48 protein-coding genes and 5 pseudogenes (2 of these 53 only partly in view) are annotated in these 57,526 nt (G+C 62.9%); 41 read left to right on the plus strand and 12 right to left on the minus strand.

What is annotated here, in order from left to right; all coding sequences use genetic code 11:
• Window positions 1–214 carry the end of a YbdK family carboxylate-amine ligase gene (locus WS68_RS14345; RefSeq protein ID WP_059571445.1) on the plus strand. It extends 902 nt beyond the left edge of the window, so the window shows 214 of its 1,116 coding nt (coding positions 903–1,116); its start codon lies beyond the left edge, outside the window; its stop codon occupies window positions 212–214.
• A 302-nt stretch (window positions 215–516) separates the two neighbouring features.
• On the opposite strand, the pseudogene WS68_RS28375 reads toward WS68_RS14345, so the two are convergent.
• Window positions 517–780 (minus strand): annotated as a pseudogene (locus WS68_RS28375) (diguanylate cyclase).
• Here WS68_RS28375 and WS68_RS14350 point away from each other — a divergent pair.
• From WS68_RS14350 to WS68_RS14365, 4 genes are all read left to right on the plus strand, one after another.
• Complete coding sequence (locus WS68_RS14350) at window positions 733–1,374, plus strand: MarR family winged helix-turn-helix transcriptional regulator (RefSeq protein WP_059571575.1); 642 nt, start codon at window positions 733–735, stop codon at window positions 1,372–1,374. The pseudogene WS68_RS28375 and the gene WS68_RS14350 sit on opposite strands and share 48 nt — an antisense overlap.
• A gap of 43 nt (window positions 1,375–1,417) precedes the next feature.
• Window positions 1,418–2,128: a glutamine amidotransferase gene (locus WS68_RS14355; RefSeq protein WP_059571446.1), complete on the plus strand. Its 711-nt coding sequence runs from the start codon at window positions 1,418–1,420 to the stop codon at window positions 2,126–2,128.
• Between the two features lie 174 nt (window positions 2,129–2,302).
• The gene (locus WS68_RS14360) at window positions 2,303–3,415 is read left to right on the plus strand and encodes an NADH:flavin oxidoreductase/NADH oxidase (RefSeq protein ID WP_059571447.1); all 1,113 of its coding nucleotides are present in this window, start codon (window positions 2,303–2,305) and stop codon (window positions 3,413–3,415) included.
• Window positions 3,416–3,635: 220 nt separating this feature from the next.
• Complete coding sequence (locus WS68_RS14365; protein ID WP_059571448.1) at window positions 3,636–4,151, plus strand: SET domain-containing protein; 516 nt, start codon at window positions 3,636–3,638, stop codon at window positions 4,149–4,151.
• Window positions 4,152–4,275: 124 nt separating this feature from the next.
• Here the strand turns inward: WS68_RS14365 and WS68_RS14370 are convergent, their stop codons facing one another.
• A complete protein-coding gene (locus WS68_RS14370; protein WP_059571449.1) occupies window positions 4,276–5,766 on the minus strand; it encodes a sensor histidine kinase in 1,491 nt (496 codons plus the stop codon).
• 101 nt (window positions 5,767–5,867) lie between these two features.
• Complete coding sequence (locus tag WS68_RS14375) at window positions 5,868–6,560, minus strand: response regulator transcription factor (RefSeq protein ID WP_004195796.1); 693 nt, start codon at window positions 6,558–6,560, stop codon at window positions 5,868–5,870.
• A 121-nt stretch (window positions 6,561–6,681) separates the two neighbouring features.
• Here WS68_RS14375 and WS68_RS14380 point away from each other — a divergent pair, with 121 nt between their 5' ends.
• A complete protein-coding gene (locus WS68_RS14380; RefSeq protein WP_059517043.1) occupies window positions 6,682–6,912 on the plus strand; it encodes a DUF3717 domain-containing protein in 231 nt (76 codons plus the stop codon).
• 83 nt (window positions 6,913–6,995) lie between these two features.
• Here WS68_RS14380 and WS68_RS14385 read toward each other — a convergent pair whose 3' ends face one another.
• The gene (locus WS68_RS14385; RefSeq protein WP_059517897.1) at window positions 6,996–7,301 is read right to left on the minus strand and encodes a 4a-hydroxytetrahydrobiopterin dehydratase; all 306 of its coding nucleotides are present in this window, start codon (window positions 7,299–7,301) and stop codon (window positions 6,996–6,998) included.
• A gap of 82 nt (window positions 7,302–7,383) precedes the next feature.
• Complete coding sequence (gene phhA, locus WS68_RS14390) at window positions 7,384–8,274, minus strand: phenylalanine 4-monooxygenase (RefSeq protein WP_059571450.1); 891 nt, start codon at window positions 8,272–8,274, stop codon at window positions 7,384–7,386.
• Window positions 8,275–8,423: 149 nt separating this feature from the next.
• Here phhA and WS68_RS14395 point away from each other — a divergent pair, with 149 nt between their 5' ends.
• Window positions 8,424–8,915, plus strand: a complete 492-nt coding sequence (locus WS68_RS14395) for an Lrp/AsnC family transcriptional regulator (RefSeq protein ID WP_059517039.1) — start codon at window positions 8,424–8,426, stop codon at window positions 8,913–8,915.
• A 168-nt stretch (window positions 8,916–9,083) separates the two neighbouring features.
• On the opposite strand, the gene WS68_RS14400 is transcribed toward WS68_RS14395, so the two are convergent.
• A complete protein-coding gene (locus WS68_RS14400) occupies window positions 9,084–9,614 on the minus strand; it encodes a class IV adenylate cyclase (protein ID WP_059571451.1) in 531 nt (176 codons plus the stop codon).
• A gap of 269 nt (window positions 9,615–9,883) precedes the next feature.
• The gene (locus WS68_RS14405; protein ID WP_059571452.1) at window positions 9,884–10,783 is read right to left on the minus strand and encodes a LysR family transcriptional regulator; all 900 of its coding nucleotides are present in this window, start codon (window positions 10,781–10,783) and stop codon (window positions 9,884–9,886) included.
• A 148-nt stretch (window positions 10,784–10,931) separates the two neighbouring features.
• Between WS68_RS14405 and WS68_RS14410 the strand changes: the two genes are divergently transcribed.
• The 27 genes and pseudogenes from WS68_RS14410 (at window position 10,932) to WS68_RS28380 (ending at window position 40,497) form a co-directional block, all read left to right on the plus strand.
• Window positions 10,932–12,455: a CoA-acylating methylmalonate-semialdehyde dehydrogenase gene (locus WS68_RS14410; RefSeq protein ID WP_059571576.1), complete on the plus strand. Its 1,524-nt coding sequence runs from the start codon at window positions 10,932–10,934 to the stop codon at window positions 12,453–12,455.
• Window positions 12,456–12,613: 158 nt separating this feature from the next.
• Complete coding sequence (locus WS68_RS14415) at window positions 12,614–14,305, plus strand: GMC family oxidoreductase (protein ID WP_059571453.1); 1,692 nt, start codon at window positions 12,614–12,616, stop codon at window positions 14,303–14,305.
• A gap of 353 nt (window positions 14,306–14,658) precedes the next feature.
• Window positions 14,659–15,438: an ABC transporter ATP-binding protein gene (locus WS68_RS14420; RefSeq protein WP_059571454.1), complete on the plus strand. Its 780-nt coding sequence runs from the start codon at window positions 14,659–14,661 to the stop codon at window positions 15,436–15,438.
• Window positions 15,435–16,190, plus strand: a complete 756-nt coding sequence (locus WS68_RS14425) for an ABC transporter ATP-binding protein (RefSeq protein WP_059571455.1) — start codon at window positions 15,435–15,437, stop codon at window positions 16,188–16,190. Before WS68_RS14420 ends, WS68_RS14425 begins: the two co-directional genes overlap by 4 nt.
• 108 nt (window positions 16,191–16,298) lie before the next feature.
• Window positions 16,299–17,495, plus strand: coding sequence for an ABC transporter substrate-binding protein (locus WS68_RS14430; RefSeq protein WP_059571456.1), 1,197 nt, complete (start codon window positions 16,299–16,301; stop codon window positions 17,493–17,495).
• 46 nt (window positions 17,496–17,541) lie between these two features.
• Window positions 17,542–18,426, plus strand: a complete 885-nt coding sequence (locus tag WS68_RS14435) for a branched-chain amino acid ABC transporter permease (protein ID WP_059571457.1) — start codon at window positions 17,542–17,544, stop codon at window positions 18,424–18,426.
• Window positions 18,426–19,400 (plus strand): branched-chain amino acid ABC transporter permease, encoded by a 975-nt coding sequence (locus WS68_RS14440; RefSeq protein WP_059571577.1) that lies wholly within the window; start codon window positions 18,426–18,428, stop codon window positions 19,398–19,400. The genes WS68_RS14435 and WS68_RS14440 overlap by 1 nt, the downstream gene beginning before the upstream one ends.
• A 304-nt stretch (window positions 19,401–19,704) precedes the next feature.
• A pseudogene (locus tag WS68_RS14445) lies at window positions 19,705–20,858 on the plus strand (ABC transporter substrate-binding protein).
• Window positions 20,859–21,058: 200 nt separating this feature from the next.
• A pseudogene (locus WS68_RS14450) lies at window positions 21,059–22,073 on the plus strand (branched-chain amino acid ABC transporter permease).
• 19 nt (window positions 22,074–22,092) lie between these two features.
• A pseudogene (locus WS68_RS26225) lies at window positions 22,093–23,800 on the plus strand (branched-chain amino acid ABC transporter ATP-binding protein/permease).
• 19 nt (window positions 23,801–23,819) lie between these two features.
• Window positions 23,820–24,377: pseudogene (locus WS68_RS14470) on the plus strand (ATP-binding cassette domain-containing protein).
• Window positions 24,378–24,521: 144 nt separating this feature from the next.
• The gene (gene mnmG / locus WS68_RS14475) at window positions 24,522–26,495 is read left to right on the plus strand and encodes a tRNA uridine-5-carboxymethylaminomethyl(34) synthesis enzyme MnmG (RefSeq protein WP_059571462.1); all 1,974 of its coding nucleotides are present in this window, start codon (window positions 24,522–24,524) and stop codon (window positions 26,493–26,495) included.
• Window positions 26,492–27,184, plus strand: a complete 693-nt coding sequence (gene rsmG, locus WS68_RS14480; RefSeq protein WP_059571463.1) for a 16S rRNA (guanine(527)-N(7))-methyltransferase RsmG — start codon at window positions 26,492–26,494, stop codon at window positions 27,182–27,184. Before mnmG ends, rsmG begins: the two co-directional genes overlap by 4 nt.
• A gap of 54 nt (window positions 27,185–27,238) precedes the next feature.
• The gene (locus tag WS68_RS14485) at window positions 27,239–28,009 is read left to right on the plus strand and encodes a ParA family protein (RefSeq protein WP_059517010.1); all 771 of its coding nucleotides are present in this window, start codon (window positions 27,239–27,241) and stop codon (window positions 28,007–28,009) included.
• A gap of 34 nt (window positions 28,010–28,043) precedes the next feature.
• Window positions 28,044–28,934, plus strand: a complete 891-nt coding sequence (locus tag WS68_RS14490; RefSeq protein ID WP_059571464.1) for a ParB/RepB/Spo0J family partition protein — start codon at window positions 28,044–28,046, stop codon at window positions 28,932–28,934.
• An 8-nt stretch (window positions 28,935–28,942) separates the two neighbouring features.
• Entirely contained in the window at window positions 28,943–30,085 is a 1,143-nt protein-coding gene (locus tag WS68_RS14495) for an SLC13 family permease (protein WP_059571465.1), read from the plus strand.
• A gap of 264 nt (window positions 30,086–30,349) precedes the next feature.
• Entirely contained in the window at window positions 30,350–30,880 is a 531-nt protein-coding gene (locus tag WS68_RS14500) for an ATP synthase subunit I (RefSeq protein WP_059571466.1), read from the plus strand.
• A 113-nt stretch (window positions 30,881–30,993) separates the two neighbouring features.
• Window positions 30,994–31,845: a F0F1 ATP synthase subunit A gene (gene atpB / locus WS68_RS14505; protein ID WP_059571467.1), complete on the plus strand. Its 852-nt coding sequence runs from the start codon at window positions 30,994–30,996 to the stop codon at window positions 31,843–31,845.
• An 82-nt stretch (window positions 31,846–31,927) separates the two neighbouring features.
• Window positions 31,928–32,197 carry a F0F1 ATP synthase subunit C gene (gene atpE / locus WS68_RS14510; protein ID WP_012734176.1) on the plus strand — a complete coding sequence of 90 codons (270 nt, stop codon included), beginning with the start codon at window positions 31,928–31,930 and terminating at the stop codon, window positions 32,195–32,197.
• Between the two features lie 126 nt (window positions 32,198–32,323).
• A complete protein-coding gene (locus tag WS68_RS14515; RefSeq protein ID WP_059517006.1) occupies window positions 32,324–32,794 on the plus strand; it encodes a F0F1 ATP synthase subunit B in 471 nt (156 codons plus the stop codon).
• A gap of 2 nt (window positions 32,795–32,796) precedes the next feature.
• The gene (locus WS68_RS14520) at window positions 32,797–33,336 is read left to right on the plus strand and encodes a F0F1 ATP synthase subunit delta (protein WP_059571468.1); all 540 of its coding nucleotides are present in this window, start codon (window positions 32,797–32,799) and stop codon (window positions 33,334–33,336) included.
• Between the two features lie 45 nt (window positions 33,337–33,381).
• Window positions 33,382–34,923: a F0F1 ATP synthase subunit alpha gene (gene atpA, locus WS68_RS14525; RefSeq protein ID WP_059517002.1), complete on the plus strand. Its 1,542-nt coding sequence runs from the start codon at window positions 33,382–33,384 to the stop codon at window positions 34,921–34,923.
• 70 nt (window positions 34,924–34,993) lie between these two features.
• Entirely contained in the window at window positions 34,994–35,869 is an 876-nt protein-coding gene (gene atpG / locus WS68_RS14530) for a F0F1 ATP synthase subunit gamma (RefSeq protein ID WP_059571469.1), read from the plus strand.
• A 73-nt stretch (window positions 35,870–35,942) separates the two neighbouring features.
• Entirely contained in the window at window positions 35,943–37,337 is a 1,395-nt protein-coding gene (gene atpD / locus WS68_RS14535; protein ID WP_059571470.1) for a F0F1 ATP synthase subunit beta, read from the plus strand.
• A 153-nt stretch (window positions 37,338–37,490) separates the two neighbouring features.
• Entirely contained in the window at window positions 37,491–37,916 is a 426-nt protein-coding gene (locus tag WS68_RS14540; RefSeq protein ID WP_059571471.1) for a F0F1 ATP synthase subunit epsilon, read from the plus strand.
• Window positions 37,917–38,070: 154 nt separating this feature from the next.
• Window positions 38,071–39,804 carry an AMP-binding protein gene (locus WS68_RS14545; RefSeq protein WP_059571472.1) on the plus strand — a complete coding sequence of 578 codons (1,734 nt, stop codon included), beginning with the start codon at window positions 38,071–38,073 and terminating at the stop codon, window positions 39,802–39,804.
• A gap of 519 nt (window positions 39,805–40,323) precedes the next feature.
• On the plus strand, window positions 40,324–40,497 hold the full coding sequence (locus WS68_RS28380; RefSeq protein ID WP_197419608.1) for a hypothetical protein: 174 nt from the start codon (window positions 40,324–40,326) through the stop codon (window positions 40,495–40,497).
• Here WS68_RS28380 and WS68_RS14550 read toward each other — a convergent pair.
• A complete protein-coding gene (locus WS68_RS14550; RefSeq protein WP_059571473.1) occupies window positions 40,490–41,287 on the minus strand; it encodes a transporter substrate-binding domain-containing protein in 798 nt (265 codons plus the stop codon). The two genes, WS68_RS28380 and WS68_RS14550, sit on opposite strands and share 8 nt — an antisense overlap.
• Before the next feature lie 166 nt (window positions 41,288–41,453).
• On the opposite strand from WS68_RS14550, the gene hemE reads away from it, so the two are divergent.
• Both hemE and WS68_RS14560 read left to right on the plus strand, forming a co-directional pair.
• Window positions 41,454–42,545, plus strand: coding sequence for a uroporphyrinogen decarboxylase (hemE, locus tag WS68_RS14555; RefSeq protein WP_059571474.1), 1,092 nt, complete (start codon window positions 41,454–41,456; stop codon window positions 42,543–42,545).
• A gap of 460 nt (window positions 42,546–43,005) precedes the next feature.
• Complete coding sequence (locus WS68_RS14560; RefSeq protein WP_059571475.1) at window positions 43,006–45,273, plus strand: primosomal protein N'; 2,268 nt, start codon at window positions 43,006–43,008, stop codon at window positions 45,271–45,273.
• Between the two features lie 19 nt (window positions 45,274–45,292).
• Here WS68_RS14560 and WS68_RS27675 read toward each other — a convergent pair whose 3' ends face one another.
• The gene (locus WS68_RS27675; protein WP_156429514.1) at window positions 45,293–45,466 is read right to left on the minus strand and encodes a hypothetical protein; all 174 of its coding nucleotides are present in this window, start codon (window positions 45,464–45,466) and stop codon (window positions 45,293–45,295) included.
• Window positions 45,467–45,745: 279 nt separating this feature from the next.
• Between WS68_RS27675 and putA the strand changes: the two genes are divergently transcribed.
• The 3 genes from putA (at window position 45,746) to WS68_RS14575 (ending at window position 52,489) form a co-directional block, all read left to right on the plus strand.
• Window positions 45,746–49,672, plus strand: a complete 3,927-nt coding sequence (gene putA, locus WS68_RS14565) for a trifunctional transcriptional regulator/proline dehydrogenase/L-glutamate gamma-semialdehyde dehydrogenase (RefSeq protein WP_059571476.1) — start codon at window positions 45,746–45,748, stop codon at window positions 49,670–49,672.
• Window positions 49,673–49,755: 83 nt separating this feature from the next.
• The gene (locus WS68_RS14570; RefSeq protein WP_059571477.1) at window positions 49,756–50,895 is read left to right on the plus strand and encodes a branched-chain amino acid ABC transporter substrate-binding protein; all 1,140 of its coding nucleotides are present in this window, start codon (window positions 49,756–49,758) and stop codon (window positions 50,893–50,895) included.
• Window positions 50,896–51,220: 325 nt separating this feature from the next.
• Window positions 51,221–52,489 (plus strand): beta-glucosidase, encoded by a 1,269-nt coding sequence (locus WS68_RS14575; protein WP_442857167.1) that lies wholly within the window; start codon window positions 51,221–51,223, stop codon window positions 52,487–52,489.
• Window positions 52,490–52,855: 366 nt separating this feature from the next.
• Here the strand turns inward: WS68_RS14575 and WS68_RS14580 are convergent, their stop codons facing one another.
• A complete protein-coding gene (locus tag WS68_RS14580; protein WP_059571478.1) occupies window positions 52,856–53,479 on the minus strand; it encodes a PadR family transcriptional regulator in 624 nt (207 codons plus the stop codon).
• A gap of 123 nt (window positions 53,480–53,602) precedes the next feature.
• The gene (gene cadR, locus WS68_RS14585) at window positions 53,603–54,034 is read right to left on the minus strand and encodes a Cd(II)/Pb(II)-responsive transcriptional regulator (protein ID WP_059571479.1); all 432 of its coding nucleotides are present in this window, start codon (window positions 54,032–54,034) and stop codon (window positions 53,603–53,605) included.
• A gap of 82 nt (window positions 54,035–54,116) precedes the next feature.
• On the opposite strand from cadR, the gene WS68_RS14590 reads away from it, so the two are divergent.
• Together WS68_RS14590 and WS68_RS14595 are read left to right on the plus strand one after the other, a co-directional pair.
• On the plus strand, window positions 54,117–56,597 hold the full coding sequence (locus tag WS68_RS14590; protein ID WP_059571480.1) for a heavy metal translocating P-type ATPase: 2,481 nt from the start codon (window positions 54,117–54,119) through the stop codon (window positions 56,595–56,597).
• A gap of 29 nt (window positions 56,598–56,626) precedes the next feature.
• Window positions 56,627–56,995 carry a zinc ribbon domain-containing protein gene (locus WS68_RS14595; RefSeq protein WP_059571481.1) on the plus strand — a complete coding sequence of 123 codons (369 nt, stop codon included), beginning with the start codon at window positions 56,627–56,629 and terminating at the stop codon, window positions 56,993–56,995.
• Between the two features lie 174 nt (window positions 56,996–57,169).
• On the opposite strand, the gene WS68_RS14600 is transcribed toward WS68_RS14595, so the two are convergent.
• Window positions 57,170–57,526, minus strand: the 3' portion of a protein-coding gene (locus WS68_RS14600) for an AraC family transcriptional regulator (RefSeq protein ID WP_059571579.1). 123 nt of this gene lie beyond the right edge of the window; the window shows 357 of its 480 coding nt (coding positions 124–480); the start codon falls outside the window, past its right edge; its stop codon occupies window positions 57,170–57,172.

Raw genomic sequence — 57,526 nt, forward strand, 5'->3', positions numbered from 1 at the left:
AGGCGAACGGCAAACGATTGCGGAGGACATTCTCGACACGCTCGACAGGATCGCGCCGCATGCCGCGGTGCTTGGCTCGCGTGCGGCGCTCGACGAGATCGGCGCGCTCGCGAAGGCGCGTGTCAACGATGCAACATGGTTAAGAACGATTTTCAAGCAGGAAAAATCGTTGAACGAAACAGTGCGCCAACAGTGCCTGCGATGGAGGGAGTGAAAAACAGTTTTTCTGATCGAAGACACGATCAGTGCGAGCGGGTTCAGGTTTACTAAGCCGTATACCGTATGTAAACGTAGTAGTAGTTAACAAGCGTCGGGCTGTTCTGTGGATAACCTTCGATTTCGCCGCAAAGTCAAAGGTCTGTGAACTGGACAACAATGCGGATCGAATAAGAGATGCCAGAGAATGTTTCGGGATGGAAAGAGGCCGTGCGCAGCCGGGAGCCGGGTTGTCAAGAAGTGGTGCACAGTCTGTTCGGGTTGTTATTCAATGGTTGTTCACAGGTTGAATGGGATAACTTAGCTGTGCGATTTTCCGCTCTCGCTTAGAATGTTAGCTTCGTGGAAGTTGGCTCCGACGGGAGCCGAAGCCGCGTACAGGTTCGCAGCGTGTGCCTCGCGGCGAACATGGCGGACGCGCTGTTCTGGCGCGCCGTTTTTTTGAGTCAGAGACCGAGACCTGGTCTCCCCACAAACGGCCGCCTCAAGAAGACGGCCGGCAACAGCGAAAAGACTATGAGCGAAGGTGTTTACGGGAATCAGGCTGCGGGGCGCGTGACCCACAGTCTGTTGCGGTTGGGCACGGCCATGCGTAGCCAGGCCTGGGATTGGGCGGAAGGCGCGGGGCTGACGCCAACACAAGGTGAAATCCTTGTGCTGCTTTTGCAGCGCAAGGGGCCGATGCGTCTCGGTGAGATCGCGCGTGAAACGCAATTGACCGCGGCGACGACGAGCGATGCGGTAAGCACGCTCGAGCACAAGGGGCTCGTCGAAAAGCGGCGAGCGCTCGACGATGGTCGTGCGCTCGCCGTGCGCTTGAGCGCGCGCGGCCGCACGGCGGCAAAAAAAGCGCTGCAGTGGCCGGACTTTCTGTCGAAGGCGATTGGTTCGCTCGGCAGTGACGAGCAGGGCTTGCTGTATCGCACTTTGCTGAAAACATTGCGCGAGCTGCAAATCAACGGCGATATTCCGCCGCATCGAATGTGTGTGACTTGCAAGCACTTCCAGCCGGGCAAGCAGGGGCGCAAGCTCGGATATCGTTGTTCGCTGCTCGATCTGACGATGACCGACGCCGATCTGCGCCTCGATTGTACGGTGCACGAGGAAGCGGACATCGCGACGCAGAAAAAGACCTGGAAGATTTTCGCGCAGGCCTGATGCTGCGCGCCGAGCGCGATACCGTTCGAGCCGGAGGCCTCAGATGAAGGGTGATGTCGTTGCTGTTCGCCATGTGTATTTCGAGGATCTCGGCAGTTTCGAACGGGTGCTCGGCGAGCGCGGCCGCCGGGTGCGATACGTCGACGTCGGCAGTATGCGCCTTGAGGCGCTCGACGCGCTCGAGCCGTCGCTGCTGGTCGTGCTCGGTGGGCCGATCAGCGTATACGACGATGCGCCGTATCCGACAACCCGTGTGCTGGCTGAGTTAATCGGCAAACGCATCGATGCCGGATTGCCGACGCTCGGAGTGTGTTTCGGTGCGCAGTTGATCGCGCGTGCGCTCGGTGCGCGCGTGTATCCGGCGGCGCACAAGGAGATCGGCTGGACGCCGCTCGCGCTGACGGAGGCGGGGCGTGCGTCGCCGCTGCGCCATGTTGACGGTGCGTTGACGTCGATGTTGCATTGGCATGGCGACACGTTCGATCTGCCGGCGGGCGCGGTTCATCTTGCATCGACGCCAGCGTGCCGCAACCAGGCTTTTTCGTGGAGCACGCACGTGCTCGCGCTGCAGTGCCATCCGGAAATCCGGGCGGATCGCTTCGAGCTTTGGCTGATCGGCCATGCCGCAGAGATCGCGGCTACGCCTGGAACCGATATCAAACGTTTGCGCGAAGCAGCGGCGCAATTGGGGCCGATGCTCGAACGCGCGGCGCATAAGATGTTTGGCGAGTGGCTCGATTCAGTTGGGTTGTGACGGGGTAGCCGAACCGCCGGTTCTCGCCGATGCCAATGTAGGCAGTACGAAATCTGCCGATTGGCTTGCCCCATTGGCTTTTCATGCACGCCGTTCATTGCCGCGTCGCGTTCGGCAAGTCGTTTGAGCGCATGCTAATCTCATCGGGTTCTCTGTTCTGCGAGCAACCATTCGATGAGCGCCTTGTTTTCCCCGTTCACGCTGCGCGGCGTGACGCTTGCTAATCGCATCGTGATCTCGCCGATGTGCCAATACTCGGCCGAGCATGGCAAGGCCGGCGCGTGGCACTTCATCCATCTCGGCCATCTCGCGCTGTCGGGCGCAGCGATGTTGTGTCTCGAGGCGACGGCAGTCGAACCGGCCGGCCGCATTTCCCCGGCCGACCTCGGCTTGTGGGATGACGCAACCGAAGCGGCACTCAAACCCGTGTTGGCGGCGATCCGCCGCTATTCACCGATTCGCGTCGCGATCCAACTGTCGCATGCGGGCCGCAAGGCGTCGAGCGACGTGCCATGGAACGGCGGCAAGCTCATTGCGCCCGAAGCCGGCGGCTGGCGGCCATTTGCACCGTCCGGGCTGGCTCATCGCGACGACGAGCCGTCACCGCTCGTGCTCGATGCGGCAGGGCTCGAGCGCATTCGAGGTGCGTTCGATGCAGCCGCGCGCCGCGCGGCGCGTCTTGGCATCGATGCAATCGAAGTTCATGCGGCGCACGGCTATCTGCTGCACCAGTTTCTTTCACCGCTTGCGAATCAGCGCACCGATGCCTATGGTGGCTCGCGCGAAAACCGGATGCGCTTCGCGCTCGAGATCTTCGACATCGTGCGCGCGGCGTTTGCGCACGATCGTCCGGTCGGCGTGCGAGTCTCCGCGACCGACTGGGTGCCGGGCGGTTGGGAGCTTGACGATACGATCGCGTTCGCCCACGAGCTGAAAAAGCGTGGATGCGATTGGATAGACGTGTCATCGGGCGGCGTGTCGCCGCGACAGAAGATTCCGCTGTCGCCTGGTTACCAGGTGCCGTTTGCGCAGGCCATCAGGCACGCGGTCGGTCTGCCGACGATCGCGGTCGGCCTTATTTCGGAGCCCGAACATGCGAATCGGCTGATCGAAACGGGCGATGCCGATTTTGTCGCGATGGCGCGCGCGATGCTTTACGATCCGCGCTGGCCTTGGCATGCGGCGGCCAAGCTCGGTGCGACGGTCGACGCGCCGCCGCAATACTGGCGCTCGCAACCGCGCGATCAAAAGATGCTGTTTGGCGAAGCGCCGTTCGGCCAGCGTTGACGCGCGGCAAACGGCCGATTGCCACCACGCCGAACGATTGGTGCGCATTGCGTTTCCATTCGAGTTGAACGATGCAATCCTGACCGTGTAGCATTCGATGATTCGCCGCTCGCTGGTGTGCGCAGCGCGTGCACCGTGCGCGGGCGGGCGAACCGGCGCGTCCCGTTGCCGTGTCGGAGCATCGTTTCAATTTCAGCTTATTTCACAAAGGATTCGTTCGATGAGTTCACGCAGGATCGTGGTGCGCCTCTCCGGCGTTCACGGCAAGGGCGTATTCGCCGCAGTACCGATCAAGTCGGGGGAGCGCGTGGTCGAATACAAAGGCGAACGAATCTCGTGGAAAGAGGCGCTGCGGCGTCATCCGCACGATCCGGATCAGCCGAATCATACGTTCTACTTCGCACTCGATAACGGCGGCGTGATCGACGGCAAGATAAACGGCAACAGCGCGCGCTGGATTAATCACTCGTGCGCGCCGAACTGCGAGGCTGAGGAAATCGACGGGCGTGTGTTCATTCGCGCGTTGCGCGACATCAGCGAGGAAGAAGAACTGTTCTACGACTACGGGCTCGTGATCGACGCACGCCTGACGAAGAAGCTCAAGCGGGAATATGCGTGCCATTGCGGTGCGCCGACGTGCCGAGGCACGCTGCTCGCAGCAGTGGAAGACGACGGCGGCAAGAAAAAGAAGAAGGCGAAGAAGGGCGGCAAGGACAAGAAGAAAAAGAAGGCGTGATACGCGAAGACGGTTGCGGGCGGCCGGCGCGGGCGTGTGCAACCCTGTGGGTTGGCCGCTGCGCGGGTGTTTTATGTTTGTGCCAGGCCGGCTGGCCTTCGCGTCATCAAACGGGTTAAACGGATTAAACAGAAGCCGCCGGCGATTCCGAAACATGCGGCGACGGCACGGATGACGTTGCGGCAAGCGGTACGCGCACGATGAAGCGCGAGCCGCCGCCGCCGGCGTCCGCATACGAAACGGTTCCGCCATGCATCGCGACGATGTCGTGAACGATTGCAAGACCGAGTCCCGCGCCCGATTCGACACCGCCTCCGTTTTGCGCATCGCCACGGAAAAAGCGCTTGAAGAGATCGGCTTGTTGGCTTGCCGGCACACCGGGGCCGTTGTCTTCGACGACGATCTCCGCGGCTGGCTTGTCGCCGCCACGCTCGATCCGCGACACGTTTACGGTGATCCGCGCGCCTGTCGGCCGTGAGAGCGGCACGTATTTCAATGCGTTATCGAGCAGATTGGCGATTACTTCGCGCAACAGCACCGGATTGCCGCGAATGACCAGCGGCTCGTCGTCGGCACGGCCGTCGCCGCGCTGGAAGCCGAAATCGACATGCGCGGCAAGGGCGCGCGGCACCCATTCGGCGCCGGTCTCGAATGCGAGGCCGGCGAGATCGACATCGACGAAACGCGCAGCCTGTTCGCCGGGCTCCGCGCGCGCAAGCGACAGAAGCTGATTCGACAGCCGCACCGCGCGGTCGGCGGCCGAGCGCAGTTCGTGCACCGCGTTGAGCGCCTGTTGCGGCTCGCGCGCGACGGCGGCCTGCTCGGCGTGCAATTTGATCGCGGTGAGCGGTGTGCGCAACTGGTGCGCGGCGTCGGCAATGAACTTACGTTGGGCGTCGAGCGCGGTTTTCAGACGGCCGAGCAGTGCGTTCATCGCGTTCGTGAGCGGCTGAATTTCGAGCGGCACCTCGGTTTCGTCGACAGGTTCGAGCGACGTATGCGTCTGGCGGTTCAGCGAATCGGCCAGATGCGTGAGCGGGCCGAGCTGCTGATTGACGACGCGCCATACGATTCCCCAACCGGCGAGCAGCAGCAACAGCAGCGGCATCATGATCGCGACGAGGAACTCGGCGGCGATCCGGTAACGGTAACGGACCGGCTGCGCGACCTCGACGAGCATCGGATTGCCGCCTTCCAACGGTTGTTCGACACGGATCTGGGCGACACGCACCGCCTGGTTGTCGTAGTCGGCCTCGAACACATACGCAATATGCATCCGGCGCACGCTCGTGCCCTGCAGCGGCAGCTTCGGATCGCCGGCGAGTTCGTGCTCGCCGTCGCTGATCCGGTAGATCAACTGCTCGTTGGGATCGGAAAACATCGCTTGCGCGAGCGGCGGAACCGTGAACGGCGCGTCCGGGCCCGCGATCTGGATCTGTTTCGAGATCGCCGTGGCGAGATCGGCAAGCGAGCGGTCGACGACGTGCTGCGTGTATTGCCACGCGAGCCAGTATGCGATGAGGCCGCTCATCAATGCGAGCATCGATAGCGGCGCGGCGAGACGCCGCAGCAAGGTGCGGCGCAGACTGGTCGGCACGGCCGGTTCAGCGGACATCGCGCAAAAGCATGAGAAGAGCGCCGCTTTGCGAAGCGGCGCGGGCAGGGCGGAGGATCACCGCGCGCGGCCGCGCAAGCGGTGAGGTGTCAGACAAGCGTTCAAACGCTCGCAGTCTGGCGAATTTCCTGCAACAGATAACCGAAGCCCCGCACGGTCACGATTTCGACCCGGCATTGTTCGAGCTTCTTGCGGACCCGGTGCACGTAAACTTCGATTGCGGTATCGCCGAGATCGCCGCCGAAATGCGTCAGGTGATCCTGCAATTGCGCCTTGCTGACGACGCGCCCGTGACGCAGCAGCAGCATTTCGAGCACCGCGAATTCGCGCGGCGACAACTCGAGCGGCTTGTCGTCGTTGAAGATGCGGCGATCGACGCCCGACAGGCGCACGCCGCCAAGCGATACTTCCGGGCGCGGCATATCGCTGTGCGGGCCGCTGCGGCGCATCACCGCACGGATGCGCGCTTCGAGTTCGGCTGGCTCGAACGGCTTGAGCATGTAATCGTCGGCGCCGGAATTGAGACCTTGCACGCGGTCGTTCAGCTCGTCGCGCGCGGTCAGCACGATTACGGGCGTGTGGCGATTGGTCTGGCGAAAGCGCGACAGGAGCGTCATGCCGTCGATACCAGGCAGGCCGAGGTCGAGAATCACAAGCTCATGGCGGTTTTGCGCGAGTGCCTGCTCGGCAAAGATGCCGTCGTGAACCATGTCGACGGTGAAGCCCGCTTGCTCGAGGCTGCTTTGGATGCCGCGTGCGATGGGGCGGTCGTCTTCAATCAGAAGGAGTCGCATGAGATTCGCTCAAGTACAATGGGTTGGCGGTTCAGGCACGCAAGGCAGCACGACGCCATTTCCACGAAAAAACGTCGCATGCGGGCCGGTAAGCGGAGCCGCCAGCTACGAATCCTCGATCATGTCCGATATTTCGATTCACGAACTCGAAGCCGCGATCAATTTCTGGCGTATCCGCTCGCCGTCGAGCGGCGACGAACTCGAACTCTGCAAAGAGGCCAGCGCGCTTTCCAAACCGTATGCGCTGCTGATTGTACAGCGCCAAAGTGCGCTGCGACTGGAGGGATTGGACCCTAAAGCGCGCAGTGCTTGGGAATCTTACGTCCGCCTTAAAAACAGTTTGGAAAGCTGAAGGCTTTCGCTTCATTCAGCATAGAAAACGCTGGTTGAAAGCGTTACGTTGACGAACCGGCTTTCGAAACTCCATTCGGATTATTACGCAGTCTTTGCGTGCCGGCCCGCTTCCTCGATGAAATGCGCGAGCTTGATGTCGCGTTCGGTGAGGCCGTGCGCGTCGTGCGTCGACAGCGTGATATCGACCTGGTTGTAGACGTTGAACCATTCGGGATGATGGTCCATTTCCTGCGCCTTGATTGCCACGCGCGTCATGAAACCGAATGCCTCGTTGAAATCGGCGAAGCGGAAACTGCGCTGGATCGCATCGCGGCCGGGAACGGCCACCCAATGAGGCAGGTTTTCCAGTTGCGTCTTGCGTTCTTCCGATGTCAGCTTGTGAACCATTTTTCTTACCTCGTCCGGTGGCGGCGCAGCCGCGCGCGGTCGCGCGACGGGCACCGTACCGGCCATTCTTTCATATTTGCGCTCAAGCGTCCGGGTCCGTGGCCCAACCTTCTCCCGTACCGCGTGTAATGACGCGGTCGCTGTCGAGTATCGCGCCCGCCGGATGCTCGGGTGCGCCGGCGAGCCGGGCGGCAAGATCGGGCGCGTTCATGCCGGCAAGCGCGAAGAGCTGAGCGAAGTCGTCGATCACGAAGTATGTCTTTTGGAACGTGTCGATTCGGTAACGGGTTCGCATCACGCGCTCGAGATCGAAGCCGAGCCGGTTCGGCGCGGCGCTCTCCAGGCTGTAGCGCGTCTCGCCGCTGCTCGACACGATGCCCGCGCCGTAGATGCGCAAGGTGCGGTCGCCCGCGTTACGGATCAGGCCGAACTCGACCGTGTACCAGTAGAGGCGCGCAAGCAGCGTAAGCGCGAAGGGATCGTCGGCGGCTGCAAGCGCGATGCGCCCGTATGCGTGCATGTAGTCGGCGAAGACCGGATCGATGAGAAGCGGGACGTGACCGAATAGGTCATGAAAGCAGTCCGGTTCTTGCAGGTAGTCGAGCTGGTCCGCGCGGCGCATCCACCAAGTCACCGGAAAGCGGCGGTTTGCGAGGTGCTCGAAGAACACGCGGTCCGGCACGAGGCCCGGCACCGCGATGATTTCCCAGCCGGTCGCGGGCTTCAGCGCGCGGTTGATGTCGGCGAACAGGGGCACCCGGTCGGCGGGCAAATTTATGCGAGCGAGGCCGTTGACGAAGGCATTGCACGCGCGATCGCGAAGGAGCGCGGCCTGACGCGCGTGGAGTTGCCGCCATACCGCGTGATCGGCCTGGCCGTAGCGATCGAATGGCTGGTCGATCGTGAAATCGGCGCGGGTTTCGAGACCTGCGTCGAACTGTTCCTTAAGCTTCGCGGTGACGGCGGTGGACATGATGGGCGCTGACCTTGCATCGGTTTCTTCGGTTTCGATAGATGCAAGTGTAGAGCGGCCTATGCGCGGATTGGGCGCAAAATTTTTGGATTTCCGATATTAAATGCAATAATCACGCATTGAATCATAAATTCTCGCGGAGAATTTTCATGGTGGATCTCGATCATTTCGATTTGGCGTTGCTCGCCGTATTGCAGCGCTTCGGCCGGGCGACGCATCAGCAGCTCGGCGAGGAAGTGCCGCTGTCGCCGTCGCAGATCGGGCGGCGGCTGCAGCGGCTGGAGGCGACGGGCGTGATCGACGGCTATCGGGTCGTGTTGCGGCCCGAAAAGCTCGGGCTCGGCGTTACCGCGTTCACGAGCCTGAAGCTCAAACATCACGGCGACTCGATCATCGAGCAGTTTCAGCAGCAGATCGACGTGTTGCCCGAAGTGCTCGAGTGCCATGCGGTGGTGGGCGATGCCGATTATCTGTTACGGATCGTCGCGCCGGATCTGAATGCGCTGTCGTCGTTCGTCATGAAGAAGCTGATGCGGGTGCCGGGCGTCGACAGCGTGCGTTCGAACATCGTATTGACGACGTTCAAGCGCAACGGGCCGCTGCCGCTAAGTCATCTGGAATCGGGCGCGCCTGCGGCATGACGCGAAGCGGCCGCGCCGGCGCGGTATGCCATGCGCGGCGGCATGGCCGATCATGCGCTGCTTCGCGCGATGTATTCGCCGCGTGGCGCGCTTGCGTTCCTCCGCCACGCCACTGCTGGCGGCAGCCGGCGGCTTGCCGCACATGCGCGAGCCGTTCGCGATAACGCATTACGCGGGTGTTTTGGTTTGCGCGTTGAGCAGATCGACATAAGCGAGCGCGACGAGATCGTCGCTTGGCACGCCGAGCTTTTCGAACACCGCGTGCGCTTCCGCGTGGCCGCCTTCCTCGTCGTCATCGGGCGCGAGCACTACTTCGAGTTCGACGAAATCGCCGAGGCCGTCGACGCGATCGAGATGAATCCGCGTGCGGCCCGCCAAATAGACGTGCCGCTCTTTCGTCACGATGCCGCGCGTGGTCAGCGCGGTCGCGAGCAGCGAGTGCATCGCATCCGGGTTGGTCACCGGGCTGCGTGTGTAGTACGACGCCTTCGGTCCGTCCTGATCGTCGCGCTGGTAGAAGATCAATTCGGCGGGTGTGCCGTCTTCGAAGCGGCGCAGTTTCAGGCGGCCGCGCGGGACGTCATAGAAGAAATCCTGCTGGCGGTAGAAAAGCGGTGCGTCGGGCGCGAGTGCGGCGGCGCGTTCGCGGATCTGCTCGAATTCGCGCGCGCGGGCTTTGATCTCGATGTTGCGGGCCATGCGTGTCTCCTTCTGGGAAAGGCATTTGCGGGTCCGGACGAACCATCCAGAACCCTCATTCTATCGGTGGGCGGCAGCGGGAGCGCGAAAGCGATTGCAAGCGCGTCGCGCGCCCGTGCGCAGCTGCCCGGCGGATATCCGGCGGCAGCGCATTTGCAGGCAGGGCTGTCGAGGTTGCTTGTCTCTTCAGGCCCTCGTGTCGCGCCGTTTGGCGGGATGTCTTGCCGCCGCGTCGCGCAACGGCGTTCCGCCAGTGGCGCGAACCGGCGCTAAACCGCCCACTGTTCGTCGACAAGCCGCAACGCGGCCGCAATTGCCGGCTCGTCGCATCGTTCGGCAAGCGCGACGAACGTGAGCTCGGCCGGCACCGATACGTGCTCGACGATCGCCAATGCATGCGCGTGCGCTTCGCGCAACGCAACCGAATCGCGCGCGAGCGACAGCCCTACGCCTGATTTGACGAGATCGAGCATCGATGTTTCTTGATCGACTTCAGCCACTTTGACGGGTTGCACGCCCGCGTCGGCGAAGCGGCGCGAGAGCAGCCGATGGTGCGCGGACGCCGGGGGCGTCCAGATCCACGGCAGCGCGGCAAGCTCGCGCCACGAGCGCGTGCGCTGCACACGTTCCTTCCAACCGGCGGGTGCAAGCACGCGGTAGCGGAATTGCGTGAGCGTCAGCGTATGGAAGCGCCCGGCTTCACGCGGATCGTCCTCGTCAGGCCGGCCAATGTAGTAGCCGACGTCGAGTTCGCGGGCGCGGACCTGATCGAGCACCCAGCCGGACATGCCGTGCCGCAACGCGGTTTCGATCTGCGGATAGGCTTCGACGAGCCGTTTCAGAAAGCCGCCGAGCCGCAGGAATTCGGGATCGAGAATCGAGCCGATCCGCAACCGGCCGCGCACCTCGTGCTTGAGCGCGGAGGCAGCACGCGCGACGTCGGCGGCGGCGTCGAGCGCGCGCTCCGCATGCGGCAGCAGCGCCTGGCCGTCGCGCGTAAGCACAAGCCCGCGTGATGTCCGCTCGAACAGCGTGATGCCGAGCGCATCCTGCAGATTCTTGATTTGCAGGCTGACGGCGGGCTGCGTCAGGTGCAGCCGGGCGGCGGCGCGCGTCAGATTGCCTTCGCGCGCAACCGCGACGAAGGCGCGAAGCAGTATCAGATCCATCGAGCAATATTAGCGCGGCTTATATTGCATTTGAGGATAACTCATTGGATCGAGAGCGGCTGCCGCGGGTACGCTTCGTCTTTGAAGCATGCGCTTGCGTGCAGAGCGCAAGCCGAGCAAACGGAACGAACGGAGAACGGAGGAAGACATGACAAGCAGCCCCGCGAACGAGGCACGTGTGCGCGCGTTGACGCATTTCATCGGCGGCCGTGCGGTCGACGGCGCGAGCGATCGCTACAGCGACGTGTTCAACCCGGCCCTTGGCATGGTGACGGCGCGCACGCCGCTCGCGAGCGCGGCCGAAGTGGACGCCGCCGTCGCCGCCGCGCGCGCCGCGTTCGCTGCCTGGAGCGAGACGTCGCCGCTCAAGCGCGCACGCGTGATGTTCAAGTTCAAGGAGCTGCTCGAACGCCATCACGACGAGCTTGCCGAGCTGATCAGCCGCGAGCACGGCAAGGTTTTTTCGGACGCGCATGGCGAAGTGATGCGCGGTATCGAGGTGGTTGAATTCGCTTGCGGGATGCCGAATCTGCTGAAAACCGATTTCACCGATCAGATCGGCGGCGGGATCGACAACTGGAACCTGCGTCAGCCGCTTGGCGTCGTTGCCGGCATCACGCCGTTCAATTTTCCGATGATGGTGCCGTGCTGGATGTTCCCGATCGCGATCGCATGCGGCAACACATTCGTGCTCAAACCGTCGGAGCGCGACCCGTCGGCGTCGGTGCGGCTCGCCGAGCTGCTGAAGGAAGCGGGGCTGCCCGACGGGGTGTTCAACGTCGTGCATGGCGACAAGACGGCCGTCGACGCGCTGATCGCGCATCCGGATGTCGTTGCGTTGTCGTTTGTCGGATCGACGCCGATTGCCGAGTACATCCATGCGGAAGCTTCCCGGCGCGGCAAGCGCGTGCAGGCGCTCGGCGGTGCGAAGAATCATCTCGTCGTGATGCCGGATGCGGACCTCGAGCAAGCGGTCGATGCGCTCGTCGGTGCCGCGTATGGATCGGCGGGTGAGCGCTGCATGGCGATTTCGGTCGCGGTGGCGGTGGGCGGCGTGGCGGATGCGCTCGTCGCCAAGCTTGCCGAGCGCGCGAAGGCGCTGAAGATCGGCAACGGCATGGACGCGGGCGTCGAAATGGGTCCGCTCGTGACGGCCGCGCATCGTGCGAAAGTGGCCGCATACATCGACGCGGGCGTGGCCGAGGGGGCAACGCTGGTGGTGGACGGGCGAGGGCATGTCGTCGACGGTTACGAGCACGGCTTTTTCCTCGGCGGTACGCTGTTCGATCAGGTCAAGACCGACATGTCGATCTATCGCGAGGAAATCTTCGGGCCGGTGCTCGCGGTCGTGCGGGTGCCGGATTTCGCGAGCGCGGTGGCGCTGATCAACGCGCACGAGTTCGCGAACGGCGTGTCGTGCTTCACGTCCGACGGCGGCGTCGCGCGCGCGTTCGCGCGGCAAATTCAGGTCGGGATGGTCGGCATCAACGTGCCGATTCCGGTGCCGATGGCCTGGCATTCGTTCGGCGGCTGGAAGCGCTCGCTGTTCGGCGATCACCACGCTTACGGCGAAGAGGGCGTGCGTTTCTACACGCGCTACAAGAGCGTGATGCAGCGCTGGCCGGACAGCATCGCGAAGGGCGCGGAGTTCACGATGCCGGTGGCGAAGTGACGCCGACGTGATTGGCACGATGCCGCGCGGCGCCCGAACGGGCGCCGCGCGGTCTATGCTTGAGCGGCACGTGCCGCCGTGCGCCGCGCAATACGGAGACGGTGGTTCGCGCAAGCCCGCCGCACCGAAAACCCGATCAGAATCGAGGAGACACGACGATGGTGGCAGAACGCACGCCCGAGGGCGAATTCGATTACGTGATCGTCGGTGCGGGCACCGCGGGCTGCGTGCTTGCGAGCCGGCTCAGCGAGGAGCGTGACGTGTCGGTGCTGCTGATCGAGGCGGGCGGCAACGACGATTACCGGTGGATTCACATTCCCGTCGGCTATTTGTACTGCATCGGCAATCCGCGCACCGACTGGCGCTACAAGACCGAGCCCGAAGCGGGACTGAACGGCCGCGCGCTGTCGTATCCGCGCGGGCGCGTGCTCGGCGGCTCGTCATCGATCAACGGGATGATCTACATGCGCGGCCAGCGCGACGACTACGACGGCTGGGCGCGTGCGACGGGCGATGACGGCTGGTCGTGGAACGCGGTACTGCCGATCTTCAAGCGCAGCGAGGATCATCACGCGGGCGCGAGTGACGCGCACGGCGCGGGCGGTCCGTGGCGCGTCGAAAAACAGCGGCTGCGCTGGGAGATTCTCGAGGCGTTCTCGCAAGCGGCGCAGCAGACCGGTATCTCGGCGACCGACGATTTCAATCGTGGCGACAATGCCGGTGTTGGTTATTTCGAAGTCAACCAGAAGCGCGGTGTGCGCTGGAACGCATCGAAGGCGTTTCTGCGCCCGGCACTCGCGCGGCCGAATCTCACCGTAGTAACGGGCGCGCGGGCCGAGCGGCTCGTGTTCGACGCACGCCGCTGCGTGGGCGTCCAATACCGTCGCGACGACGGTTCGCGCTGTGTCGCGCGCGCGCGCGCGGAAGTGCTGCTTGCGTCGGGCGCGGTCAATTCGCCGCAGTTGCTCGAGCTTTCCGGCATCGGCGACGGCGAGCGGCTGCACGCGCTCGGCATCGAAGTCATGCACGCGCTGCGCGGTGTCGGCGAAAATCTTCAGGATCACTTGCAATTGCGCATGGCGTTTCGCGTGCGCGGGGTGCGCACGCTGAACACGCTCGCCGCGCATTGGTGGGGCAAGCTGATGATCGCCGCGCAATATGCGTTGACGAAAAGCGGGCCGATGTCGATGGCGCCGTCGCAATTGGGCGCGTTCGCGAAATCGGACCAGCATGACCCGGCGCTCACGCGGCCCGATCTCGAGTATCACGTGCAACCGTTGTCGCTCGAGCGCTTCGGTGAGCCACTGCATCGCTTCAATGCGTTCACTGCGTCGGTCTGTCATCTGCGGCCGACCTCGCGCGGCAGCATTCACGCGGTGTCGCCGGACCCAGCCCGCGCGCCGGCAATCGCACCGAATTATTTGTCGACCGACCATGACCGCCGCGTTGCCGCGAATGCGCTGCGGCTGACGCGCAGGATCGCGGCCGCGCCTGCGCTCGCGCGGTATGCGCCCGAGGAAATCTTGCCGGGCGCGCATTATCAGAGTGAAGAGCAACTGATCGAAGCGGCCGGCGCGGTCGGCACGACGATTTTTCATCCGGTGGGCACATGCCGGATGGGCCGCGCCGACGATCCGGACGCCGTCGTCGACAGCCGCTTGCGCGTGCGGGGGGTGACGGGGCTGCGGGTCGTCGATGCGTCGGTGATGCCGGCAATCACGTCGGGCAACACGAATTCGCCGACGCTGATGATCGCGGAGCGCGCAAGCGACATGATCCGCGCGGATCGCCGCGGCGTAGCGCAGCGCGATGATGCGATGACATGGCCCGAAACCGCGACGCCGATTTGAAAACGGCGTGATCCGCCGTTGAAATCCTCGGCCAATAAAAAATCGTCAATAAAATGCAATAAAAAATCGGCTGAGGGTTAACCCAAAAGCGCGGGTGGCGCATTCGGTAAAACGCACGCGGCGCGCGGCTGGGCGGGCATTGACGATTGCCGCACCCTATAAGTGCAAATCCCAATGAATGCACTGCACCAACGGCGCGACAATGACACGCATTCCGAATCCGCGGCTTGCTTCGAGGAGACCAGTCTCGATGCAACACATCAAGCTCGGGGGCAGACTCATACCCGCTGAACGCTTCGTGGCCGTTTGAGCGATATCGCCCGGCGCTTCGCCTCAATTCGCAGGAAGGGAACATGATTCTCGGCGACACGATTCTCGAAACGCGGGAACTCACGAAGGAATTCAAAGGCTTCGTTGCCGTCAACGGCGTGAACCTGCGCGTGCGGCGAGGCTCGATCCATGCGCTGATCGGACCGAACGGCGCGGGCAAGACCACGTGCTTCAATCTCCTGACCAAATTCCTGAAGCCCACCGCGGGCCAGATCGTCTACAACGGCATCGATATCACCGACGAGCGCCCCGCGCAGATCGCGCGGCGTGGCGTGATCCGTTCGTTTCAGATTTCCGCGGTGTTTCCGCATCTGAGCGCCCTGCAGAACGTGCGGATCGGCCTGCAGCGCTCGCTCGGCACGGCATTCCATTTCTGGTGCAGCGAGCGCTCGCTCAGGCAACTCGACGATCGTGCGATGGATCTGCTCACGCAGGTCGGCCTGTCCGATTTCGCGCATGTGCCGACGGTCGAGCTTGCATATGGCCGCAAGCGCGCACTCGAAATCGCGACGACGCTCGCGATGGAGCCCGAACTGATGCTGCTCGACGAGCCGACGCAGGGGATGGGACACGAAGATGTCGATCGCGTGACGGCGCTCATCAAGAAGGTCGCGAGCGGCCGCACGATTCTGATGGTCGAGCACAACATGAACGTGATCGCGGGCATCTCCGATACGATCACGGTCCTGCAGCGCGGCGAGGTGCTTGCCGAAGGCACGTATGCGGAGGTGTCGAAGAATCCGCTCGTGGTCGAGGCGTACATGGGCAGTACCGACGCGGCGCTGGCGGGAGCGCACGCATGAATCACAGCGAACGGGAAGAGCGGGCGCTGAAGAGCGCCGGGGACGGCGCGCCTGCGCTCGACATCGCGGGGCTCGAGGCGTGGTATGGCGAATCGCACATTCTGCACGGCGTCGATCTGACGGTGCGCCGCGGCGAGGTCGTCACGCTGCTCGGCCGCAACGGCGCCGGCCGCACGACGACGCTGCGCGCGATCATGGGCTTGACCGGCAGGCGCAGCGGCTCGATCAAGGTCGCGGGCCACGAGACGATCGGACTGCCGACGCACAAGATCGCGCATCACGGTGTCGGTTATTGCCCGGAGGAGCGCGGCATCTTCTCGAGCCTGTCGTGCGAGGAGAATCTGCTGCTGCCGCCTGTCGTTGGCGCGCGCGCGCATGCGATGTCTGTCGACGATATTTACCGGATGTTTCCAAATCTCGCGGCGCGGCGTGCGAGCCAGGGCACGCGGCTGTCGGGCGGTGAGCAACAAATGCTCGCGATTGCGCGCGTCTTGCGCACGGGCGCGAACCTGTTGCTGCTCGACGAGATTTCCGAGGGGCTCGCGCCTGTCATCGTGCAGACGCTCGCCACGATGATCGTCACCCTGAAGGCGCGCGGCTACACGATCGTGATGGTCGAGCAGAACTTCCGCTTCGCGGCGCCGCTTGCCGACCGCTTTTACGTGATGGAGCACGGGCGCATCGTCGAGCATTTCGGCGCGGCCGAACTCGACGGCAAGATGCCCGTGCTGCACGATCTGCTCGGCATTTAGCGATGGTTCGTATCAAGACGGCTCCGGTGCGGCGCTTGCCGGCCGCACGGGCGGCCCCGATGTGCGGTGCTGGAATTCGATAAAGACAATACCGATCAGGAGACGTGAATGAAATTCAGGACCCTTGCTTACGCGTGTCTGACCGCTGCCGCCGCGTGGTCGGCGCATGCCGTGCATGCCGCGGATACCGTGAAGATCGGCTTCATCACCGATATGTCGGGCCTGTACGCCGATATCGACGGCCAAGGCGGCCTCGAGGCGATCAAGATGGCGGTGGCCGATTTCGGCGGCAAGGTCAACGGCAAGCCGATCGAGCTTGTCTATGCCGATCACCAGAACAAGGCCGATATCGCGGCGTCGAAGGCGCGCGAATGGATCGATCGAGGCGGCGTCGACATGATCGTCGGCGGCACGAACTCGGCGACCGCGTTGTCGACGAACCAGGTCGCGGCGGAAAAGAAGAAGATCTACATCAACATCGGTGCGGGCGCGGACACGCTGACGAACGAGCAGTGCACGCCATACACGATCCACTATGCATACGACACGATGGCGCTCGCCAAAGGCACGGGCTCGACCGTCACGAAGCGCGGCGGCAAGACGTGGTTTTTCCTGACCGCGGATTACGCATTCGGCAAATCGCTTGAGAAGAATACGAGCGATGTCGTCAAAGCGAACGGCGGCCAGGTGCTAGGCGAAGTGCGTCATCCGCTGTCCGCGTCGGATTTTTCGTCGTTCCTGCTGCAGGCGCAGGGCTCGAAGGCGCAGATTCTCGGTCTGGCAAACGCCGGCGGCGACACGGTCAACTCGATCAAGGCGGCCAAGGAGTTCGGCATCACGAAGACGATGAAGCTTGCGGCGCTGCTCGTCTTCATCGACGACATTCACAGCCTCGGCCTCGACACGACGCAAGGTCTCGTGCTCACCGACAGCTGGTACTGGAATCGCGATCAGGCGTCGCGGCAGTGGGCGCAGCGTTACTTCGCGAAAATGAAGAAGATGCCGTCGAGCCTGCAGGCGGCGGATTATTCGGCGGTGACGACGTATCTGAAGGCGGTGCAGGCAGTGGGCTCGACCGATTCGGACAAGGTGATGGCGCAGCTTCGCAAGGCGAAGATCGACGATTTTTACGCGAAAGGCTATGTTCGCACGGACGGCAGCATGATTCACGACATGTATCTGATGGAGGTGAAGAAGCCGTCCGAATCGAAGGAACCTTGGGATTACTACAAGATCCTCGCGACGATTCCGGGCGAGCAGGCGTTCGCGACGAAGCAGGAGACGCGTTGCGCGTTATGGAAATAAGCCATTTCGGCCTGCGGCCACCGACTTCTGACTGACGGCAGATTCGATGAATATCTTCGGCATTCCGGCGTCGGCGATGCTGAGCCAGTTGCTGCTCGGGCTCGTCAACGGCTCGTTCTACGCAATCCTGAGTCTCGGGCTCGCCGTGATTTTCGGGCTTCTGAACGTGATCAACTTCGCGCACGGCGCGCTGTTCATGCTGGGCGCGATGCTCGCCTGGATGGGGCTCGCGTATCTCGGCCTGCCGTACTGGGCGATGCTCGTGCTCGCGCCTGCAATCGTCGGTCTGTTTGGAATCCTGATAGAGCGGTCGATGCTGCGCTGGCTTTATCGGCTCGACCATTTGTATGGTTTGCTGCTGACGTTCGGGCTCACGCTCGTCGTGGAAGGCGTATTCCGCTCGGTCTACGGCTCATCCGGACAGCCTTACGACGTGCCCGAGCTGCTCTCGGGCGCGACGGACCTCGGTTTCATGTTCCTGCCGAATTATCGGGCTTGGGTGGTCGCGGCATCGCTCGCGGTGTGCATCGCAACGTGGTTCGTGATCGAGAAGACGCGGCTTGGCGCGTACCTGCGCGCGGGCACCGAAAACCCCAAGCTTGTCGAGGCGTTCGGCGTCAATGTGCCGTTGATGATCACGCTGACCTACGGCTTTGGCGTCGCGCTTGCCGCATTCGCGGGCGTGCTTGCCGCGCCGGTGATCCAGGTCTCGCCGCTGATGGGGCAGCCCATGATCATCACCGTGTTCGCGGTGGTCGTGATCGGCGGCATGGGCTCGATCCTGGGCTCGATCGTCACGGGCCTGATGCTCGGCGTGATTGAGGGGCTGACGAGGGTGTTCTATCCGGAGGCGTCGGCGACGGTCGTGTTCGTGATCATGGCGATTGTGCTGCTGATCCGGCCGGCGGGCTTGTTCGGCAAGGAAAGATGATGCAGAAAAAAGCGCTCTACGGGCTGTTGTTGGCCGGTCTCGTCGTCGCGCCGCTGATCGGTGCCTATCCGGTGTTCATGATGAAGGTATTGTGCTTCGCGCTGTTCGCCGCGGCCTTCAATCTGTTGATCGGATATACAGGCCTGCTGTCGTTCGGCCATGCGATGTTTCTTGCGACGGCGGGCTATATGACGGGTTATGCGATGCAGTCGCTTCATGCGACGCCCGAACTCGGCGTGCTCGCGGGCATGGCTGCCGCGACGCTGCTCGGCGTCGTGGTGGGCCTGTTCGCGATCAGGCGGCAAGGTATCTATTTCGCGATGATCACGCTCGCGTTCGCGCAGATGGTGTACTTCATCTATCTGCAAGCTCCGTTTACGCATGGCGAGGACGGCCTGCAGGGCGTGCCGCGCGGCCGGCTTTTCGGGCTCGTCGATCTGTCTTCGGATTCGACGCTGTACTACGTCGTGCTCGCCGTCGTCACGTGTGCCTGTGCGTTCATCGTGCGCATCGTCCATTCGCCTTTCGGGCAAGTGCTCGTTGCGATCAAGGAAAACGAGCCGCGCGCGATTTCGCTCGGCTATGACACCGATCGTTTCAAGCTGCTCGCGTTTATCTTATCGGCTGCGCTTGCCGGGCTCGCAGGAGCACTGAAGGTCGTCGTGCTGGGTTTCGAAACGCTTGGTGACGCGTATTGGACGATGTCCGGTCTCGTGGTGCTGATGACGCTCGTCGGCGGCATGGGCACGCTGTTCGGCCCGCTCGTGGGCGCGGCACTGATCGTCGCGCTCGAAGATCGTCTTGGCGACATCGGCGCGTGGCTCGCGTCAGCCACGGGCATCAACTGGTTCCATTCGCTCGGCGAATCCGCGACGATTGTCACCGGCCTCATTTTCATCGCCTGCGTGCTCGCATTCAGGCGTGGGATCGTCGGCGAGGCGATTGTGCGGATACGGCCGCTGCGCTCGTCTTGAAGGGAATCGTGCAGTGCATGAAAATATTTCGGATTCCGATGCAATGGACGGCGCGAACGCCCGTCGGAGTAGGCTTTGACATGCCCTATTTTCGTGCGGCGATGCACCATAGGGGTAAATGCTAGGTTGTCGCATCTAGTGCGCTTGCTTTAATCTTCGTCTCAGTTCTGATGCACCGCGAAACGAATTTGCAGGTGGAGAACGAGGAGACATTCGAGGCATAGACTGCCCGACCCGAAGCGCTGTTGGATTCCGTCCAACAGCGCTTTTTTATTGCGCGTTTCGCAGTGCAATGAAGTCCATCATGAAGATGGAGCGCTGGATGCAAATCGCGCTCGCAATCGGCTGCGTCGCAGGCGTCACGTTGGTGCAAGCGCAAGTAAAGATCGGCGTCACGGTGTCGGCAACGGGCGCTGCCGCGTCGCTCGGCATTCCTGAGAAGAATACGGCTGCGTTGTTGCCGAAGGAGATCGGCGGCAAGCGCGTCGGATACATCGTGCCCGACGGCGCATCCGATACGAATCGCGCGGTGCAGAACGCACGCAAACCGATCGACGAGGAGCACGTCGATGTGATTGTCGGCTCGACGATTACGCCGAATTCGCTCGCGCTGATCGATGTCGTCGCGCAGGGCAAGACGCCGATGATTTCGCTTGCCGCCAGCGCGCAGATCATTGGGCCAATGGATACGAAGCGCGCATGGGTTTTCAAGACGCCGCAAAACGGCCGGTTGATGGCCGATTCGCTCGCGAACTACATGGCTAAGCGTGGTGTGAAGACGGTGGGCTTCATCGGTTTCGCGAATGCTTACGGCGATGGCTGATCCAACGTGTTCAGCGCGGCCGCGGCGGCAAATGGAATCGGGATTGTCGCGAACGAGCGCTATAACCGCACCGATACCTCAATAACGGGGCAGGTGCTGAAGACACTCGCCGTCCATCCCGGCGCCGTGCTGATCGCCGGCGCGGGCACACTGGCTTCGCTGCCCGCCAAGACGCTGAAAGAGCGCGGCTATTCGGGCAGGATCTATCAGGCGCATGGCATCGCGAACAATGATTTTCTCCGCGTTTGTGGCGAGGATTGCGACGTGCAACTGTTGCCAGCAGGCCCGGTGCTCGTCGCCGATCAGCTTCCTAATTCGAACCCGGCAAAGCGGGCTGCGTTTGCGTACAAGGCTGCATACGAGCGCGCATACGGAGCGGGAGCCGTGTCGACCTTCGGTGGCCACGTTTGGGACGCGGGCCTGATGCTGGAGCGGGCGATTTCCGATGCGTTGAAGAACGCGCAACCGGGCACGCAGGCATTTCGCGATGCGCTGCGCGCGGCACTCGAAGATATTCGGAATCTGCCGGTGCCGCGCGTGATCAATACGACGTCCGCCGATCACAACGGCTTCGACACGCGTGCCCGTGTGACGTCCAGATTGTCTGCGACAAGTGGAAGTTGCACGCGGATTGACTGTCGCCGGCATTGCCTGGCTCGGATGAGCTGGGCTGCACGACTCACCGATGGCGCGGGCCGGTGCGATCAGTGCAGATACCGGCAGATACGAGGCAGTGTGCCGAGAACAGTTTAGTTGCATGTGAATGCATGAGCCGGTGGCCGCGCGTCTGCCGGGTGGCGGTTTTCGTCGACGCACGTCCAACCGGAGAAGCCAGATGGATTTCTCTATCGCGGCGGTATTGCACAGGACCGAGGCACGACCGGCGCAGTCTATGCGCTGCTGTCATTTGCGCTCGTACTCGTTTTTTCCGTGACGCGCGCGATCTTCATCCCGCAGGGCAAATTCGTCACCTATGGCGCGCTGACACTCGCGACGTTCCAAGCGCGGAAGTTTCCGGCAACCCGTTGGCTACTGCTCGTCGCGGAGATTGCCTGTTTTCCGCTCGAAGCGGGCGAGCTGATTCATTATCCGCGCGCGCCGCCATCGACTCGGCCGCGCGCTGACGGCGCTTGCAGGCTGCTATGTTGCCGCTCGCGATCTACGCGCTGACGTCGAGCGTCGCGTTGCAGCAGCTGCCGATGCCGGCCCAGATCGCGCTCACGCTCGCGATCGTCGTGCCGCTCGGGCCGTTCGTCTACCGGCTCGTCTATCAGCCGATCGCTAAGGAAACGACGCCGCTGCTGATTGTGTCGGTGGCCGTGCATTTCGCGATGGTCGGGTTCGGACTCGTGATGTTCGGCGCTAAAGGCTCGCGCACGACGCCATTCTCCGATGCCGCACTCGCATTGGGCCATGCATCTGTTTCGATGCAAAGTCTTTGGGTGACTGGCGCCGCGCTCTATCTGTATTTTGAGCACACGCTGCTCGGTAAGGCGTTGCGTGACGGCGCTCAACCGTGTCGGCGTGCGTCTCGTTGGCATTGGCGCGGCCCAAGCTGGGCAGCGGGCCTTCACCGTTCGCCGCGGCGCTCAGCGCGTTGTCGGGCGTGCTTGTCGGACCGTTGGCGACGATTTATTACGATTCGGGTTTTCTGATCGGCTTGAAAGGCTTTGTGGGCGCGATCGTCGGAGGGCTCGTCAATGGTTCGCTGGGCGGCGGCCAGTGCGCCGCTCGTCGGCGTGCTCGAGGCGTATTCGTCGTTCTGGGCGAGCGCCTATAAGGAGACCATCGTTTTCACGTTGATCGTGCCGGTACCGTGGTGGCGCAGTTTGACCGGCGCACAGGCATAAGACGGCGGGGCATGATGCGATGAAGCCGATCTTGTGCAATCGTGCGTTCTGGCTGTTTCTCGCCGTGCTGATCACGCCGCCTGTTCTGCCGGGCGTCGCGCGCGTTCCCCAATACTGGATCATGCCGTTGAACTATATCGGGCGCTCTATGCGCTCGTTGCGATCGGACTCGTGTTGCCGACAGCAGGCATCGGCGCAATGACAAGCTTTGGGGCAGGCGGCATTCGCCGGCATCGGTGCGTATACGACGGCATACCTGACGACGCAAGGGCACACGTCGCCCGTGGCTTGGTTTGGCCGCGCTCGTCGCGTTTGCGGCGCTCGTCGCGCTTGTGCTCGGCGTCGTCACGATGCGGCTGTCCGGCCATTTTCTGCCGCTCGGAACGATTGCTTGGGGGGTGCACTGTTTTTTCTGTTCGGTAATCTCGGCTGGCTCGGCAAATACGATGGCATCAACGGCATTCCTTCGTTCACGCTGTCCGGCTGGCCGCTCGATACGAGCCGCGGCTTTTTTATTACCTGATCTGGGGCGTCGTGCGTGCGGCAATCGTGCCGATCCCCAATCTGCTGAACAGCAGGCCTGGCAGGCAATCCGCGCGCTGCCGGACGGTGGCGCGATGGCCGGGGCGATGGGTGTGAGCGTCGGGTGGATGCGGGTGAGATCTTTGTCTACGCGGCGGCGCTGGCATCGATTTCGGGCTTTTTGTATGCGCATCTGCAGCGTGCAGTTAATCCGGATGCCATTCGGTTTGAATCACGGGATCGAATATTTCTTTATGGCAGTGGTGGGTGGCATTGCGTATGTGTGGGGGTGGTACTGGGCGCGGCAATCGTCATGGTGTTGCAGGACGCTTTGCAGACGCTGCTGCCGAGCCTGCTCGGTGTGGAAGGCAACTTCGAGACATCGTGTTCGGCGCATTGATGATGGTGCCGCTGCAATACGCGGGGCGGGTGTTTGGCCGTTCGTCGCGCGCCTTTTGCCGTGCGGGCCGGCTGGACGAGCGCCGGATCACGGACCGCTGCTGCCGAAGCGGGGCTTGCCGCGACCCGGCGAGACGTTGTTCGCCGTCGATGGCGCATACAAGCAGTTCGGTGGGCTGGTCGCGGTAGGCGACGTGAGCTTCGAGGTGCGTGCGTCGCAGATTGTCGGGTTGATCGGCCCGAACGGGGCGACGGGTTGGGTTCTCGTGAAATCGTCCATCGGAGTATTGGCCGTATGTTCCAGCACGTCAATTTGCTGCCCGGTATGACCGTGCTGGGCAACGTTGTGCTCGGTGCGCATGGGTGAGGTTCGGCCGGAATCTGGTGCAGCATTGTCGGATTGAACGCGAACGAAAAGGTACAACTAATGGCCGAGGTGGCGACGCAGATTCGGCATGCCGGGTTCGGCTCGCATTTGTATGACGAAGCGGGCGGCCTGGCGTTAGGCCATCAGCGGATTCTTGAAATTGCGCGCGCGCTATGTAGCGATCCGAGATGCTGTTATTGCTCGATGAACCGGCCGCCGGGCTGCGATATCAGGAGAAGCAGCCGTTGGTTGAATTGTTGCGGATGCTGAAAAAAGAAGGTGTAAGCGTGCTGCTTATCGAACACGATATGGATTTCATGATGAATCTGGCCGATCGGCTGGCCGTCATGGATTTCGGTATCCGGATTGCTGAAGGCCCGCCGCAGGAGTCCGACGCGATCCTGCGGTGCAGGAGGTTTATCCCGGCGCAGTAAAATGACGGCGCAAGCAGGCCGTTCGTGCTCGAGGTACAGGATTTGTCGGCATCGTATCGCAAGGTCGAGGTGGTTCGCCGGTGTCGATCAACGTGGGCGCCCGGTAATCGTCGCCGTGATTGGTTCGAACGGCGCGGGCAAATCGACGTTGCTCAATGCGGCGATGGGTATATCGCCGACGGATGGCAATGCGGCCGGCATGATTCGGTACGGTGGGGACGACGTGAGTGCGTGGTCAGTGGAGGAGCGCGTCGTGCGTGGCATGTATCTCGTGCCTGGGAGGCGCGCGCTGATGGGGAAGCCAAATTTGTGGGTGCTCGACGAACCGAGTCTTGGCGTTGCACCGTTGATCGTGAAAGATATGTTCCGAATTATCAGTGCGTTGCGCGAGACGGGCGTCGTAACGCCGGTGGTCGAGCAGAATGCGCGAGCGACCCTGCAAATTTCTGATTACGGCTACGTGCTCGAAACCGGCGAGCAAATATTGAAGATAGCGCAGCCGAGCTTGCAAACAGCCCTTGGGTGATCCAAAACTATTTGGGGCTCGTAAAAAATCCTGTGTGGAAACGGTTCGGCGTATAAAACGGATCACGTGTTTCACGTGAAACACCGCGTTTTTGCTGTTTAGCCATCCGCACGAGCGTCGGGCCAAAAGCGAACCCGCTATAATTCCGCCCATACATTTCTCTGATAGGTTCGCGCGTCGTTCTGCGCGCGAAGTCCGCAATGCTTTATCCAACTGAATTTGACGTCATCATCGTCGGCGGTGGCCATGCTGGTACGGAAGCTGCTCTGGCTTCCGCGCGCATGGGCGCAAAGACGCTATTGTTGACGCATAACATCGAAACCCTTGGGCAGATGAGCTGCAATCCGTCGATCGGCGGGATTGGTAAAGGGCATCTGGTCAAGGAAGTCGATGCGCTGGGTGGTGCGATGGCCGCCGCAACCGACGAAAGCGGCATCCAGTTTCGGATTCTCAATTCATCGAAAGGGCCGGCGGTTCGTGCCACGCGGGCGCAGGCCGATCGACTGCTATACAAGCAGGCGATTCGTCGACGACTCGAAAATCAGCCGAATCTATGGCTATTTCAGCAGGCGGTCGATGACCTGATGGTCGAAGGGGATCGGGTGATCGGTGCGGTTACGCAAGTCGGCGTGCGTTTTCGCGCTCGTGCGGTCGTGTTAACGGCAGGTACATTCCTGGATGGCAAGATTCATGTCGGTCTCAATAATTACACCGGCGGACGCGCGGGTGATCCGGCGGCAGTTTCGCTGTCCGGACGCCTCAAGGAGCTAAAGCTGCCGCAGGGGCGGCTGAAGACCGGGACGCCGCCGCGCATCGATGGCCGCACGATCGATTTTTCGAAACTCGAAGAACAGCCAGGCGATCTTGATCCGATTCCGGTGTTCTCGTTTCTCGGTCGTGCGGAACAACATCCGCAGCAATTGCCTTGCTGGGTTACCCATACGAACGAACGTACCCACGACATCATTCGTAGTGGCCTCGATCGGTCGCCGATGTATACCGGCGTGATTGAAGGGGTTGGCCCGCGTTATTGCCCATCGATCGAGGACAAGATTCACCGTTTTGCGTCAAAAGAAGCGCATCAGATTTTTCTCGAACCGGAAGGGTTGACGACGAACGAGTTCTATCCAAATGGAATTTCGACCAGCCTGCCGTTCGATGTGCAGTTGGATCTCGTGCACTCCATGCGCGGCTTGGAGCAGGCGCATATCCTGCGCCCAGGCTATGCAATCGAGTATGACTATTTTGATCCGCGTGCGCTGAAGGCATCGCTCGAAACGAAAGCGATTCAAGGGCTATTTTTTGCGGGCCAAATCAATGGCACGACGGGCTACGAAGAGGCTGCTGCGCAGGGATTGCTGGCGGGCGTCAATGCAGGTCGCTACGCTCAGGAAAAAGATGCATGGTGCTCGCGCCGCGATGAGGCTTATCTCGGTGTGCTTGTCGATGACTTGGTAACTCGTGGTGTGTCCGAGCCGTACCGCATGTTTACGAGCCGCGCCGAGTACCGGCTGAGTTTGCGCGAGGATAACGCCGACATGCGACTGACCGAAATCGGACGTGAACTGGGAATTGTCGACGACGCTCGCTGGGATGCGTTCAATCGGAAGCGCGATGCTGTTTCACGTGAAACCGAGCGGCTGCGCACGACATGGGTAACGCCAAAGACTTTGCCTGCTGACGAAGCTACAGCGCTGCTGGGCAAGCCAATCGAGCACGAATACAGCCTCGCGGAGCTGCTGCGCCGGCCGGGCGTTAGCTACGAAGGCGTTTGCGGATTGCGTGGTGGCGAATGTGGCCCGGCCGAGCCGCTGGCGGACGATAAGATTCTGCTCGAGCAAATCAAGGAGCAAGTCGAAATCGGTATCAAATACCAAGGCTATATCGAGCGTCAGGCTGGCGAGATCGAACGCAACGGTGCCCATGAAAATACCCGTTTGCCAGAAGGGATCGACTACGCGGAAGTGCGAGGGTTGTCGTTTGAGGCGCGTCAGAAACTGAATCAATTCCGTCCGGAAACGATCGGCCAGGCATCGCGAATCTCGGGTATTACGCCCGCCGCAATTTCTTTGCTGATGGTTCATCTGAAGCGCGGGCTTGGCCGGCGTAAGCTCGCCGAGGCCGCGACGAACACTGGCACGGCGGCCGATAATACGGCGGCGCAGCAGCAATGACGGTGCAACATCGTCAGAACCCGAATGCCAGCCGGGAAACACTGGAAGCGCTGCTGTCCAATGGAGCGAATGCGCTGGGCGTTGCATTGAGCGATGCGCAACGCAATGCGCTGCTCAACTACGTGGAACTGCTTGCGAAGTGGAACGCGGTCTATAACCTGACCGCGATCCGCGACCCGCGCCAGATGCTGATTCAGCACATTCTGGATTCGCTGTCGATCGTCCCGTATGTCGGCACGCGTGCGTCATCGAGCGTGCTCGACGTTGGCTCCGGCGGCGGTTTGCCGGGAATTGTGCTTGCGATCGCGTTGCCCGAATGGCAGGTGACGTTGAACGATATCGTCCACAAGAAATCCGCTTTCCAGACGCAGGCGAAGGCCGAATTGAAGCTCGGCAATCTGTCGGTCGTAACAGGGCGGGTCGAGACGTTGCAGCCCGGCAAGGCGATTCCAGGAAAATTCGATGTGATCGTGTCGCGAGCATTCGCGGACTTGGCAGACTTCGTTACACTGGCCCGGCACTTGGTTGCGCCGGGCGGCTCGATTTGGGCGATGAAGGGCGTTCATCCCGAAGATGAGATAAGCCGCTTGCCAGCTGGCGCGCGCGTCAAGCAGGTAATTCGCCTGACGGTTCCGTTGCTCGATGCGCAGCGGCATCTAATCGAAGTCGAACTCGACGAAGCAATTTAACCGGCGCGAGAGAGCGTCCGGCTCATTTGAAGAAGAGAAAGGAACACACCAACGATGGCAAAAATCTTCTGCGTGGCGAACCAGAAGGGCGGTGTTGGCAAGACGACGACGACGGTCAATCTCGCCGCGAGCCTCGCGGCGCAGGAGCAGCGCGTGCTGCTGATCGATCTGGATCCGCAGGGCAATGCCACGATGGGAAGCGGCATCGACAAGGCCGAGTGCGAGTCGACGGTCTACGAGGTGCTGGTGGACGGTGTCACGGTGGCGGATGCGCGCGTGCGTCCGGAAGCGGTGAAGTACGACGTGTTGCCGGCGAATCGAGAGTTGGCCGGTGCGGAGATCGAGCTTGTCGGAATCGAAAATCGCGAGCGCCAATTGAGAGCCGCGCTCGAGAAAGTCGCCAACGACTACGATTTCGTTTTGATTGATTGTCCGCCGGCGTTGTCGCTGCTGACGCTGAATGGCTTGTGCGCGGCGCACGGTGTGGTGATTCCGATGCAGTGTGAATATTTTGCGCTAGAGGGGCTGTCTGACCTCGTCAATACGATCAAGCAGGTGCATGCGAACCTGAATCGCGATCTGAAGGTAATCGGCTTGCTCCGCGTGATGTTCGATCCGCGCATCACGCTGCAACAGCAGGTCTCCGATCAATTGAAGGCGCATTTCGGCGACAAAGTGTTCGATGCGGTGATTCCACGCAATGTTCGCCTTGCCGAGGCGCCCAGTTACGGGCTGCCCGGCGTGGTGTTCGATCGCGCGTCGCGTGGCGCACAGGCATATATCCAGTTCGGCGCCGAAATGATTGAGCGGGTGCGGGCGCTTTGAGCGGGTCCCTGGACGAGAATCGAGGTAACGGAACATGAATGCGGTAGCAAAGAAAAAGGGTCTGGGGCGCGGCCTAGAAGCGTTGCTTGGCGGCAGTGCCGATATCACCGAAGCGGTGAAGATCGAAGGTGCGCCGAGCGTGCTCGCGCTCGGCAAGCTGCAAGCAGGCAAATACCAGCCGCGGACCCGAATGGACGAGGGGAGCTTGCAGGAGCTGGCCGCGAGCATTCGCGCGCAGGGCGTAATGCAGCCGATCCTGGTGCGGCCCATTTCATCAGACAAATACGAGATCATCGCCGGAGAGCGGCGTTTTCGTGCGGCGCGGTTGGCGGGCCTCGACGAAGTGCCGGTTCTCGTGAAGGACGTGTCCGATCAGGCCGCCGCGGCGATGGCGCTGATCGAGAATATTCAGCGCGAAGATCTGAACCCGCTCGAAGAAGCGCAGGGCATTCAACGTTTGCTCGACGAATTCGGTTTCACGCACGAGCAGGCGGCAGAATCGGTAGGGCGTTCGCGCAGCGCGGTGTCGAACCTGCTGCGCTTGCTGAATCTCGCAGCGCCCGTGCAGACGATGCTGCTGGCGGGCGATCTCGACATGGGACACGCGCGCGCGCTGCTGGCTGTCGATGCGGCGACGCAGATCACGCTTGCGCATCAGGTTGTCAATAAGCGGCTGTCGGTACGCGAGACGGAAAAGCTTGTCGCGCAAATCACGAAGGCCGAGCCGGCCGTGAAGGCGCGCGCAAAGGACGACGGCGGCCGGGATACGCGGCGTCTCGAAGAGGAGCTGTCGGATCTGCTTGCGTCGAGTGTGAAGATTAAGCTGGGGCGCCGTGGGCGCGGGCAGGTGACGATCGATTTCGGCGATCTTGACGCGCTCGAAGGCATACTCGTGCGGCTGCGCGGCAACGTGACTGCCGCATAACGACCGACGTGTCGAATCTGGCCAGTAACAGGCGCACGGCGCGTATCGCCGCGCTCATTGCCTTCATTGCGCGCGAACCGGTGCCGTCGATACTCGTCGCTGCGGCGATCGTGTTGCAGTTCGTTCATCCGCAATCGGCGGATACGCTCGTTCGGCTCGTCGATTGGCAGACTGTCGCGACACTTGCCGGGTTGCTGATGCTGACAAAGGCGCTTGAGCTGTCGGGTGTCCTGATGTGGATCGCACATCGAATCGTGCATCGCGTGCGTTCGGAGCGCGGGCTTGCCGTGTTGCTCGTCGTGTTTGCCGCAGCGTTATCGAGTTGGCTCACCAATGATGTCGCGCTCTTTGTCGTGATTCCGTTGGTCATGTCGCTGCGTGAGCTGACGCCGCTGCCATTCAAGCGGCTGGTGATTCATATCGCGCTTGCGGTGAATGCAGGCGCAGTCGCAACGCCGCTCGGCAATCCGCAAAACCTTTTTCTGTGGCAATTGAGCGGCGTCTCGTTCGGCCGCTTCGTGATCGAGCTCGGGCCACTTGCGGCCGCGCTGATGGCGCTGCTGCTTGTATTGACCGCATGTTCGTTCAAGCGCCGCACGCTCGATTTATCGAAGGATCGAGTGGTAAGCCTCGTCAATCGTCCACTGGCATTTGCGGCGGCTGTCGCATTCGCCGGCTTCGTGTCGTTGGCCGACAGCCACCATGCGATTGCCGGATTGATTGCCGTCGCCGTGATGCTGCTGTTCGTATGTCGCGACGCGGTATTGAAAATCGACTGGCTGTTGTTGATGATCTTCGTGCTGATGTTCATCGTGCTGCGCGGCGCGGCGGCGCTGCCCGTTGTTCATCGGACAATCGAGAGCATCGGCCTCGATTCGCCGCTGCGCGTATACGCCGCCGGCGCGTTGCTATCGCAAGGCATCAGCAATGTGCCGGCGGCGATCGTGCTATCCGAATTCACGCGCGATTGGCGTGCGCTGGCGTTCGGCGTGAGTGTCGGCGGGTTCGGTATCGCGATCGGCTCGCTTGCGAATCTGATCGCGATCCGGCTGTCGCGTGCGCCACGCATGTGGTTGCCGTTTCATCTCGTGAGCATCCCGTTCGGTCTTGTGAGCGTGGCGGTGGGAGCGCTCGTGCTGCGTTATGTCTGAGCTTGCAAAACTTGGCAGTGAGATTGGCGCGCGGGCCGTTTGACTGTCTGCTCGAACCAGAAAGTCCCGTCGCACGGCAAGTTGCTGTATCCCGAGATCGCGGAAGTTACCGCATCATGAAGCGCTGTTTCACGCGGTTTTTGTCGCGTCTAAAGTCTTGAATCGCCTGCAACTATCGCTTACAATCGCCCGGATTTGTTAGTAAGGCACCCCTGAAAGTTAGCGGAAAGCTTTGGGGCGACGACGGACTTAGCGGAGTTTGCGATGGCGAGTCAGGCGCCGGATCAAAGGCATGACGATCATCAGCGCGCGCCGCGCACCGCTCCGGCGACTGGCGAGCGACGCAAGCTCGACGGTGACGACTGGGATGCCGAGCAGCAAGATAACAATATCGTTCCGCTCACGCGGGCCGAAGCGCAAGCGCTTTTCGGAACCGAAGTGAGCCGGCCATCGCGCGTTACGCCCAGCCGGGTGGTGATCGCGCAAATGGTCCTGTCCCTGGTTGCAACGCTGGCGTGGTGGCTGTTTTCGAAGTCGCCGGGCGCTGCTGCGCAGTCGGCTCTGTTGGGCGGAGCGATCGGCTGGGTGCCGAGTGCGTTGTTCGCAGCACGTTTAAGGCTGGCTGGCGCCGGCTCGGTGATGGGTTGGATGTCCGGCGAGGCGCTCAAGCTCGGCGTGACGATTGCGATGTTCGTTGCGGTTGCGCTCGAATATCCCAGCGTGCATTGGACGGCGCTGCTCGTCACGTATTTCGTCGTACTGAAAACGTACTGGCTCGCGCTGGCCTGGCGGTAAAGAACAAGTAGTGCGCGGATTTGACTCGTATTCGCGCCGGCGTGTTCCCGTAATGAACTATTGCGGGAATGCGCAAAAAACGATTTTCGACAATTTGGGTGGCATTAACGACTATGGCAGCTAGCGAAGGCACGCGTGCTCCGGATCCGTCCGAGTACATTGCGCACCACTTGCAGAATTTTTCCACCACGCATCAGACGTCGATCTTCGACATTCATGTCTGGAATATCGACACGCTGTTCTGGTCGATCGTCTGTGGTCTCGTGACCATCATCCTGCTGCGCCTCGCCGCTCGCAAGGCGACTTCCGGCGTGCCGGGCCGCTTCCAATGCTTGATCGAAATGATCGTCGAAATGGTCGAAGACCAGTCGAAGGCGGTCGTTCACGGCAACCGTACCTTCATCGCACCGCTCGCACTGACCGTGTTCGTGTGGGTCTTCCTGATGAACTCCCTCGATTTCCTTCCCGTCGATCTGCCGGGCCGCGTGATCGGCTGGCTGGGCCTGTCGGGCGTGATTTCCCACCATCGCATCGTCCCCACGGCCGACCTGAACGGTACGCTCGGCATCGCGCTCGGCGTGTTCTTCCTGATGCTGTACTACAACATCAAGATCAAGGGCGCGGGCGGCTTCGTGCACGAGTTGCTGTCGGCGCCGTTCGGCGCGCACCCGCTGCTGTGGATTCCGAACCTCGCGCTCAATATCGTCGAATTCGTTGCCAAGACCGTGTCGCTCGGCATGCGGCTGTTCGGCAACATGTACGCAGGTGAGCTGGTGTTCTTGCTGATCGCCCTGCTCGGCAGCATGTGGAGCTTCGGCGGCGACGCAACGTTCCTCGGCTTTATCGGCCACGTGATCGCGGGCAGTGTCTGGGCAATCTTCCACATCCTGATTGTTCTGTTGCAGGCATTCATCTTCATGATGCTGACGCTGGTGTATCTCGGCCAGGCACACGACGCGCACTAAACTGCGCGCTGGGCCAACAAGAAGAGTTTCGTTTTTTGGTTTTTTAAATCTCAGTTCCAAGTCTTTTCACAAAGGAGTGATCATGCAAGCTTTCATCGCCAACATCCAAGGTCTGACCGCTGTCGGTATCGGCATCATCATCGGCCTGGGTGCTATCGGCGCCTGTATCGGTATCGGCCTGATGGGCGGCAAGTACATTGAAGCCTGCGCGCGTCAACCGGAACTCATCAACCCGCTGCAAACGAAGATGTTCCTGCTGGCTGGTCTGATCGACGCTGCATTCCTGATCGGTGTGGGTGTGGCGATGCTGTTCGCGTTCGCGAACCCGCTCCTGTCGAAGCTCGCAGGCTAAGGTTCCTCGGAAATAATGCGCCCGGCGCGCCGGGCGCGGGCGGAACGGAGATGGGGCGCTGATCGAATGCAACTCGATGAGCGCCTTACCGTTTCATGTTTTCCGGCAATAGCATAAGGAAACACCGTGAATCTCAACGCAACCCTGTTTGCGCAAATGGTCGTGTTCCTGATCCTCGCGTGGTTCACGATGAAGTTCGTGTGGCCGCCGCTGATCAACGCACTCGACGAACGCGCAAAAAAGATCGCTGACGGCTTGGCCGCTGCGGAAAAGGGCAAGGCGGAACTCGAGGCGGCGCACAAGCGCGTCGACCAGGAACTCGCACAAGCCCGCAACGACGGCCAGCAACGCATTGCTGACGCTGAAAAACGCGCACTCGCTGTCGCCGACGAAATCAAGGCGAACGCGCAGGCCGAAGCCGCGCGGATCGTCGCGCAGGCAAAGGCGGATGCCGAACAGCAAATCGTGAAGGCTCGCGAAGCGCTGCGCAACGAAGTCGCGACACTCGCCGTGAAAGGCGCCGAACAGATCCTGAAGCGCGAAGTCGATCAAACGGCCCACGCCGAACTGCTGAATCAACTGAAAGCCGAGCTCTGATCATGGCCGAACTTGCAACCATCGCCCGCCCTTACGCAGAAGCGCTGTTCCGCGTGGCCGAGGCGGGTGACGTCGCCGCCTGGTCCACGCTCGTGCAAGAGCTGGCTCAGGTTGCGCAATTGCCCGAAGTGTTGTCCGTCGCGTCGAATCCGAAGGTGACGCGCGAGCAGGTTCGCGACCTGTTGCTCGCCGCATCGAAATCGCCGCTCGCGGCGAGCGCGGAAGCCAAGAACTTCGTGCAGATGCTGATCGACAATCACCGGATCGCGCTGCTGCCCGCCATCTCCGAGCAGTTCGACGAGCTGAAGAATGCGCGTGAAGGCGCGGCGGACGCGAAGATCGTCAGTGCGTTTGCGCTCGAAGGCGCCCAGCTCGGCGAACTCGTCGCGGGCCTTGAGCGCAAGTTCAAGCGCAAGCTCAAAGCCACGGTCGAAGTCGATCCGTCGCTGATCGGCGGCGTGCGCGTGACGGTCGGCGACGAAGTGCTCGACAGCTCGGTTCGCGCGCGGCTCGCCGGCCTGCAGACCGCTTTGACCGCCTGAGCCCGGCGCCCGGCACGCAACAGAATTGAATATCAGGAGCGAATAATGCAACTCAATCCCTCTGAGATCAGCGAGCTGATCAAGAGCCGGATCCAGGGCCTTGAAGCGAGCGCGGACGTTCGCAACCAGGGCACCGTGATCTCCGTGACCGACGGTATCGTGCGCATTCACGGCCTGTCGGACGTGATGCAGGGCGAAATGCTCGAATTTCCGGGCAACACGTTCGGCCTCGCGCTGAACCTCGAGCGCGACTCGGTCGGCGCGGTGATTCTCGGCGAGTACGAGCACATCTCCGAAGGCGACATCGTCAAGACGACCGGCCGCATTCTCGAAGTGCCGGTCGGCCCGGAACTCATCGGCCGCGTGGTCGATGCGCTCGGCAACCCGATCGACGGCAAGGGCCCGCTCAACACGAAGCTGACCGACGCGATCGAAAAGATCGCTCCGGGCGTGATTTGGCGTAAGTCGGTGTCGCAGCCGGTGCAGACCGGCCTGAAGTCGATCGACTCGATGGTGCCGATCGGCCGCGGCCAGCGCGAGCTGATCATCGGCGACCGTCAATGCGGCAAGACCGCGGTGGCGATCGACACGATCATCAACCAGAAGGGCAAGGACCTTATCTGTATCTACGTTGCGATCGGCCAGAAGGCTTCGTCGATCATGAACGTGGTGCGCAAGCTCGAAGAAACCGGCGCGCTCGAGTACACGATCGTTGTGTCGGCGTCGGCGTCGGATTCGGCGGCGATGCAGTATCTCGCGCCGTATGCGGGCTGCACGATGGGCGAATATTTCCGCGATCGCGGCCAAGACGCGCTGATCATCTATGACGACTTGACCAAGCAAGCGTGGGCCTATCGCCAGATTTCGCTGCTGCTGCGCCGTCCGCCGGGCCGTGAAGCGTATCCGGGTGACGTGTTCTATCTGCACTCGCGTCTGCTCGAACGCGCCGCGCGCGTGTCGGAAGAGTACGTCGAGAAGTTCACGAACGGCGAAGTGAAGGGCAAGAGCGGCTCGCTGACGGCGCTGCCCGTCATCGAAACGCAAGCGGGCGACGTGACCGCATTCGTGCCGACCAACGTGATCTCGATCACCGACGGCCAGATCTTCCTTGAAACCGACCTGTTCAACGCAGGCATCCGCCCCGCGATCAACGCGGGCGTGTCGGTGTCGCGCGTTGGCGGCGCCGCGCAGACGAAGATCGTGAAGAAGCTGTCGGGCGGTATCCGTACCGACCTCGCGCAGTACCGTGAGCTGGCGGCGTTCGCGCAGTTCGCCTCCGATCTCGACGAAGCGACCCGCAAGCAGCTCGAGCGCGGCCGCCGCGTGACGGAACTGCTCAAGCAGCCGCAGTACCAGCCGCTGCAGGTGTGGGAGCTGGCGGTATCGCTGTTCGCGGCGAACAACGGTTATCTCGACGACCTCGACGTCAAGGACGTGCTGCCGTTCGAGAAGGGTCTGCGCGAATATCTGAAGACGAGCCACGCCGAGCTCATCAAGCGCATCGAAGACACGAAGGACTTGTCGAAGGACGACGAGGGCGCATTGCACGCCGCTCTGAAGGACTTCAAGAAGTCCGGTGCCTATTGATCCGCGAATGACACGATGAAGCGGCGCGGGCCGCATAGTGCCCCGCCCCGCTTCGGTCAAGGAGCAAGCAATGGCTGGAATGAAGGAAATTCGCGGCAAGATCAAGAGCGTGCAAAACACGCGCAAGATCACCAAGGCGATGGAGATGGTGGCGGCATCGAAGATGCGCCGCGCGCAAGAACGCATGCGCGCGGCCCGTCCGTATGCCGACAAGGTCCGCGCAATCGCCGCGCACATGAGCCGCGCGAACCCGGAGTACCGCCACCCGTTCATGGTGGCGAACGAAGGTGCCGATACCGCGGGCGTCATCCTCGTCACGACCGACAAGGGCCTCTGCGGCGGCTTGAACACGAACGTGCTGCGCGCGGCCGTACAGAAGTTCAAGGAAATCGGCGACAAGGGACATAAGGTCGAGGCGACCGCGATCGGCGGCAAGGGTCTCGGCTTTTTGAACCGCTTCGGCGCGAAGGTGGTTTCGCAGGTCGTGCATCTCGGCGACACGCCGCACCTGGACAAGCTGATCGGCGCTGTCAAGGTCCAGCTCGATCAGTACTCGGAAGGCAAACTGTCGGCGGTTTATCTCGCGTACACGCGCTTCATCAACACGATGAAGCAAGAGGCGGTAATCGAGCAATTGCTGCCGCTGTCGACTGAACATTTCGACGCGAATGACGGCACGCCCGCGACCTCGTGGGATTACATCTACGAGCCGGATGCGCAGGCGGTGGTCGACGAGCTGCTCGTGCGCTATGTCGAGGCGCTCGTGTATTCCGCGGTGGCGGAAAACATGGCGTCGGAGCAATCGGCTCGGATGGTCGCGATGAAAGCCGCATCGGACAATGCGAAGACGGTGATCAGCGAGCTGCAACTGTCGTACAACAAGAGCCGTCAGGCCGCGATCACGAAGGAATTGTCGGAGATCGTCGGCGGCGCCGCCGCCGTGTAAGCGGCGCGCCCGGGACGCCTCAGGGAACTGCGCCTTTGCGCGAGTAAAGAATCAGGTATTGAAAGGAAAAGCGATGAGTACTGCTGCTTTGGTAGAAGGCAAGATCGTACAGTGCATCGGCGCCGTTATCGACGTGGAATTCCCGCGCGAGAGCATGCCGAAGATCTACGACGCGCTCATTCTCGACGGTTCGGAACTGACGCTCGAAGTCCAGCAGCAGCTGGGTGACGGCGTGGTCCGCACGATCTGTCTGGGTGCCTCCGACGGCCTGCGCCGCGGCGTGACGGTGAAGAATACCGGCAAGCCGATCTCGGTGCCGGTCGGCAAGCCGACCCTCGGACGCATCATGGACGTGCTCGGCCGTCCGATCGACGAGGCCGGTCCGATCGAGAGCGAACATATCCGTTCGATCCATCAGAAAGCGCCTGCGTTCGACGAGCTGTCGCCGTCGACCGAACTGCTCGAAACGGGCATCAAGGTTATCGATTTGATCTGCCCGTTCGCGAAGGGCGGTAAGGTCGGCTTGTTCGGCGGTGCTGGCGTGGGCAAGACCGTCAACATGATGGAGCTGATCAACAACATCGCGAAGGAGCACGGCGGTTACTCCGTGTTCGCGGGCGTGGGCGAGCGGACCCGTGAAGGGAACGACTTCTACCACGAAATGAAGGACTCGAACGTTCTCGACAAGGTCGCGCTGGTGTACGGCCAGATGAACGAGCCGCCGGGCAACCGTCTGCGCGTGGCGCTGACTGGCCTGACGATGGCCGAGCACTTCCGCGACGAAGGCCGCGACGTGCTGTTCTTCGTCGACAACATCTACCGTTTCACGCTGGCCGGTACGGAAGTGTCGGCGCTGCTTGGCCGGATGCCGTCCGCGGTGGGTTATCAGCCGACGCTGGCCGAGGAAATGGGCAAGCTGCAGGAGCGCATCACGTCGACGAAGACGGGCTCGATTACGTCGGTGCAGGCCGTGTACGTTCCTGCGGATGACTTGACCGACCCGTCGCCGGCTACGACCTTCGGCCACTTGGACGCAACGGTCGTGCTGTCGCGTGATATCGCGTCGCTCGGTATCTACCCCGCGGTGGACCCGCTCGATTCGACGTCGCGCCAGATCGACCCGAACGTGATCGGCGAAGAGCACTACACGATCACGCGCCGCGTTCAGCAGACGCTGCAGCGCTACAAGGAACTGCGCGACATCATCGCGATTCTGGGCATGGACGAACTGTCGCCGGAAGACAAGCTGTCGGTCGCGCGCGCGCGTAAGATCCAGCGTTTCCTGTCGCAGCCGTTCCACGTCGCGGAAGTGTTCACAGGCTCGCCGGGCAAGTATGTGCCGCTGAAGGAAACGATCCGCGGCTTCAAGATGATCGTCGATGGCGAGTGCGATCACCTGCCGGAGCAGGCGTTCTACATGGTCGGCACGATCGACGAAGCCTTCGAGAAGGCCAAGAAGATCCAATAAAGGTCGGGTGTAACGCAGCGGGCGCCGATGCGTTCGCGAACGCTATCCGTGCGGTGGCGTTTCGCGCACGGGTGCTCGCGCAGTACGCTCAACCGCGCCTTGCATGGGATCGGATAAGCGCTTTGGCGCTTGCTCCGATCGACAGGAGTCGATATGGCAACCATCAAAGTAGACGTCGTCAGCGCGGAAGAGCAGATCTTCTCGGGCCAGGCGAAGTTCGTCGCGCTGCCAGGTGAAGCGGGAGAGCTGGGCATTTTGCCGGGCCATACGCCGCTCATCACGCGGATTCGTCCGGGGGCGGTGCGCATCGAGGCTGAAAGCGGCGACGACGAGTTCGTGTTCGTCGCGGGCGGGATTCTCGAAGTGCAGCCGGGCGCCGTCACGGTGCTCGCTGACACCGCGATCCGCGGCAAGGATCTCGACGCGGCGAAGGCCGAGGAAGCGAGAAAGCGCGCCGAAGAGACGCTGCAGAACGCGAAGTCGGATCTCGACCTCGCGAAGGCGCAGTCGGAGCTTGCGACCGCGATGGCGCAGCTCGAAGCGATTCAGCGTTTGGCGAAGATTCGCGCGAAACATTGACGTTCGCCGTTTCCGCATAAAAAAGCAGCCTTCGGGCTGCTTTTTTTTCGTCCGTTCGTGCGATTTTTCCTTGCGGGTAACAATCGATGTCAGAGTGAGGCGACAGAGCCCAGAATGATTCGTTGCATGCATCGATTACAACCCAGGAGACGCTATGACCGCATCATCGCGCACGGATGCATTGATCGCGCCTGTGAACGGTTTGTCGTATGTCCGCGGTGCGACCGACGTGCCGCTTTCCGAGGCGACGGTCGGACAATTTTTGCACGATACCGCCGCGCGTTTTCCCGATCGCCCGGCCGTGGTGTTTCGCGAGCAGAGCGTGCGCTGGAGTTGGCGCGAATTTGCGGACGAAGTCGATGTACTCGCCGCAGGCTTGGCGATGCTCGGCATAGAGAAGGGCGATCGCGTGGGAATCTGGGCGCCGAATCGTGTTGAATGGCTGCTCACGCAATTCGCGACCGCGCGTCTTGGTGCCGTGCTCGTCAACGTGAATCCCGCCTATCGGCTTGCCGAGCTCGAATATGTGTTGAACAAGGTCGGCTGCAAGCTGCTGATCGCGGCGGAGCGCTTCAAGACGTCGGCTTATGTGGAGATGATCGCCGAGATCGCGCCCGAGCTTGCGAGTTGCGCAGGCGGCGCATTGCACGCGAAGCGGGTGCCGGGGTTGCGGGCGGTCGTTGCAATGGCCGATGTTGCTCCAGCCGGGATGCTGCGCTTTGCCGACGTGCTGGCGAGCGGCCGCACGGCGCGCGAGCGGGCGCAGGTCGATCTCGAGGCGATCGGCGCGACGCTCGGTTCGCGTGAGCCGATCAATATCCAGTTCACGAGCGGCACGACCGGCAATCCGAAGGGCGCGACGCTCACGCACCACAACATCGTCAATAACGCGATTGCGATCGCGCGGGTGATGCGGCTCACCGAAGCCGACGCAATGTGCATTCCGGTGCCGCTGTATCACTGCTTCGGGATGGTGCTGTCGGTGCTCGCGTGTGTATCGGCGGGGGCGAAGATGGTGTTTCCGGGCGCGGCATTCGAACCGGGGGCGACGCTCGCGGCGGTGTGCGACGAACGCTGTACCGCGCTGCAGGGCGTGCCGACGATGTTCATCGCCGAACTCGATCATCCGGAATTTGGCCGCTACGATCTCTCCACGCTGCGCACCGGCATCATGGCGGGCTCGCCGTGCCCGATCGAGACGATGAAGCGCGTGGTCGCGAGCATGCACATGTCGGAGGTAACGATCGCCTACGGGATGACGGAGACGAGCCCCGTGTCGTTTCAAAGCGCGACGACGGATCCGCTGGACAAGCGCACGACGACGGTCGGGCGTATCCAGCCGCATCTCGAGGCGAAGATCGTCGATGCGTCGGGCGAGATCGTGCCGGTTGGCGCGACGGGCGAGCTATGCACGCGGGGCTATTCGGTGATGCTGGGTTATTGGGATGACGAGGCAAGAACGCGCGAGGCGATCGTCGACGGCTGGATGCGTACCGGCGATCTCGCGACACTCGACGACGCAGGCTATTGCAATATTGTCGGACGACTGAAGGATATGGTGATTCGCGGCGGCGAGAATATCTATCCGCGCGAGATCGAGGAATTTTTGTTTCGTCATCCGAAGATTCAGAGCGCGCAGGTGTTCGGCGTACCCGACCCGAAATACGGCGAGCAAGTATGCGCATGGATCGTGCTGCGCGCGGGCGAGACGATGACCAACGACGAATTGCGCGAATTTTGCCGAGGCCAGATCGCGCACTATAAGGTGCCGCACTACGTGCGCTTCGTCGACGAGTTGCCGATGACAGTGACGGGCAAGGCGCAAAAGTTCGTGATGCGCGACCGGATGATCGCCGAACTGGCGCTGAGCGTGGTAAAAACGGCGTGATGCAAGCGGCCGAGCGCCGCGCACGCTTTCTACAGACGAAAAAAAGCGGGCTCATGAGCCCGCTAAAAACCACACGCTACGGGGTTAGCGCGAGGAGACCAAGGGTGAAGAGCATCGGTGTTCCGGCACCGACGACGACTTCAACAAGGATGCCCCTAAGAAGGGATTCGGTAAAAAACCGACGGGCTCTTTCGTGCTTGATGTCCGCTCACACGCCGCACCGGAGACCGCATCCGTGTTGAAACCGTGAGAGGCATTGTGGGCGAATTACCCTGGGATCGCGGTAACAAAGTGTTTCAGGTTGTAACCCCCGCCGGATAAGGCTTTGCGGGATTTTTTGCTATTTTGAAAGAAGTGTAATCGGTCATTTTTACCTAATCGGAAAAGGGTATTTTCAGGGCTATCCATGCTGCTTTTACGAAGGGCCGGTCTTGCCTGATAAGGCTGCCAGACATGTTTAAACATGCATCTGAATTGCTTTGATAAGATCACGCGACAATCTCAGAAAAATTTTGAAACGTGCGCGGTAACTGCGGCCGCCGGCTTGCCGGACCACGCGCGCCGAGCGAGCCGGCAAGCGTCGCGAAGACGCTCGCGGCGGGGCTGGGCGCGGCCGCCGGCCGCTATATCGAGATTGCGCCGGCGGCGCGCGGCGTGGAGATGCGTTGGTTCGCATACCGAATTGTCATTTGAGCCACTTGTCTGTCACCGTCTGAAGCTCGTCCGTCGCACGCGCGAGATGCAACCATTGATCGACGTATTGTTGGAACACGACGTCGCCGCGCGGCACCAAATACGCTTTTTCTCCGAACTGGAACGGCTTGCGCGGATGCACCGAGCAGAGCCCCGGATTCAGCTTTTGCTGGAGCAGTGTCTCCGACGCATCGGTCACCATTACGTCGGCATTACCCGAAAGAATCTGCTTGAAAATCGTGACGTTATCCGGATAAACGGTGATTGGGGCGTGCGTGAAATACTGCTTCGCAAAGCGCTCGTTCGTGCCGCCGGGATTGACGATGACGCGCGTGTGCGGCTGGTCGATCTGCGCGATCGTTTGATAGCGCTCGACGTCCGCGCAGCGCACGATCGGCGTTTTGCCGTCGACGGCGTATGCAGCCGTGAAAAATGCGCGTTTTTGCCGCTCGAGCGTTGTCGAGATGCCGCCCATCGCGATGTCGCATTTCGCGATGAAGTCGTCCATCAGCGACGGCCACGTGGTTTTCACGAAGGCGGCCTTCACGCCGAGTGATTTCGCGAGCGATGCCGCCATGTCGATGTCGATGCCTTCGTATTCACCGTCTTCGCGCCGGTAGGTGTATGGCTTGTAGTCGCCCGTTGTGCAGATGCGCAGCGTGCCGCGTGCAAGCACGTCGTCGAGCCGCGACGCGCCCGCTCGTCCGCCCACGCCGGCCGGCGGCGTAATTTGCGCGTGGGCGAGACTGGCCGCGCAGGCGAGCGCGAACAGCAATCGATTCTTTTTCATCGTGTCTCCTGATTTCGGGCACGCGGCCCGGACGCCAGATCATAGCGAAGCGGCCGCGGGCGCCCTATCGCCATCTCCGGGAAACCCGCGTGCCGGGCGGCGAACGCTTGGCGCGGCGCGGGCTCCGGTAAAATGCGTGATTACGTTTCGCTCCGTTGCCCCCATCGTGGCCCAGACTCTGATCAACGACACCTTCCTGCGCGCGCTGCTGCGCGAGCCGACCGACTACACGCCGATCTGGCTGATGCGACAAGCGGGCCGCTATTTGCCCGAGTACAACGCGACGCGCGCACGGGCCGGCAGCTTCCTCGGCCTCGCAAAGAACCCGGATTACGCGACGGAAGTCACGTTGCAGCCGCTCGAGCGTTATGCGCTCGACGCGGCGATTCTGTTCTCGGACATCCTGACGATTCCCGACGCGATGGGCCTTGGCCTTGATTTCGCCGCAGGCGAAGGGCCGAAGTTCGCCCGGCCAGTGCGCACGGAAGCCGACGTCGCGAAGCTCGCGGTGCCGGACATAGGCGCGACGCTCGGCTACGTGACGGACGCGGTGCGCGAGATCCGCCGCGCGTTGACCGACGGCCAGGGCCGCCAGCGCGTGCCGTTGATCGGCTTTTCCGGCAGCCCTTGGACGCTTGCGTGCTATATGGTCGAAGGCGGCGGCTCGGACGATTTCCGCACCGTGAAGACGATGGCGTATGCCCGCCCGGATCTGATGCACCGGATTCTCGAGATCAATGCGCAGGCGGTGGCCGCTTATCTGAACGCGCAGATCGAAGCGGGCGCGCAGGCCGTGATGATCTTCGACACCTGGGGCGGCACGCTTGCCGATGGCGCCTACCGGCGCTTCTCGCTCGACTATATCCGCCGCGTCGTCGCCGGCCTCAAGCGCGAGCACGACGGCATGCGCGTGCCGGCAATCGCATTTACGAAGGGCGGAGGCTTGTGGCTCGAGGATATCGCGTCGACGGGCGTCGACGCGGTTGGGCTCGATTGGACGGTCGATCTCGGCCGTGCGCGCGAGCGGGTGGCGGGCCGCGTCGCGCTGCAGGGCAATCTCGATCCGGCGATTCTATTCGCGCCGCCGCAGACGATTCGCGCCGAAGCGCGCGCGGTGCTCGACAGTTACGGCAATCATCCGGGGCATGTGTTCAATCTGGGGCATGGGATTTCGCAATTCACGCCGCCTGAGCACGTCGCGGAGCTTGTCGACGAAGTGCATTGCCATAGCCGCGCGATGCGCGGCACGGCGATGTGACCGGAAATATTGGAGGTTGCGCAATGCCGCAAATCGATTTGCGGCGGGCGGGGGCGCGGGCGTCGAAACAGGGCGCAAGCGTCCGCCGGAAGAGCCTCTTACCATTGTCAAGACTTGACTTATACACATTTTCGACGTTGCAGCGCGGAAGACAGAGGCGTCGGTAAATATGTCGTGCTATGGCAGCTGCAATCGGATAGCAGCCTTATCGGACAAGGCTGAGCGACTGGGCCGACCGATTCGGCCAACGTGGCGGATGGCCGGTCGCAGCGCCTAACCACGGTCTTGGCGGACAAGTTCTCAACAAAGTTATCCACAGATTCGGCGGCCTTGCCGCGATTCTTAATGAGAATCCAAAACTTAGCGTCGAAAGTGATGTTTTACTTTAACTTTGCGGACGACATGGGTGCCGGGCCTGTCGAATCCGCCGGGTCGACGCTGCGTGGCCGGTGCGGCGCCGATGGCTGACGCGTTCGTGCGCGTCGCGCTCGATCACCCGCTGCCGACGCTGTTCGATTACCGCTACCGTGGCGCTATTCCACCCGTGCCCGGCCTGCTGGTGCAGGTGCCGTTCGGCAAGCGGCAAGCGGTCGGGCTGATCTGCGAAGTAACCGCTCACAGCGACGTTCCCGCCGATCGCTTGAAGACAGTCGAGGCCGTATGCGCGGAACTGCCGCCGCTTTCGGCGTCATGGCTTGATCTGGCGGCGTTCGCCGCCGATTATTACCAGCGCGGGCTCGGCGAAGTTGCGTTGCCTGCGCTGCCGCAAGCGTTACGCGATGTGTCGCGCTGGGGGCGCCTGCTCGCGCCCGAGCGGCGCTACCGCCTCATCGACGCCGGGCGCGCGACGCTGCCCGATGCGTTGCCGGCGCGCGCGGCCGCGCTGCGCCGGCTTGCGGTGGCGCTTGCCGGCGCGCCGTCGCTATCGCTTGCCGATGTGCGCGCGCTGCATCCGAAGGCCGTCGCGGTGCTGGACGATTGGCAATCGCGAGGCTGGGCGGCGTGCGACGAGATTGCGGCCGCGGATGCCGGCGCGCATCCTGTGGATAACTGGATGCCGGAGAGCCGCGCACCGGTGGTTGTACGGCCGCCCCAGCTGACCGACCAGCAGACCGAAGCGGTCGACGCGATCGCGTCGGCCGCCGGTTTTGCGCCGTTCCTGCTGCATGGCGTGACGGGCAGCGGCAAGACCGAGGTTTATTTGCGCGCGCTCGCAGCGCTGTTCGATCAGCAGCCTGGCGCACAGGCGCTCGTGCTCGTACCCGAAATCAACCTGACTCCGCAATTCGAAGCGGCGTTCCGCGCGCGGTTCGCGGCGTCGTTGCCGCCCGATGCGATCGTCACGCTCCACAGCGGTCTCGCCGAAGGCGAGCGTGCGCGGCATTGGCTTGCCGCGCACACGGGCCATGCGCGAATCGTGCTCGGCACGCGCCTCGCGGTGCTCGCATCATTGCCGGGGCTCGCGATGATCGTTGTCGACGAGGAGCACGAGCCCGCGTACAAGCAACAGGAGGGGTTGCGCTATTCGGCGCGCGATCTCGCCGTGTGGCGCGCGAAGCAGCTCGCGATTCCGGTCGTGCTCGGCTCGGCGACGCCGTCGCTCGAAAGCTGGTGGCAGGCCGAACAGGGACGCTACAGGCGGCTCACGCTGTCAAAGCGGGCGATCGCGGACGCCGCGTTGCCCACGGTGACGCTCATCGATCTCGAGCAGGAACGGCGGCGCGGCCGTGCGTCCATGGGCGGCTTGTCGGGGCCGCTGGTCGCGGCCCTGAAGGCACGGCTCGAGCGCGGCGAGCAGAGCCTTGTGTTCCTGAACCGGCGCGGCTATGCGCCGGCGCTGGCCTGCGACGCGTGTGGCTGGGTCGCGGGTTGTCCCCGTTGCAGCGCATATGTCGTCATGCACAAACCTGAGCGTGCGGTGCGTTGCCATCATTGCGGCTGGGAGGCGCGGATTCCGCATTCGTGCCCCGAATGCGGGAATGTGGATATCGCGCCGCTCGGGCGCGGCACGCAGCGCGTCGAGGAAACGCTCGCGCTCGCGGTGCCGGGCGCGCGCATCCTGCGCATCGACGCCGACAGTACGCGCCGCAAGGGCAGCGCCCAGGCGTTGTTTTCCGATGTGCACGCAGGCGAGGTCGATATCCTCATCGGCACGCAGATGATCGCGAAGGGACACGACTTCCAGCGCGTATCGCTCGTCGGGGTCCTGAATGCGGATACCGCGCTGTTTTCGCACGACTTCCGGGCGAGCGAGCGGTTGTTCGCGCAACTCATGCAGGTGAGCGGCCGCGCAGGCCGCGCCGGATTGTTGGGCGAAGTGCTGATTCAGACGCGCTATCCGCGCCATGCGCTTTATCACGCGCTGGCGCGGCACGATTACGTCGGCTTCGCGAACTCGACGCTCGGTGAACGGCGCGATGCGCATCTGCCACCTTTCGTCTATCAGGCGCTGCTGCGCGCCGAAGCGCGCACGCTCGAGGCGGCGCTCGGATTTCTGCGGCAGGCGGCCGACGCATTTGCGCCGTTGCCGGGAGCGGATCGCGCGACGGTCTACGACGCGGTTCCGATGGCGATCGTCAAGGTGGCGAACGTTCATCGGGCGCAGTTGCTGGTCGAGAGTGCGTCTCGCGCGGCGCTTCAGCGCGCATTGCACGCCTGGCAGCCGCGATTGCGCGAACTGAAGGGGGTATTGCGTTGGAGCGTCGAGGTTGACCCGCTCGATATCTGACGGCGCGGCCCGCGCCGGCTTATTCGTGGGCCTGGCGTAGCCCGGCGTGCCAAGTGGTTTTCCGCTTGCCGCCGCCGGCCTCGCGCGGATCGCCTAACGCCTGGAAGAACACTGCCGACGCGCGACTTACAAATATGGCTGCGCACACCACCCAAGCGGCGAGCACGATGCTGATCACGATCCATTCATCCATCTTTTTCTCCTTCGCGTCCCAAGGCTGCGGGTGCGCGCCCTCGATATCACGCCAGTTTGCCGAGAAAATCGACCCGTCAAAACTGACAGGATCAGGGAAAATCCCGATGCGCCAAACATAAACTAACCATTTATATCATTTATCAAACCATTGATAAATAATGGTTTTTGACAGGTGCAACCGATCGGGTAATTTGGTTGCACCTTTTTATTGGGTGCCTTAGGATTTTGCGATCTTTAACGTCCTTGACCGGCATCGAGCCGGCGCAGAAAAAAGATCATGGCAAGCACTACTTTGGGCGTCAAAGTCGACGACCTGCTTCGTTCGCGTCTGAAAGACGCGGCATCGCGGCTCGAGCGCACGCCGCACTGGCTGATCAAGCAGGCAATCTTCGCGTATCTCGAGCGGATCGAACACGGCCAACTGCCGCCGGAGTTATCCGGCCACGCGGGGGGCGCGGATGTGTCCGACATCCACCCGGAGCATGACGAAGACGGCGCACCCCACCCGTTCCTCGAATTCGCGCAGAGCGTGCAGCCGCAGTCGGTATTGCGCGCGGCGATCACGGCCGCATACCGCCGGCCCGAGCCGGAATGCGTGCCGTTCCTGATCGGTGAGGCGCGCTTGCCCGCGAATCTGTCGGCGGACGTGCAGGCGCTGGCCGCGCGCCTTGTCGAAGCGCTGCGCGAGAAGAATTCGGGCGGCGGCGTCGAGGGGCTGATTCACGAGTTTTCGCTGTCGAGCCAGGAAGGCGTCGCGCTGATGTGTCTTGCCGAGGCGCTGCTGCGCATTCCCGATCGCGCCACGCGCGATGCGCTGATTCGCGACAAGATCAGCAAGGGCGATTGGCGCTCACATGTCGGCCATGCGCCATCGCTGTTCGTCAACGCGGCGACCTGGGGGCTGATGATTACCGGCAAGCTGGTCACGACGAACAGCGAAGCGGGGTTGTCGTCGGCGCTCACGCGGCTGATCGGCAAGGGCGGCGAGCCGCTGATCCGTAAGGGCGTCGATATCGCGATGCGGCTGATGGGCGAGCAGTTCGTCACTGGCGAGACGATTTCCGAGGCGCTCGCGAACAGTCGCAAGTACGAGGCGCGCGGCTTTCGCTATTCGTATGACATGCTCGGCGAGGCGGCCACGACTGAAGAGGATGCGCAGCGCTACTACGCGTCGTATGAGCAGGCGATCCACGCGATCGGCAAGGCGGCGGGCGGGCGCGGCATCTATGAAGGGCCGGGCATTTCGATCAAGCTGTCGGCGCTGCATCCGCGCTATTCGCGCATGCAGCAGGAGCGCACGATGAGCGAGCTGCTGCCGCGCGTGCGCTCGCTCGCTCGGCTCGCGCGCCGCTACGACATCGGCCTGAACATCGACGCCGAAGAGGCCGATCGCCTCGAGCTGTCGCTCGATCTGCTCGAGGCGCTGTGCTTCGATCCGGATCTCGCGGGCTGGAACGGTATCGGCTTCGTCGTGCAGGGCTATCAGAAGCGCTGCCCGTTCGTGATCGACTACCTGATCGATCTCGCGCGCCGCAGCCGCCACCGCTTGATGGTGCGGCTCGTGAAGGGCGCGTATTGGGATTCGGAGATCAAGCGCGCGCAGGTCGACGGCCTCGAAGGCTATCCGGTCTACACGCGCAAGATCTACACCGACGTGTCGTATCTCGCGTGCGCGAAGCGGCTGCTCGCCGCGCCCGACGCGGTCTATCCGCAGTTCGCGACACACAATGCGCACACGCTGTCCGCGATCTATCACCTCGCGGGCCAGAATTACTACCCCGGCCAGTACGAATTCCAGTGCCTGCACGGCATGGGCGAGCCGCTTTACGAGGAGGTGACGGGCCGCGACAAGCTGAATCGCCCGTGCCGCGTGTACGCGCCCGTCGGCACGCACGAGACGTTGCTCGCGTATCTCGTGCGGCGCCTGCTCGAGAACGGCGCGAACACGTCGTTCGTGAACCGGATCGCCGACAAATCGGTGCCGGTGAAGGAATTGGTCGCCGATCCGGTCGAAGAGGCCGCGAAAATCGTGCCGCTCGGCGCGCCGCATCCGAAGATCCCGCTGCCGCGCGAGTTGTACGGCGCCACAAGAGTCAATTCGATGGGGCTCGATTTGTCGAACGAACATCGGCTCGCGTCGCTATCGTCGGCGCTGCTCGCGAGCGCGCATCATCCGTGGCGCGCGGCGCCGATGCTCGCCGACGAGGCGCTTGCCGACGCGAGCCCGCGCGACGTGCGCAATCCGGCCGATTTGCGCGACGTGGTCGGCACGGTCAGCGATGCGACGCCCGAGCAAGTGAGCGCGGCGCTTGCGCATGCAGTTGCGGCGGCGCCGATCTGGCAGGCAACGCCCGTCGACGCGCGCGCCGATTGTCTCGCGCGCGCGGCCGATCTGCTCGAAGCGCAGATGCACACGCTGATGGGCTTGATCGTGCGCGAAGCCGGCAAGTCGCTGCCGAACGCGATCGCGGAAATTCGCGAGGCGGTCGATTTCCTGCGCTATTACTCGGCGCAGATCCGCGACGAATTCTCGAACGATACGCATCGCCCGCTTGGCCCCGTGGTGTGTATCAGCCCGTGGAATTTCCCGCTCGCGATCTTCATGGGCCAAGTGGCCGCGGCGCTCGCGGCCGGCAACACGGTGCTCGCCAAGCCGGCCGAGCAGACGCCGCTGATCGCCGCGCAGGCCGTGCGCATCCTGCGCGAAGCCGGCGTGCCGGCGGGCGCGGTGCAACTGCTGCCCGGCGACGGCGAGACGGTCGGCGCGACGCTCGTTGCCGATTCCCGCACGCGCGCGGTGATGTTCACCGGTTCGACCGAAGTCGCGCGCCTCATCAACAAGACGCTGTCTTCCCGGCTCGATCCGGACGGCAAGCCGATTCCGCTGATTGCCGAGACGGGTGGGCAGAACGCGATGATCGTCGATTCGTCGGCGCTCGCCGAGCAGGTGGTCGCTGATGTGCTGCAATCGTCGTTCGATTCGGCCGGCCAGCGGTGCTCCGCGCTGCGCGTGCTGTGCCTGCAGGACGACGTCGCCGATCGCACGCTCGAAATGCTCAAGGGCGCGATGCGCGAGCTTTCGCTCGGCAATCCGGATCGCTTGTCGGTCGACGTCGGCCCGGTGATCGATGCCGACGCGAAGCACACGATCGATACGCACATCGCGGCGATGAAGGACAAGGGGCACGCGGTCACGCAACTGCCGATGCCGCAGGCATGCACACAAGGCACGTTCGTGCCGCCGACGATCATCGAGATCGGCAGTGTCGACGAACTCAAGCGCGAGGTGTTCGGCCCGGTGCTGCATGTCGTGCGCTATCGCCGCAGCCAGCTCGACAAGCTGCTCGAGCAGATCCGTGCAACGGGCTACGGCCTCACGCTCGGCATTCACACGCGGATCGACGAGACCATCGCGCATGTGATCGCGCGCGCGCACGTCGGCAACATCTATGTGAACCGCAATGTGATCGGCGCGGTGGTCGGCGTGCAGCCGTTTGGCGGCGAAGGGCTGTCGGGCACCGGGCCGAAGGCGGGCGGCGCGCTCTATTTGCAGCGCTTGCTCGCGACGCGCCCGGCCGGCTTGCCGAGATCACTCGAAGCGTCGCTCGTGGCCGATGCGCTGCCCGGGGGCGAGTCGAGCGATAATCCGTGCGCCGCGTTGACCGCGCTGCGCGATTGGCTGCTCGACGAGCGTGAGCCGGTGCTTGCCGCGCGCTGCGACGGCTATCTGTCGCACGTGCTGGCGGGTGCGACCGCGGTGCTCGCCGGCCCGACGGGCGAGCGTAATACGTATACGCTCGGCCCGCGCGGCACCGTGCTGTGCATCGCGGCGACCAAGCGCGGCGCGCTCGCGCAGCTCGCGGCCGTGCTTGCCACCGGCAATCGCGCGTTGTTCGCGGGCGCGGCGGGCGAAGCGCTCGCGGCATCGCTGCCCGCGCCGTTGAAGGCGCACGTGAGCGTGCGCAAGCAGGCCGACGCGCAGTTCGACGCCGTGCTGTTCGAAGGCGACAGCGACGAGTTGCTCGCGCTGGTGAAGGAGGTTGCGCAACGCCCCGGCCCGATCGTCTCGGTGCAGGGCGTAGCGGCGGGCGCGTTCGACAACGGCGACGAGGATTACGCGCTCGAGCGGCTGCTCACCGAGCGCTCGGTCAGCGTGAACACCGCGGCGGCGGGCGGCAACGCGAATTTGATGACGATCGGCTGAGCACGCCCTGCCAATCGCCTCAATAAACGGAAGCGGCAAGGTGAATCCGAAGCCGCTCCATTTACCCTGGTATAGGAGAAACTATGCAACACACGATGAAAAAGCTGGCAGGCGCAACGTTCGTTGCGGTCATGTCGCTGGCGGGGACGGCGCACGCGGATGACGTCAAGATCGGTTTCGCGGCGCCGATGACGGGCGCACAGGCGCATTACGGCAAGGACATGCAGAACGGCATCGTGCTCGCGATCGAGGATTTCAATGCGACGAAGCCCGTGATCGGCGGCAAGCCGGTGAAATTCGTGCTCGACACGCAGGACGACCAGGCCGACCCGCGCACCGGCACGACGGTCGCGCAGAAGCTCGTCGACGATGGCATCAAGGGCATGCTCGGCCATTTCAATTCGGGCACGACGATTCCGGCTTCGCGCATCTACGCGAACGCGGGCATTCCGCAGATCGCGATGGCAACGGCTCCTGAATATACGCAGCAGGGCTACAAGACGACCTTCCGGATGATGACGTCCGACACGCAGCAGGGCTCGGTGGCGGGCACGTTCGCGGCGAAGGATCTGGGCATGAAGAAGATCGCGATCGTCGACGATCGCACCGCGTATGGCCAGGGTCTTGCCGACCAGTTCGAGAAGGCGGCGAAGGCGGCGGGCGCGACGATCGTCGATCGCGAGTTCACGAACGACAAGGCGGTCGACTTCAAGGCAATTTTGACGAAGCTGAAATCGGTGAAGCCGGACCTCGTCTACTACGGCGGCGCGGATTCCCAAGCGGCGCCGATGGCCAAGCAGATGAAGTCGCTTGGCATCACGGCGCCGCTGATGGGCGGCGAGATGGTGCATACGCCGACCTTCCTGAAGATCGCCGGCGACGCCGCCGAGGGCTCGATCGCCTCGCTCGCCGGCCTGCCGCTCGCCGACATGCCCGGCGGCAAGGCGTATGCGGACAAGTACAAGAAGCGCTTCGGCGAAGACGTGCAGACGTATTCGCCGTATGCGTATGACGGCGCGATGGCGCTGTTCAACGCAATGAAGCAGGCGAACTCGACCGATCCGGCGAAGTACCTGCCGCTGCTTGCGAAGACCGACATGGCAGGCGTCACGTCGACGCACATTGCATATGACGCAAAGGGCGACCTGAAGAACGGCGGCATCACGATCTACAAGGTCGAGAAGGGTGAGTGGAAGCCGCTTAAGAGCATCGGCGGCAAGTAAAGCGCGCCGCGCAGCCGTACCTCGCCCCGAAGGCCGGAATCCGTTCCGGCTTTCGGGGGTTTTTCATTTGAGCGGATTAATATTGCCTGATAGTTAAGAATCCAAAGCAATTCGGCAATGGAAAATGCGGCGCAATATGGCCGCCGGCCGGTTGGAATGGCTGCTATTGGCGAATATGGAGATGGAATTAACCGAACTTGCTGGTTGATTGCACGATTTTGAACGCATAAGTAGCAATCTTTTACATGTGCTTACCGAATGCGATATCTATCTCTGGGTCTGCGCCCATAGAATGAGCGCCTATTTTTTAGATAGGAGTTCAACGATGGAGCATATCGGTGCTCTTGCGCAAGCGGATGCGCATGTGCCCATGTCTCGATGGCGAAAATTCATCGGCATGCTGTTCGTCTCGTGCGTGCTGAGTGCGTGCGGCGGCGAAGACGGCGGATCGACGACGAAGTTTGTCGCCCAGCAAACCACGCAAGGCGGGGCATCGTCCGGGACGGCGGCCGGTTCCGGAACGTCGTCGGGCTCGACGGGTTCCGCGTCGGGGTCTTCATCGGGTTCGTCGACATCGTCCGGTTCATCGGCGACGACGCCGCCCGCGGGCACGGCGGCCGCGTCGATTCTCGCGTCGACACTGCCTTTCTTCGGCGTGAACGGCCATTACATGCAAGGCGGCATCTACATGTCGATGCCGCTCAACTCGCAAGCCATGCATGTCACCGATCTCGGCATGCGCTTTTTCCGGCAGGACGTGTACATCCCCGAGCATATCGATCTGCTCGTCGACAAGGTCATGCCCGCGCTGGGCACGAATGTGACGGTGCTGCCGATGATCTCGGCGTACCCATACGACGATCCGTCGCTCCACGGCGCACAGCCAACCGAACAGAGCGCCTATGCGTATGCGTACCGGGTTGCGGCTTATGCGGCGAGGCGGCTTGACGGCATTCCGGTGGTCGAGTTCGGCAACGAGTTCGATACCGACTGGCACAATGCGCCGGTGAAGGGCGACGGTCTCAATCCGTCCGATTTCGACAACACGACGTTCCCGATCTGGCGCGGCGCGCTGCGCGGCTCGCTCGACGGCTGGCGCTCGGTCGATACGCAACGCAAGACGATCCTGATGGCGAACGCGTCGACGGGCTGGCTGAATTTCGGCTTCCTCGACGCGTTGATGTCGGGCACGCAGCCTGACGGCTCGACCGGCCATCCGAAGATCTCGCCCGATGCAATCCAATGGCACTGGTATTCGAACGGCGGAGATTTCGAACACGCCTATGCGAAGACGGGCGGTATCTACAATGTGCTCGACCGCTTGAAGAAAACGTACAACCTGCCGATTGTGTTCACGGAAGTCGGTGTCGATCCTGATAACACCGACGAGCAGGCCAACGCGTATATCCAGAAGACGATTCCGGAACTGGTCGCGGCCAAGTCGCAGTACAACCTGATCGGTTTTGCTTGGTACGAAATGTACGACAACCCGAACAGCCGCGGCCCGTTCGGCCTGATCACGGGGGACGGCACGACCAAGCAGCGCTATTTGATGCTTCGCTCGACGGTTGCAGCGGCCAAGCAGGGACATTGATCGGATCCGAATCGCGCGCGAGCGGCACTCGCTTGCGCGCCCGTGGCACGATGTCACGGATCTTCATTCTCAGCGCCATGAGTTTCTCTCATGTTTTTCTCATGGCATCCATGACAAGCCTTCGATGGCTGACCCACATTGGTCGGCCGGCGCTCGAGCGGCGCGTGTGCCGGAGGATAGCGGTTCCGCGCAGCGTGCTGTCGCGTCGAACGCACGCCTGAGCACGGCCATCGGTAGGCTGAAGGCGGATGGCGCCGCCCGCGCGCTTGGCTGGAAAGAGTCCGGTTGCCCGGATATTTCGGTGCGGCGTGCCCGAGCGCGCCGCCGGCCAACGAACGGCATCGAACGGCAGCGCTGGGCGGGCAGTCACGCCGGCTCGGCGGGCGGCGCCGTTTGGGCGAGGCGCTCGGCCACCTCGCGCAGCCACGCTTCGCTCCAGGTGAGCGCGCCGACCTTCAAATGATCGACGACGCTGCGTACCCAGTTGAGTTCGGTCTCCACGGTGAGCTGAATCAATTCGGTTTCCAGCAGGAACAGACGAGGGATCTGCATTGCCAGCGCCGCATTGCGGACGGCTTCGAGACGCTCGATTTCCTGTTCGAGCGCGGCCGTGCGCGCCTCGAGCTGGCGGCGCACATCGTCGACGGACAGCAGCGGCAGGACCGACAGCGCGGCCGGAAACGCTGGAAATTCGCGCGCGGGCTGCGCGAGTTGCTCGCGCAGCCACGTGCGGGCGGTGTCGCGGCCTGCGTCGGTAATGGCATAGACGGTTCGCTCCGGAAAGGCGCCGTCGCGCCCAGTTTCGCTGACGACGACGAGTCCGTCGCGTTCGAGCCGATCGAGCGTCTGATACAGGCTGTTGCGCTGTTTGACGTTGATGACCTCGTCTTTGCCACGCAGCTTGATCAGTTGTTGGACCCGGTATGCATGCATCGGCGCTTCGGTGAGCATGGCTAGAACGGCCAGCGCCAGAGGGGAAAAACGAGGCATAGTATGACTGGTTAACTTATATCTGGTTAATTTATAACTAGATATAAGTTAACGCAATCGATTAGCTGCCGTGTTCATTGCGCCGGCGCGGCATGGGCCGCCCGGCGCCGCGCTGGGCAGCGTTTAGCCGACGTGCGTGCGCTTGGCCGGCGCTTCGGGCGTTTCCATCGTCGAGAGGCCATGGACGATCCCGCAATCCTCGATAGTGTGCTCGCCCTGGCATTGCTCGCGCAGTGCGGTGAGCTGGGCCTTCAGATGCTCCAGTTCGGCCAGGCGCGCATTGACGTGGCCGAGATGTTCGTCGATCAGCACGTTGACCGAATGGCAGCCGTGCGCTGGATCGTCGGTGAAGCGCAGCAGCGCGCGAATCTCGTCGTGTGTCATGTCGAGCGCGCGGCAGTTGCGGATGAAGCGCAGCCGCTCGACATGGGTGTCGTTGTAGCTGCGGTAATTCGAATCGGTCCGCTGCGCGCCGGGCATCAGCCCCTCTTTTTCGTAGAAACGAATCGTCTCGGGGGTGCAGCGGGCCGCTTTCGCCAGTTCGCCTATCTTCATTCGAATCTCCCGCAAAAGAGGGTTGACCCTGTAGTGACTTCAAGGTGTTAACTGTACACCGTCAGACACACAGGAGGTTGCCATGACCGAGGCCATCCGCGCAGATGACCGGCCCCATTCGCATAAACCCGCCGATGACGGCGCCCGTGCGGGCGATCCGCCCAATCAGGCGCCGGAGCGCGCCGGCGCGCCCGCGCACCCGGCCGGGCGCGGCGCAGCGCAAGGCGAAAGCCCAGCACACGGCCACCGGCACGACGCTCGCGAACATGGCCAAGGCTGCGCGCACGACCACGCCGGCCACGATCATGGCGCGGATCACGACCACGGCCATGACCACGATCACGCATCCTCCGCCGAAGCCTGCTGCACGCCCGCTCCCGTTGCATTCGCGCCGCTGCCCGGCACGCAAACGGCTACCGCCGGCCGTGTGCGCTCGGCATTCCGGATCATGCAGATGGACTGCCCGACCGAAGAGGCGTTGATCCGCAAGAAGCTGGGCGGGATGTCCGATGTCACGGACCTCGAATTCAATCTGATGCAGCGCATGCTGACGGTCGAGCACGCGTCGGGCGCGCAAAGCCAGATCGTCAGTGCGATCCGCTCGCTGGGCATGACGCCCGAGCAGGCGGACGACGCAACGGGCAATGCCGCTGCCGGCGCCGCGTCGGCGGCGCGCCCGGCGGAATCGTCGCGCCCGTGGTGGCCGCTCGCGATCGCGGGCGTGGCGGCGATCGCATCGGAGGGCGCCACCTGGTTCGGCTTGCCTGTGTGGGTTGGCGCCGTGCTCGCGCTCGTGGCCGTCGCGGTTTGCGGCCTCGGCACCTACCGCAAGGGCTGGATCGCGCTGAAGAACGGCAATCTGAACATCAATGCGCTGATGAGCATCGCGGTGACCGGCGCGATGGTGATCGGCCAGTGGCCTGAGGCGGCGATGGTGATGGTGCTGTTCACGATTGCCGAGCTGATCGAGGCGAAGTCGCTCGACCGTGCGCGCAATGCGATCCAGGGCCTGATGCAGCTCGCGCCCGATACCGCGACGGTGAAGCAGCCCGACGGCACGTGGGTGAGCGTCGATGCCGCGCAGGTCGCGCTCGGCGCGATCGTGCGCGTGAAGCCGGGCGAACGCATCGGCCTCGACGGCGAGATTGTCGAAGGGCGTTCGAGCGTCAATCAGGCGCCGATCACGGGCGAAAGCCTGCCCGTCGAGAAAAGCCCGGGCGATGCGGTGTACGCGGGCACGATCAACGAGTCGGGCTCGTTCGAATACCGCGTGACGGCGGTCGCGAGCAACACGACGCTTGCGCGGATCATTCATGCGGTCGAGCAGGCGCAGGGCTCGAAGGCGCCGACGCAGCGCTTCGTGGACAGCTTCGCGCGCGTCTACACGCCGATCGTGTTCGCGATCGCGCTGTTCGTCGCCGTTGCGCCGCCGCTGCTGCTCGACGGCGCATGGCGCGACTGGATCTACCGCGCGCTCGTGCTGCTCGTGATCGCGTGCCCGTGTGCGCTCGTGATCTCGACGCCCGTGACGATCGTCTCCGGCCTCGCGGCCGCCGCCCGCCGCGGGATTCTCGTGAAAGGCGGCGTGTATCTGGAGCAGGGCCGCCGGCTCGCGTGGATCGCGCTCGACAAGACCGGCACGATCACGCGCGGCAAGCCGGTGATGACCGATTTCGAGATGCGCGCGAGCGATGTCGATGAGGCACGCGTGCGCCGGCTCGCGAAAAGTCTCGCCGCGCGCTCCGACCACCCGGTATCCCAAGCGATTGCCGCGCCCGGCGCGGCCGATCTTGGCCAGGAGAGCGCGCCGCTGGCCGACGTTGCCGATTTCGAGGCGATCGCCGGGCGCGGCGTGCGCGGGACGATCGACGGCACGCCGTACTGGCTCGGCAATCACCGGCTGGTCGAAGAACTCGAACGCTGCTCGGCCGCGCTCGAAGCGCGCCTCGATGAACTGGAGCGGCAGGGCAAGACAGTCGTGATGTTGATCGACGACACGCGCGTGCTCGGCCTGTTCGCGGTGGCGGACACGGTGAAGGACACGAGCCGTGCGGCCATCGGCGAATTGCACGGGCTCGGCATCAAGACCGCGATGCTGACGGGCGACAATCCGCATACCGCCGCGGCCATCGCGCAGCAGGTCGGCATCGACGATGCGCGCGGCAACCAGTTACCGCAGGACAAGCTCGCGGCCGTTGACGAGTTGGCCGCGAGCGGCCGCGCGGTCGGCATGGTTGGCGACGGGATCAACGATGCGCCGGCGCTCGCGCGCGCCGACATCGGCTTCGCGATGGGCGCGATGGGCACCGGTACGGCGATCGAGACGGCCGACGTCGCGCTGATGGATGACGATCTGCGCAAGATTCCGGAGTTCGTGCGGCTGTCGCGGGCAACGCATCGCGTGCTCGTGCAGAACATCGCGTTCGCGCTCGCCGTGAAGGCTCTGTTCCTCGGCTTGACGATCGCGGGGATGGGAACGATGTGGATGGCGGTGTTCGCCGACGCGGGCGCGAGTCTCGTCGTCGTTGGCAACGGGTTGCGGCTGCTGCGCCGCGCGAATTAATGCAGCTTAACTGATTAGCAGGAGGCAATATGGACTGGCTTAAACGGATGGTTGGCGCGCACCATGGCCGCGCAGCGGGTGGCGGCCATCACGGCGGCGGCCACGGCAGCCATGGTGGCCACGGCGGCTACGGCAGCAGTCATGGCGGTGATGGCTGGGGGCGGCGCGGCCACGATCGCGGGCTGGGCGGTTTCCCGTCGCCGTCGGACTCCGCCGCGCCCGCGCTGAGTGCCGCATGTGCGAAATGCGGGGCGATCAACGGCGCGCAGGCGAAGTTTTGCGCGCAGTGCGGCGCGTCGCAGGCGCAGCCTGCGTGCGGGGGCTGCCGAGCGCCGCTCGATGCGGCCGCGCGATATTGCCCGCAATGCGGCGCGGCCGTGGCGGGGGCGCGTGGGTAGGCCGGTTCGTGCGGGGCACCGGGCGGGCAGGCCCACCGCCTGCGCGCCGCAGATACCGGGCCCGCTCGCTCGCGTCGGCAGGCCCTCGCCCGCAGCGGGCATGCCGCTGCGGTTTGTTTTGCCGCGGTGAGCTGCCGCGGCGTCTCACTGGAAGATCTGCCGTCTGCCGCCCACTCACCGCAGCGGTACGTGAATCTCAGTCACCAAATCGGCGGGTTGCGTATTGGCGGGCGAATTCAGATAAAGCTCGAACGGCGGCGCGTCGGCGCTCTCGCGGCCCGAGTTCGGCAGCCACGTGCCGTACAGCCAGTCATAAGCCTGTTGAAGGTCCGCATACGGCCCCCGGTGGACGAGCACCGCGTGCTCGCCGCCCGCGACGCTCGCATGCGTGACGGGCGGCGTCACGTTGATCGACGCCGTCACCGGACCAAGCGCGAAGCACGCTTGGGCGTGCAACTGCTCGGCGGGCGTCGTGTGGGGATCGTCGTGAAAGATGCCGATGCATTGCGTATCGGGGCCGAATAGCCCGCG

This window comes from Burkholderia sp. TSV86, from assembly GCF_001522865.1.
GTDB lineage: Bacteria > Pseudomonadota > Gammaproteobacteria > Burkholderiales > Burkholderiaceae > Burkholderia.

Excerpts from the sequence above, each read along its gene's own strand:
- WS68_RS14425 (WP_059571455.1), top strand. The coding sequence starts at position 15,435 with ATGAATCACAGCGAACGGGAAGAGCGGGCGCTGAAGAGCGCCGGGGAC.
- putA (WP_059571476.1), top strand. The coding sequence starts at position 45,746 with ATGGCAAGCACTACTTTGGGCGTCAAAGTCGACGACCTGCTTCGTTCG.
- WS68_RS14570 (WP_059571477.1), top strand. The coding sequence starts at position 49,756 with ATGCAACACACGATGAAAAAGCTGGCAGGCGCAACGTTCGTTGCGGTC.
- WS68_RS14355 (WP_059571446.1), top strand. The coding sequence starts at position 1,418 with ATGAAGGGTGATGTCGTTGCTGTTCGCCATGTGTATTTCGAGGATCTC.
- WS68_RS14590 (WP_059571480.1), top strand. The coding sequence starts at position 54,117 with ATGACCGAGGCCATCCGCGCAGATGACCGGCCCCATTCGCATAAACCC.
- atpG (WP_059571469.1), top strand. The coding sequence starts at position 34,994 with ATGGCTGGAATGAAGGAAATTCGCGGCAAGATCAAGAGCGTGCAAAAC.
- WS68_RS14440 (WP_059571577.1), top strand. The coding sequence starts at position 18,426 with ATGCAGAAAAAAGCGCTCTACGGGCTGTTGTTGGCCGGTCTCGTCGTC.
- rsmG (WP_059571463.1), top strand. The coding sequence starts at position 26,492 with ATGACGGTGCAACATCGTCAGAACCCGAATGCCAGCCGGGAAACACTG.
- WS68_RS14430 (WP_059571456.1), top strand. The coding sequence starts at position 16,299 with ATGAAATTCAGGACCCTTGCTTACGCGTGTCTGACCGCTGCCGCCGCG.
- WS68_RS14500 (WP_059571466.1), top strand. The coding sequence starts at position 30,350 with ATGGCGAGTCAGGCGCCGGATCAAAGGCATGACGATCATCAGCGCGCG.
- WS68_RS14545 (WP_059571472.1), top strand. The coding sequence starts at position 38,071 with ATGACCGCATCATCGCGCACGGATGCATTGATCGCGCCTGTGAACGGT.
- mnmG (WP_059571462.1), top strand. The coding sequence starts at position 24,522 with ATGCTTTATCCAACTGAATTTGACGTCATCATCGTCGGCGGTGGCCAT.
- atpE (WP_012734176.1), top strand. The coding sequence starts at position 31,928 with ATGCAAGCTTTCATCGCCAACATCCAAGGTCTGACCGCTGTCGGTATC.
- WS68_RS14550 (WP_059571473.1), bottom strand. The coding sequence starts at position 41,287 with ATGAAAAAGAATCGATTGCTGTTCGCGCTCGCCTGCGCGGCCAGTCTC.
- WS68_RS14350 (WP_059571575.1), top strand. The coding sequence starts at position 733 with ATGAGCGAAGGTGTTTACGGGAATCAGGCTGCGGGGCGCGTGACCCAC.
- WS68_RS27675 (WP_156429514.1), bottom strand. The coding sequence starts at position 45,466 with ATGGATGAATGGATCGTGATCAGCATCGTGCTCGCCGCTTGGGTGGTG.
- WS68_RS14490 (WP_059571464.1), top strand. The coding sequence starts at position 28,044 with ATGAATGCGGTAGCAAAGAAAAAGGGTCTGGGGCGCGGCCTAGAAGCG.
- WS68_RS14520 (WP_059571468.1), top strand. The coding sequence starts at position 32,797 with ATGGCCGAACTTGCAACCATCGCCCGCCCTTACGCAGAAGCGCTGTTC.
- WS68_RS14360 (WP_059571447.1), top strand. The coding sequence starts at position 2,303 with ATGAGCGCCTTGTTTTCCCCGTTCACGCTGCGCGGCGTGACGCTTGCT.
- WS68_RS14580 (WP_059571478.1), bottom strand. The coding sequence starts at position 53,479 with ATGCCTCGTTTTTCCCCTCTGGCGCTGGCCGTTCTAGCCATGCTCACC.
- atpB (WP_059571467.1), top strand. The coding sequence starts at position 30,994 with ATGGCAGCTAGCGAAGGCACGCGTGCTCCGGATCCGTCCGAGTACATT.
- WS68_RS14410 (WP_059571576.1), top strand. The coding sequence starts at position 10,932 with ATGACAAGCAGCCCCGCGAACGAGGCACGTGTGCGCGCGTTGACGCAT.
- WS68_RS14485 (WP_059517010.1), top strand. The coding sequence starts at position 27,239 with ATGGCAAAAATCTTCTGCGTGGCGAACCAGAAGGGCGGTGTTGGCAAG.
- WS68_RS14375 (WP_004195796.1), bottom strand. The coding sequence starts at position 6,560 with ATGCGACTCCTTCTGATTGAAGACGACCGCCCCATCGCACGCGGCATC.
- WS68_RS14540 (WP_059571471.1), top strand. The coding sequence starts at position 37,491 with ATGGCAACCATCAAAGTAGACGTCGTCAGCGCGGAAGAGCAGATCTTC.
- WS68_RS14365 (WP_059571448.1), top strand. The coding sequence starts at position 3,636 with ATGAGTTCACGCAGGATCGTGGTGCGCCTCTCCGGCGTTCACGGCAAG.
- WS68_RS14415 (WP_059571453.1), top strand. The coding sequence starts at position 12,614 with ATGGTGGCAGAACGCACGCCCGAGGGCGAATTCGATTACGTGATCGTC.
- WS68_RS14370 (WP_059571449.1), bottom strand. The coding sequence starts at position 5,766 with ATGTCCGCTGAACCGGCCGTGCCGACCAGTCTGCGCCGCACCTTGCTG.
- atpA (WP_059517002.1), top strand. The coding sequence starts at position 33,382 with ATGCAACTCAATCCCTCTGAGATCAGCGAGCTGATCAAGAGCCGGATC.
- WS68_RS14595 (WP_059571481.1), top strand. The coding sequence starts at position 56,627 with ATGGACTGGCTTAAACGGATGGTTGGCGCGCACCATGGCCGCGCAGCG.
- WS68_RS14385 (WP_059517897.1), bottom strand. The coding sequence starts at position 7,301 with ATGGTTCACAAGCTGACATCGGAAGAACGCAAGACGCAACTGGAAAAC.
- WS68_RS14395 (WP_059517039.1), top strand. The coding sequence starts at position 8,424 with ATGGTGGATCTCGATCATTTCGATTTGGCGTTGCTCGCCGTATTGCAG.
- WS68_RS14435 (WP_059571457.1), top strand. The coding sequence starts at position 17,542 with ATGAATATCTTCGGCATTCCGGCGTCGGCGATGCTGAGCCAGTTGCTG.
- WS68_RS14400 (WP_059571451.1), bottom strand. The coding sequence starts at position 9,614 with ATGGCCCGCAACATCGAGATCAAAGCCCGCGCGCGCGAATTCGAGCAG.
- WS68_RS14420 (WP_059571454.1), top strand. The coding sequence starts at position 14,659 with ATGATTCTCGGCGACACGATTCTCGAAACGCGGGAACTCACGAAGGAA.
- WS68_RS14575 (WP_442857167.1), top strand. The coding sequence starts at position 51,221 with ATGGAGCATATCGGTGCTCTTGCGCAAGCGGATGCGCATGTGCCCATG.
- WS68_RS14380 (WP_059517043.1), top strand. The coding sequence starts at position 6,682 with ATGTCCGATATTTCGATTCACGAACTCGAAGCCGCGATCAATTTCTGG.
- WS68_RS14560 (WP_059571475.1), top strand. The coding sequence starts at position 43,006 with ATGGCTGACGCGTTCGTGCGCGTCGCGCTCGATCACCCGCTGCCGACG.
- cadR (WP_059571479.1), bottom strand. The coding sequence starts at position 54,034 with ATGAAGATAGGCGAACTGGCGAAAGCGGCCCGCTGCACCCCCGAGACG.
- atpD (WP_059571470.1), top strand. The coding sequence starts at position 35,943 with ATGAGTACTGCTGCTTTGGTAGAAGGCAAGATCGTACAGTGCATCGGC.
- phhA (WP_059571450.1), bottom strand. The coding sequence starts at position 8,274 with ATGTCCACCGCCGTCACCGCGAAGCTTAAGGAACAGTTCGACGCAGGT.
- WS68_RS14405 (WP_059571452.1), bottom strand. The coding sequence starts at position 10,783 with ATGGATCTGATACTGCTTCGCGCCTTCGTCGCGGTTGCGCGCGAAGGC.